This window comes from Paenarthrobacter sp. NPDC089307 (assembly GCF_040685055.1).
Classification (GTDB): Bacteria; Actinomycetota; Actinomycetes; order Actinomycetales; family Micrococcaceae; genus Arthrobacter.
In genome coordinates this window covers 460,199-515,310 of sequence record NZ_JBFBHE010000002.1, presented here as the reverse complement: position 1 = coordinate 515,310, position 55,112 = coordinate 460,199, and the positions used below count along the sequence as shown (strand labels likewise).

Sequence of the window (55,112 nt, the reverse complement as noted above, 5' to 3'; positions counted from 1 at the left end):
CTTGTCTACGGGGTCGGAGGTGCCTGCCAGATCTTCCATGGCATTTTCAGTTGCCTTGCGGATGCTGTCTTCTACGCCCATCTGATGACTCCTTTGCAGAATGGCCCGTGGCTGGGCCTGATTGCATAGTAAGCTTACTTACTTGTTGCAGCCTATGGAAGCGTTGACGGAGTTGACAAATCGTCGCGATGCTGTGGGTGTTCCCGCAGGTCAAGGCCTCTCCGATCGCACTTTGTACCGTTGATCGTTGGGGGATAAGGTAATGCCAGACCGTTTTGCAGAGGGCGGCCCTTTTCGCTCCTTTGCTGTCTGCTGGGGACGCTTTTCAGTCAGTAGGAACGTGCATGATCAACCCCCTCCCCGAGCAGGACGCTCTCCGGAACGGATACTTTTTGGATCTCGTTCTGGGCAGCGAGGACGTTGAGGCTTTTCTCAGCGATCTCGCAGTGTTCTCCGCCGAGAGCCTCTCCCACCCGGAGAGCCCGGTATTCAGCGGCATTACCGTGTTACGCCGCAAGAAGTCCGCAACCGCGGCCAGCAGCGACGAGCGCGCCCGCGTCATGGATCAACTTCAAAGTACCTTCGAGGGCCCCTGCCTCACGGCCATGGACAAGCTCACGCCGGTGCTGGTCCAGGATCTCCTGACTGAGCACCGCTGGCCCGACTACGTCCATGCTGCGTCGGATCAGGGCCTGCGCTCGATCCTCAGCGTTCCGCTGCTGGTTGAAGGTGACACCCGGGCGGCCCTGAACCTGTACTCGGAGCAGATCAATGCCTTCAGTGATGCGGATGTGGAGCGGGCGGAGGTCTTCGCCTTGCATGCATCCAAGTCGCTTCGACTTGCCCTGAAAATCGCCCAACTCAGCGACGCACGCAATGACATGGCGGCCGCAATGCAGTCGCGCACCGTCATTGACCTGGCCGTAGGGGCGATCATGGCTCAAAACCACTGCAGCCAGGACGAAGCGTTCACGATCCTCCGCACAGCTTCGAGCAACCGCAACATCAAGTTGCGGCACCTGGCAAAGTCCATCATTGCCGCCGTTTCCTCGGGGAAGATCACCACGCACTTCGAGGAATGAAGGTGATCCTCCTTGGCGGGGTTGAATTTGCTGTCCGCACTCGACCGAGTCCCCGTAGTTCCGGGGGTCCCGCGTTGCCCGCCCGAATGATCCAGCAGAATCGCGCCAGCGCCTGCTGAGTCCGCCCTGTGGCCCCGTTTCGTAACCCGAGGCAACCATGGAGCAGACTGGGTTGGGTGACCGCCAACAAACCCCGTCCCGGGCTCGCGATAGCAGCGCTGAGCCTTGGAACGGCACTGAATCCGCTGAATTCGTCCATGATTGCTGTCGCGTTGGTGGTCCTTCGGGAGCACTTCGCGCTCGACGTCGCCACTGTCACCTGGGTGATCACGTCGTTCTATCTGGCATCCGCAGCCGGCCAGCCACTCATGGGCAGGCTCGCTGATCGATTTGGTCCCCGCCGATTGTTTATGTTCGGCATGGCATTGGTGGCTGTGACGTGCGCAGTCGCTCCCTTCCTGCCCAATTTCGCGTTGGTTTGTGTTGCCCGGGCACTTATGGCTGTGGGAACCGCCACCGCATACCCGTCGGCCGTGGTTATGGTGACCGAGTTGAGCAAGCTCGCCAACCTGCCATCCACCCGTCCCCTTGGGCGGATCCAGATGGCGAATACGTCCGCTGCGGCTATTGGTCCGGTGGTCGGTGGACTGTTGGTGAGCCTGGTGGGATGGCAGGCGTTGTTCGCGATCAACGTTCCCATCGCGCTGCTTGCACTGTTTGTTGTCCGCAAAACCGCACCGGCTGATTCCGGCCGGGAAACCGGTTCGTTCGGAACACTCATCCGCGACTCCGACATCCCCGGCATCCTCGCCTTCGTTACTTCACTCATGCTGGCCATGATGGCGCTGCTCAACGTACTGCCCGGCTACCGTTGGTACCTTCTGGGTGCGGCTACCGTCGTCGGCGCCCTCTTTGCCTGGCGCGAGCTGAGGTTCCGGCCTCCGTTCCTGGACCTGCGTTTGCTGGGCCGGAACCGGCCGCTGTTGCTGGTCTATTTGCTCTTCATCGTGTTCAGCGGCGTGTATTACTTCGCGTTCTTCGGCCTCCCGCAGCTGCTGCAGGAAGCGGGGCATTACGACGCCGGTGTGGTAGGCCTGCTGATGCTGCCGCTTGCGGCGTTGTCGGTTGTGGTGACGCCCCTTACCGTGCGGTTCATTGAGCGGTTCGGCGTCCGTTCCGTGCTGATCACCGGGGTGCTGATCCTGACCCTCGCAGCGGGAGCGCTCGGGGTCCTGACCATGTCCCTGTGGGCGCCGGTGGTCTTCGTGCTGACCGCGGTGATGGGTGTTCCTTACGGTGTTGTCAGTACCGCCTCCAACCAGGGCCTCTATGTTTCGGCGCGGCCCGAGGAGAGGGGCGTGGCAGCCGGAATCTTCCAGACGTGCCGCTACCTGGGGGCTATTACAGCAACCGTGTTGATCGGTGTGCTCTATGGCTCGGGCGTGAACCAGGCCAACTGGGGGCTCATGGTCCTGGTCATGCTGGGGTTGAGTGCCGTGGTGTTGGTGCTGACCGTGATGTGGCGGAAGCCTGCAGAGTAGGCCCCACAACTTCTGGGTGCGGCGTTGTGAGGCCCGATGTGCAGGGTATTTCGGTGTTGAAAGGCGCAGAGTAGGCCCCGCAACTCACGGGTGGGCGTTGTGGGGCCCGATGTGCAGGGTATTTCGGTGTTGAAAGGCGCGGAGTAGGCCCCATAACTTCTGGGTGGGGCGTTGTGAGGCCCGATGGGCAGGGTATTTCGGTGTTGAAAGGCGCAGAGTAGGCCCCGCAACTCACGGGTGGGGCGTTGTGGGGCCCGCTGTGCAGGGTATTTCGGTGTTGACAGGCGCAGAGTAGTCCCCGCAACTCACGGGTGGGGCGTTGTGAGGCCAGAAGTGCCACCGCCCCGGCTGTGGAGAGCGTTGCGCGTGTGTGATTGGCCGGCACCCAGCGTCTCAAGAGCCGACTCCAGTCCTGACCGTGGGGGCCGATAAGCCTTAGGCGGTCGAAAGTCCAACGCGGCGATAGCCTTGCTTAAATAACTGAGCAGGCTCATAATTGAGTTAAGTCAGTAATTTCCACAAGGGAGAGTTTCAGTGAAAGCCTTCGTCCTCACGCAGTACAAGCAGCCGTTGCAGGAAGTTGATGTCCCGGAGCCTGTCGTAGGGGATCACGACGTGCTGGTACAGGTCCATTCGGCGGGCCTGAACCAGCTCGATGAGAAAATCCGGCTGGGGGAGTTCAAGCAGATCCTCCCGTACCGCCTTCCCCAGGTCCTTGGACATGACCTCGCCGGCGTCGTCCTGGAGGTAGGCGCAAAAGTCCGTTCGTTCGCCCCCGGCGACCAGGTGTTTGCCCGCGCAGCCGACCACCGGATTGGGTCGTTCGCGGAGCGCATTGCCGTCGCTGAACAGGACCTCGCCATCAAGCCGTCCACCATCAGCATGGACGAAGCCGGAGCCCTGCCGTTGGTGGCCCTGACGGCCTGGCAGGCCTTGGTGGAGCGTGGTGCCGTGGGCCCCGGGCAGAAAGTGCTGATTCATGCCGGCGCCGGGGGAGTGGGCTCCATTGCCATTCAGCTCGCCAAATACCTGGGGGCCACCGTCGCAACCACGGTAAGTACAGGTAACAAAGAATTCGTGCGGGAGCTGGGCGCGGACGTGGTGATCGACTACCGGAAGGACGACTTCACGGAGATCGTCCACGACTACGATCTGGTACTGGACAGCCTGGGCGGCGAGAATCTGGAACGTTCACTCAGGGTGTTGAAGCCCGGCGGAAAAGCCATCGGCATCGCCGGGCCGCCGGACGCCGGGTTTGCCCGTCAGCTTGGCGCGAACCCCATCTTGCGTGGCGTGATGTCGCTCCTCAGCTCGGGCATCCGCCGCCAAGCCCGCCGTCTCGGCGTCACCTACGAGTTCCTCTTTATGCACGCCGACGGCGGACAGTTGCGCGAAATCGCGGACCTCATCGACGCGGGCCACATCAAACCGGTGGTCGGTCGAGTGGTTCCCTTCGACCAAACCTCCGAAGTACTCGCCACCTTGGACAAAGGCGGCGTCCGCGGCAAGACCGTCATCAGCCACAGCTACAACCCAGACAGGACCACGTCATGACCAATCAGCAGCAAGGCACTTATCTGCAGGTACCCGCCGCCACTCTCACAGCAGATGGCGTCAGCTACGCCTACCGGGAATTCGGCCCCAGGGGTGGCGTCCCCGTGGTGTTCCTGATCCATCTGGCCGGGACCATGGACAACTGGGATCCGAGCATCATCGATCCCATTGCCCGGACGCACCACGTGATCACCTTCAGCAACCGCGGGGTGGGCGCCACAACGGGAGCCGTCCCGGATTCCATCGAGGCTATGGCAGACGACGCCGCCAGCTTCATCAAGGCCCTGGGCTATCCCGCAGTGGACCTGTTCGGTTTCTCCTTGGGCGGCATGATCGCGCAGTCGCTGGTGCTCAAACACCCGGAACTGGTCCGCAAGCTCATCCTTGCCGGCACGGGTCCTGCCAGCGGGCGGGGGATCGAGAAGATCATGGGCGTCACCTATTACGACGTGCTCCGTGGCACCCTCACCAGGCAGGATCCCAAGGAATTCCTGTTCTTCAACCGGAATGCAGCCGGTAAGCCCGCGGCAAGGGCTTTCATCAACCGGCTCAAAGAGCGGACCACCAACCGGGAAGTGCCCATCAAGCTAAGCGCATTCCAGGCCCAGCTGAAGGCTATCAGGCGGTGGGGATTGTCGCCGTCGGTGGACTTGGGTGTCATCACCCAACCGACCCTGATTGCGAACGGCGACAACGACCGCATGGTCCCCTCGGTCCTTTCGGAGGACATGCACCGCCGGATTCCCGGCAGCGAGCTCATCATCTACCCGGACTCAGGACACGGTGGAATCTTCCAGTACCACCAGCAGTTCTCCGCCGCAGTGCTGGAATTCCTGGGCCGCTGATACGGTAGCTGGATGAAGCCTGCGCCCCAGACCCTTGGCCGACGTGAGCGGAATAAGCAGGAGAAGCTTGACCGCATCACCGCGGCCGCACGAGAGCTTTTCACCCAGCACGGCGTGGACGAGGTCACCACCCAGCAAGTAGCTGAAAAGGCCGACGTCGGTTCGGGAACCTTGTTCTTGTACGCGAAGACCAAGGCGGAGCTGCTTCTGCTGGTACACAACGTGAAATACGCCGAGGCTCTTGAAACGGGCGTGGCTGCTGCGGCCCGGGAAGAGACCGTGATTGATGCCGTCATGGCCATCATCAATCCGATCATCACCTGCAACCGGGTCCAGATTGAGAACGGCAGAACATATTTGAAGGAGATCGTCTTTGGTGACCCGGCTGAGCCGCACCACGCCGAGGCGCTCGCCCTCACCCAACGGACGGAAGCCGCCGTCGTCGATGTCCTGAACCGTGACCCCAAACTGGCGGCGCGTGGATCTGCAAAGCTGGCCGGAATCATTTCCGCCGTGATGTTCATCAGCATGACGTCCGCCGCCAACCTGGGCTTGAGTGATGCCCAGGTCGGCGACGAAATCCGCGCCCAGGTCAGCGTGCTGCTGGGGGGTTAGCTTCTAGCGGTTCAGGAATTCCTCGTGCTGGCGGTGGGCTTCCTTCACCTGCTCGCGGATCTTCTCCACATCCTTGGCCTTGTTCCGGTATTTGAGGGGCATCTGCACGATCTGCGCTTCCTCGGCCGTCAGTGCGCGGTAGATCCGCTCGCGCTCGTTGGCGTCGGCGGTGTAGTCGAGGTCCAGGTAGTCCACCGCGTGCCGGCGGGCGTTGTTGATGGCCGTCTGTGCCTTGCCTGCGGGGCTGATGAGTGAAAGCACCACGGTGATGACAAGGACACCGATGATCACGCTCAGCGAGAGGCCGGTGGTGATTTCGACGACGGCCACGTGCTCGCCGTCGTTGATGAACGGCAGGTTGTTCTCGTGGAGGGCGTGCAGGACGAGCTTGACGCCGATGAACGCGAGGATCGCTGCCAGGCCGTAGGAGAGGTAGATCAGGCGGTCCAGCAGGCCGTCGATCAGGAAGTAGAGCTGGCGCAGGCCCATCAGCGAGAATGCGGTGGCCGTGAAGACGATGAACACGTTCTGGGTGAGGCCGAAGATTGCCGGGATGGAGTCCAGCGCGAACAGGATGTCCGTGCCGCCGATCGCCACCATCACCAGCAACATGGGAGTCAGGGCACGCTTGCCGTTGACCACGGTGAAGAGTTTGTCGCCGTCGTACTTGTCCGTGGTGTGGAAGAACTTCTTGGCCATGCGGATGATGAAATTGTTGGCTTGGTCATCGCCGTGGTCGCCGGGCTTGAGCAGGTTGCCAGCGGTGAGGAGCAAGATCAGGCCGAAGATGTAGAAGACCCAGGCGAACGAGTTGATCAGCGCAGCACCAAGGAAAATGAAGCCGGTACGGGCGATCAGCGAGAACACAATGCCGAACAGCAGGACCTTCTGCTGGTCTTCGCGCGGGACGCGGAAGCTCGCCATGATGATCAGGAACACGAACAGGTTGTCCACCGAGAGGGCCTTCTCCGTGATGTAGCCGGCGAAGTACTCCGAGCCCATCTGAGCGCCGCCGAAGACCAGCACCAGGATGCCGAAGACTACGGCCAGCCCTACGTAGATGGACGACCAGATCGCTGCTTCCTTAAGCGATGGAACGTGGGCTTTGCGTATGTGGAAGAAGTAGTCGAAGGCCAAGAGCGCCAGAATGGCGACGATGGTGATGCCCCAGATAAGGGGAGAGACGGTCATATGATCCTGCTTTCGTGAGGCGCGCGAATGGTGTTGCTCACCGAGGGTCAAACTCGTGGAATCAAATTTACCGGGTCTGGGATGGTGGCGGGTAACCGGTGTGTGTCACGGGATGCACGACGGCGGGTGGATGGTCAAGCGTTGAGGCAAACCGTCTTGTTCACAATTGTGGCGGCGTGGTGTGATGACAACGCCAAGCTTGATGGCACGCTTCAACCTATGACCACAGCCTTCCCGACTGAATCCCTTATCTCGCCGGAGTCCTTGACGATACTTCTGTCCGCCCACCAGAGCTATCACGCTGTTAGACCACCCTCATACGACGAGGTCCTGACGGAGATTGCAGAACGCGTGAGAGAGGCCGAAAGCATCGGCAAAGCCGATATCGGCGCCCTACTGTTTTGGAAAAGGTTGCGTGCCGACACCATTTGGGCTAGAGCACTATTGGAGCTGCCTGAAGCCAAAGTGCGCGAGCTCACTGCCCCTGCGGTGGAAGGGGTTAACGACTTGTCACTTTCCGTGCGTGAGGCCGCCGTAGCCGGTCGCAAAGCACTTTCTGCATTGCCTGGCTTCGGAAGTGGCGATGCTTTGGCCTCGGCACTGCTGGTTGCCGCGGCACCGCACCGTATGGCCATCTATGATCGTCGTGCTCAGAAGGGCCTAAAGGTCATAGGGGTTAAGTTGTCGCCAGCTCGAGGACGGTATGGCCGATACATGGAACAGGTAGAGGCCATTCGCGCGACAGCCAAAGCACAGAATCACGAATGGACGGCGCGAGACGTCGATTTAGCCCTCTACACTTTGGGCGCATAATTCATATTTTGGCTCGTCGCATCAGGCTGACATAATCGAAGCGCAGATGCCCGTCGCCTATGCTGGTCTGGCCAATGGCGAACTGGACGGAAATGTCACCTGTCGCGAATCTTCGCAACGCAGTTCGCTTTCGTCATTATTTTGGGGAGCCGAGTGTCGAACGACGCCAAATACGAGTATAAGTCTGTCCAAGCCGTCCGCGGCCTTGAGAGCCGGGCTTTAGCCAAAGCTCAGCAAGAGGGCGGCTGGGAACTCATAGATCAAACTCAGGGAACGCTGCGAACGACGCTTAAATTCCGCCGCCTAAAGCCTGAATCGACTTTGTCCACGTGGTTGGTCGCGTTCAGGGCTTTCAGCCCCAGAAAGCGGGCTGTGATAACCGGAGCCGGCGCAACTGTTGTGGCACTCGCTGCAGTAGGCATTGGCTTTTCCTCCAGCCACGAGATGCGTGATGGATCTGCGCAAGATGGACCAGACCAGACTAGTGCTCCGGCGCCATCCCTCCAAGAGGTCGCAACTCCTTCGCCCGCCGCTGCTCCGAGCGAGACAACGACCGACAACATCACCGTCGACAACACCCCTGAGTTCGCCGCCATCATGAAGGTTGGTGACTACTGTGATGCGTCTATAGCGCGATTTGCTAGTAAGTACAAAGGTCGTTCGATTGAGTTCGACGGGTCCATCGCCAACATGCAAAAGCACGGAAGCTACCAAACTCGTTACGACATCCTTTTGGGACCCGGCGACGGAGGTACCAAATCCGTGTTGGGGCCAGCACTCAAGTACGAAGACGTGAACATGTTTGATCTCAAATTAACCGGTGAAAAGATCCCGGATTATGTGGGTGAGAACGACAAATTTCGTTTCGTTGCGGAGGTCGGCGAATACGGCGCTAAGTCATGCTTGTTCTCCCTTAAACCAGTGTCAACGTCCCCCAGATAGGCCCTGACTAAGCAGTTCGTGGTCCGTCGGGTTGACGCTAGCTGACGCTGACCAACACCTCGTCGATGCGCGCGAGGAGGCCTGGCCAACCGTTGCCCATGCCCTCGATGGCCTGCCGTCCCATAGGCGAGTCCAGGTTGAAGCCGGCGTGTTCGAAGTGGAGTGTTGTCCCGGCGTCGACCGTTTCAAGCCTCCAGGTGATGGTGGTGTCCAAAGAGCCCTCGGCGAAGAGGAAAGTGATGGACTCGCCAGGTTCGACGGCGGTGACCTCGCACTGCTGCTGGCCCCAGCCGCCCATATCCATGGTGAAGCGGTGGCCAATGACGGGCGCGATGTCGCCGGGCGCCCACCAGCGGGCGAGGAGTTCCGGCGTGGTGAGGGCGGCCCACACTGAGTCTTTGGGGTGGGGGAAGGTGCGCTCGAGGCGGATCGCGTTTTCAGTCATGGGTATTCTCCTCATCCAGTAGGTTGGCCAGGGCATCGAGCCGCTGGTTCCAATATTGCTCGTAGTGCTTCAGCCAGCCACTGACTTCACGTAGTCCTTGCGGCTGGAGGTGGTAGATCCTGTGCCTGCCTTGCCGTTCCTCGCGGATTAGGCCCGCCTCTTTGAGGACTGTCAGATGTTCCGACGCCGATGAGCGGCTGAGATCCAGACGCCCAGTCAGCTCGCCTGCCGACAGAGGTCCCTCGAGAAGGGTGTCGAGGATGGTCCGCCGCGAAGGATTCGCGAGGACGCCGAAGACGTCTGAGGGCACAAGGCGATCATATGTCGGAAATTTCCGAAATAACAAGCTACTCTCTGTTTGGCGTAGCAGGCCATGTCGTCAAGGGCTCTAACTTCTAAGTGCTATTGCAGGATCGGCACGAGCGGCGACGATTGCTGGGTAGGCGGCTGAGATCGCTCCGGTAAGTCCTCCAATTACGACCCCGAGCAAAGGCATGCTGGACGTAATTACAGGTGTCCACTCGTTGGCGGCGGAAACTCCTATAACCGCACTGGTACCGAGGACGCTGCCAGCAATGCCTCCGGCTAAGCCAACGGTTATACCCTCGAGAAGAAACAAGCGTGCAACAGACCATTTGCTGGCGCCCAAGGCACGTCGAAGCGCGACTTCTCCGGCTCTCGCCTGTACTGACAAGTACATGGCAGTTGCGGCAGTTAGCGAGGCCAACACCAACAGAACGCCTGATACGAGGCCGACCATAAGCCCAAGCTGGTCGCCGACGCCAGTTTTCAGGTTGCGCAGGTCAGCTACAGTTTGGACGTTGATGGCGCCGGGGTTATCTGGACTCAAAGCCACCGGAATCGCATCGCTTAGCGGTGCTGGATAGCCCGGTTTTGTCCGGGCAATGTAGGAGGGCTGCAGGTTTTTGATGTTGGATGCAGCGGGCGGATTCAGGAATACCTTGTCCTCTGCCGATGCATCCCGCGTGCTGTTTTGGATGAGGGATATGACGGGAACTGGGTTTCCGTCGACCCAGATAACGACGCCTGGGGCAGCTCTCTCAATGCCAATCGTAGCCGCCGCCTTCGTCCCGATGACAGCGGCGGGAATGTCCGGGTAGGCTGCTAGGTTCCTCCCCGCCGTTTGAGGCAGCATTTCGCTGTCCAGGATGGATAGACGGTTGGCGTCAGCAACCTCGATGAGCCCATTGAAGTACGTCGTCGAGGCGGAGGACCGGCCTATGTGAGCGTCGGCTGGTGCGATGATGGACGTCAGGCCAACACGTTCGACGCCCTCAAGGGCATCAACAGCCTCATAGGTGGCTTCCAGCTGGGCATTAGTTGGCATGGTTCCGGAGGGAAGCCGGTTGTCTGTGAACCGAAGCTCGTCCAAGGCGGCTAGGTCTAGACGCTCCGCTACCTGTGCGGAGGTTGTTTGCGTAAGTCCGGTGGCGGTGACCAGCCCACCGGCACCAAGGACAAATGCCGTCAACAGCAGCGCAGTCCGCATTGGACGGCTGGAAAGTGAATTGACGCTATCCGCTACGGTTTCTAGTAGACGCAGGAAGCTCGATCCGCGTTTACTCCGCTCCGCTTCTTGCTCAAGTTGGAGCGGTCTGCAGGCAGCCGAAGAACTTTCGCTGAGCACGCCGTCCGTCAGTGAAAGGCGGCGGTCTGCTGCGGCGGCAACTCTTTCATCGTGTGTGATGACGACAATGGCAACGCCTCGGTTTGCCGCAGAGCGCAGGTCATCGATGACGAGGGATGTGTTCGCTGAATCCAAGTTGCCGGTTGGTTCATCGGCGAGCAGTATCCGGGGGCTGGTTGCCATAGCTCGGGCGATTGCAAGCCGCTGGCGCTCGCCTCCAGATAGCAGCCTCGCTTGAACAAGAGCTCGATGGGAGAGCCCGAACTGTTCCAGAATCTTCGAGACCATGGCGGATCGCTGTGACAGGGGAACGCCCTGAATTCGCAATCCAAGTGCGGCATTCAGAGCCGCAGGTTCATGCGGCAGCAGGTAGGAGTTCTGGAAGACGAAACCGATCGTCTCTGATCGCAATTCGTTTCGCTGGCGTTCGGTCAAGGACCCTGCGGAGCGTCCCGTAACCTCAAAACGGCCGCTGGTCGGCCTGTCCAGGAGTCCCAGCACATTGAGGAGGGTGCTCTTTCCAGATCCTGAGGGCCCCACGATAGCAACGAACTCCCCGGCCCGTACCGCGAAGCTTGCCTCTCTGAGGGCTACGGTCGGCACCTCGCCATCGAAGACGCGCCGCAGATCCTCGGCCCTCATGACGACCTTCGGATGAAGACTTGTCATGGTACTCGGACTTTCTGCCCGACCGCCAGCGGAACCTTTGAATCTACGGCAGCCCACCCAGAGGACTGAGACGATACGGTGACGTCCGCTCGTTGGAATTGTGACGCGTCCTGGCTCCCCGACGCCGTCGATTCGAGTTCGATGAAGGAACCGACTCCATCGTGCTGTATCGCGATCAGTGGGACGGCGAGCCTCGGTTGCGGTACTGATGTCCGTTGCACGTTGACGATCTTCTCTGGGACCAACCAAGATGACCCATCACGTGGCACGGAAATGGTGATGTCCTTCCCGGGACCCTCGCCGTTCGCGCCGACCTTCTCCGTAAATGCTCCCACGGACAGAATGCTGCTCTCTACGGACTGGTCGCCGACAGAAAGGCGAACGCTGTTACCGGCAGCGACAGCATCCGCATCAACAATCGATGCTCGGGCGACAAGCACGTCCGCTGTTGTCTGAATCATTACGAGCGGCGAAGTGTCATCGACCAGCGATGCGAGCCCGGCAGTGCTTGTGACCATGCCCTTGTTGCCGGGGATCTGGGCAAAGTCCTGCCAGCTAAACGGCGGCTTATCTGGAGCTTTGAGGCCATCGCCCATGTAGATCTGCTTGATGGCATCACGGGAGGCCGCATCGAACGTGCCCGATGCGGTGACAGTTCCGAAGCCCATTGCCTGTAGTGCTTTTTGAAGTTCGGTGACATCATCTCCGGAATCGCCCGTATCGAGGTCCCGGTATAAAGGAACATAATCAGGGAGGAGAAAGATTGGGTGGCCGCCGACTGAACCAAGGAAGGATCCGGGTGCAACTTCTGTGCCTACTGCAGGGCCCGGCTTGGTTACAACCTGGCGGGCGGCGCCGGACGAAACCGAAGGGTGCACGGCTGTGGCCTGACCCCGGACAACCGATCCTTTGAGTGTCAGCTGTTTGTCCACAACCTTCATTGATATAGGAAACGTGACAGGCACAGAGAGTTTGGCGTTGTTCAGTGCAACGTCGCTGGGGGCTTTGACCAGGGAGCCCGCCCAAAATGCGACTGCCAGCAGCATGAGAACTGTGAGAAGGAATACCCAGACCCTCATAGGATGCAGGAGGCGACGTGCTTGCGTCTCGATTTCAGCGGTTTCACCGTATCGAATATTTCTAGATCTCATCGACAAATGTCCTAACTTCCACTGAATGTACTGACGATTTGAGTAGCTTCTTTCAGTGTCTCGTCGATTTTTTGCCGCTGGGCCAGCAAGCCGGCTTCATTTTCCTTGATTAGGGTTGCTTGATAAGAGGATTCGATGTCAGCCATCTGTTGCACGAAGTTCATGTCTTCCTTGCATTGAATGTCGGCAACTGCCACGCGGATGCCGGTTTCCTTATCGCCCAATGATTCGACCGGACTCCACTGGTCGCTGCCGTCAAACGTTCCACCGTGGTCTCTAAGGCAGGATTTCCACCTTTCGACGAGTTCAATGGTCTGTGGATCCTTCTTAGCAGCCTCAGTCGCTTTTCCTGTTAGTTGTACGGATAAGGCATTTCGGTCGATGCCGTAGCTCGTTGAAGGTATTACTTCGCTCAGGCAAGAATCCCACTGGTGGTTGAACTCAGGCGTCTTGGTTTCAAGCCGCGGAGCACCAAGGTTTTCTTCCGGCCGCCCGTAACCATATTGTTCGGCTGTGGCCATCAACCAGATTCCATAAGGACGCTCCGATGCAGTTGTTCTGTCCTTAAAGGTGGACATTAAATCAATTGGTTGGTTGTTTTCTGACATGAACTTTTGAATTCTTATGTTTCCCGCACGTTCAATGAGATTTAACTCACTAATTGAGACGGAGTATTTGTCGAGTGGATATACTATTGACTCGATGTCTGAACGCAGCAGTGCACTGGCTTTAGTGGGTTGGAGGGCTGCGTCGGACTGCGGTTGGCCCATCGCGCAGCCGGTGAGAGTTGCTGTTGACAGGATTGCCGCGATGAGAACTTTACGAACTTGCATGTTTTCTTCCGGTCGTAGACGGTCCGAGACCCGGGCACCCGGAAGAATTCTGAATGCCCGAGCATCGATGGTTGCCGTGCCTTATTTACATTGACAGGCTCGAAATGATGTCCGAATAGGTGTACGGCCAGTGGCCCGGCACGCCGTAATTTGTGAGGTAACCTACATCCTCGCCCGGGGCGAGTTGCAACCATGTTCCGGACCAATTTAAGTCGGCGTACAGGGTTGATACCCTGGATGACCGACTGTCAACTGAACTTGCCTTGTCGTTAATAGCGTCCCCGACATAACCCTGGGAGAGGTAGTAGCTCTCCTTGAAACCGCCGTAGTTTGTGTCGTCCCACAGGCAGATTCTGTACTGGCAGTCGTACGCCGCCTGTGCGGGTGCGGTGCTGAGCGCAACACCGGAGGCGGCCAATAGGAGTGTGGCCGTCGTAGCTATGGCAGCGCGCGTACTGGATTTCTTGTTCATTTAGGTCTCCCTCGTAGACAGTCGGGGCTGCGTCCGTGCTCCCCGGACACCTTTCTTGTGAGGGCGCACCCCGAAACGTGACGCGCATCTCACCCCCTTATTGGTTGTCATTGCCGAGAGGGTACCGGTTTGGTTGCTTACGCCGTATGTTTACGGGGGTCGCGCGACTGTCCTTAATGTACGCTCAGTTCCGGGGGTCCCTGACTCCACTCGCCGAGGTTCCTGTTCTTAGGAAAGTCGTTAGCGGCATGACAGTTTTGGCAGGTGTGGTGCTGGCGTGGGGTCGGTATTTCAGGGCAGCTACCCGGGCTGATGTCGGCCGGAGGGTGACGACAAAGAGAGGAAGCGCGCAGACGACTTGGCGCCTATCTGAGGCTTGTCCCGCAAGAGCCGCGGGAGGACGATCAAATTATCTGCATCGCTGGAATGCGTATGTGGTGCTGCGTTGTGGCGGCCCTGAGCCGTATCCGGAAACCAGCGCTGAGCGGCTAGTCGAAGGCCGGGATCGGGACTGGCTTCGTGGTTGTACCTCCCGTCAAGGTTGGTGTGTGGTGAACAGCCGGGGCTGGCTGGTTCGATTGATCGCGGTTCTGGTCGCTGTGCTTCTGGCCGGGTGCACATCACCGGGCCCGTCGCCGTCGCCGTCGCCGTCGCCGTCGCCGTCGCCGTCGCCGTCAACCGCGAAGCCGTCGTCGTTTGGTGACGCAGAGGCGGTAGCCTCGCTGGAATACGCGATGCAGGCCTTCATGGACCAGGACGCTGTGGCAGTCCTCGCCCAGATGCGTTGGCCGGGCGGGGAATGGTCCAAGGCGTACGGTGTCCGTGACCTGGACACGAGGCAGTCGGCCCAGCCGCAGGACCGTGTCCCGGTGTCGAGTGTTACGAAGACCATGACGGCGGTTTCCGTGCTGAAACTCGTCGATGATGGATTGATCGGCCCTGATGACCCCGTCAACGGGCTTTTGGAGGGCTTCGGGGTTGGTCTCAAGCCTCCCGTTCCGATCACTGTGCGGCAGCTGCTTTCCCACACCTCGGGGATGCCGTCGTACGGAGACGTGCTGTTCAGGAGCCTGGATGACTTTGTTTCCGCTCCCAACCGGGGGCTGACTGCACTCCAGGCTCTTGGAATCGCCGGGACATTGCCCTGGGAAGCGCGAACTGTCGGGCTGTTCCGGTACTCGGACTCGAACAACCTGGCGCTGGCACTGATTTTGGAAAAGCTCCGTGGCAAGGCCTACCCGCAGATACTTCGTGATGACATCATCAAACCGCTGGGGCTGACCCACACCACCATCGGCGAGGAGGTGTCGGACGCGCCTGACGTGCTTAAGGGCTATGTCAGCGTTGGGGGCAGGCGTGTCACCGGCGGCCCCACCCTGGAGCAGCTCGGTTCCCCTCTGCCAGGCGTGGTCTCGACCATGTCCGACGTCAATGACTTCATGGCAACACTCTTAGGTGGCCGGCTCATTTCCACGAACGCGTTAGCCGAGATGAAGAAGGCTGTGATCGGCCCCTTTGCGCTGGGGCTGGTCAAGTGGTCCCCGGACTGCAGTGGTGCCCCGCGTTTTTTCGCCAGGGGCGGCTTCCTGGATTTCCGGACCATTGCGCTCAGTTCGGCCGACGGGCGGTACGAGGCGACCATGACCGTGTCCCCAGCCCCGGAACCGTCGTTCCGGGCCGGTGCGGACTTGGTGGACGAACGTGATCTGATGAGCAGCCAAATCCTGTCCGCGCTTATGGAGGCCCAGGACCGGTTGTGCCGGTAGGGGCTGGGCGGGGTCGGGTGAGTTCGGTTAGCTGCCGAGCCTCCGGGTCGTTCACTGGTGAGGCTAGGGGCTTAGGAGGGTTCGCCGTCGTTGTTTGCCAGGAGGAACTTCCGCAGAAGGTTTGCCAGCTGTGTCTGTTCGGTCCGGGATAGGCCTTCGAGCATTTTCTGCTGGTTCTCCACGTGATGCTCAACCACGTCGTCAACGAGGGCGCGCCCTTCAGGCGTGAGGCTGACCAGAAGCTGACGGCGGTTCTCCGGGTTGGTCTCGCGGTGAATCAGCCCGCGGTTCACCAGTCGGTCGACGCGGTTGGTCATGGCCGCGGAGCCGATCATGGTCAAACTGGCCAGGCGTCCAGGCGTAAGCGGAGCCTCGGGCGCCGAACGACGCAGGGTGGCCAGCACATCGAATTCCCACGGCTCCAGACCGAACTGGTTCATGAATTTCTGGACGTTGAGTGACGCCAGTCGACTAGCCCTGCTAAGCCGACCCAGGACACCCATGGAGCTGACGTCCAGATCGGGGCGCTCCCTCTTCCATTGGTTAAGAATCGTGTCCACTGCGTCGCGGTTCATTGTCCTCCCATGCTTGACCTCAAACAGTACAACACCTAGATTGTCATACATCAAATAATTCGACATCAAAATGTATGGAAGTGAACAATGGCTATGGCCTCTCCTCGCGACCTTTTCATCACCGCCCTCGCGCCGATGGTGTGGGGCTCCACGTACCTGGTGACCACGCAGTTCCTCCCTGCCGACCGGCCCCTCCTGGCCGCAACCGTTCGTGCTCTGCCAGCGGGTATTGTCCTGATGCTTCTCACACGAACATGGCCGCGGGGAACGTGGTGGTTCAAGGCGGCAGCGCTGGGTGCACTGAACATCGGGCTGTTCTTTTTCCTGCTCTTCTTTACCGCGTACCAGTTGCCGGGTGGGGTGGCGGCGTTGGTGGGTTCGATTCAGCCGCTGTTCGTGCTGCTCCTGGGAGTGCCGTTGCTGGGGGAGCGGATCCGTCTGACCCACGTGGTTGCCTGCGCTGTGGGTGCTGTTGGTGTCGGGTTGCTGGTCCTGCGTTCCGAAGCGACGCTGACTTTTGTGGGCGTGCTCGCCGGAATGGCAGCGGCGCTGAGCATGGCCGCCGGCATCGTCCTCACCAAGCGCTGGGGAATGCCCGACGGCGTAGGGCTGCTTGGGTTTACCGGCCTGCAGTTGGCGATGGGTGGAGTCGTGCTCCTGCCGGTGACGTTGGTGGTTGAGGGACTGCCGGGGTCGGTTAATGTTCCTAACATCGCGGGCTTTGCCTACTTGAGCGTGATCGGGGCCCTTGTGGCCTATGCAGTGTGGTTCCGGGGGATCCAGCGGCTGCCCACGATGGTGGTCTCGTTCTTGGGATTCCTCAGTCCACTTGTGGCTACCGGGCTGGGGTTCGTTTTCCTGGGGGAGGCGTTGTCGGGGTGGCAGTTGGTTGGGGCGGTGTTGGTGTTGGGGTCGGTGTTTTTGGTGCAGCGGCCCGGGGCTGATGCGGGTAGGCGGCAGTTGGTGAAGGCGGAAGCGCTGAGGTGACGTGGGCACTGTTCTGATCCTTGTCCCGCGGGGGCGGCGGGAGGACGATCGAATTAGCTGCATCGCTGAGCGCGCGTGCCTATAGAGCCACTCAAATTCCTCGAGCCTGCCGGTTACGTTCGGCAGGCTCGAGGGCCGACCGGGACGGTGGATCAGCGCAAACAGCAACATTCCAATGCACCTTTCGGCCGCCAACGCACCTCTAAATGCCGGCAGGACTAAACACCTTGGCCAATGTCTCGGCTTACTCTGGAGGCACGTACTGATTCGGCTGTCGAAAACTGCTCTTGATAAGCAAGGTGTTCGTAGTTCAGCCCGTGGTCGGCAGCCACTCTGAGCCTTCCGGCTGGCTTCCCCAGATTCATGACCGTGCCGTCGGGCCGAACTGTTAGTGCATGTCCATCAAAGAGGACATGGCAGTTCGGGCAGAGGCAGAGCATGTTTTCCAGAGTATCGGGCCCGTTGTGAGGGATACCGAGGGGGCGGATGTGTGCGCCCTCAGAATAAGGTCCCGCAGCGGAGACGAGCCGGGTTGCGCAAATCTGGCAGGTGTTGTCGTAGAGACGCTTCACGGACGCGGCGACGTCGTAGTTACGTACGATCCGGTTAACATTCACGCTGCGGCGAGCCGGCGCCACGTCCTCTCCTCGGGTCAATGCCGTGGCCACCTCGGAGGGGATGAGACTGTCTCCGGCGACTGCTCGTAGCTGGTAAATCAGGACTTTCCATCCGTCCCGCGTACCCCAGCCCCATCCTGTCACCGTGAAGAGTCCCAGGTAGATGTAATCATTGGAAGCCCGTCGGCCGGTTAGTACAGACTCCTTAACCAATACGCGCACTGGCCGGCCAAGCTTGTAGTTTTCGACAAGGCCAAGGTTGCCCTTTTCCAGCTTTTGATCTGCGACGTGCCGGCCGCTGTTGGCGCGGCCTCCGAAGCCGGTGTATGTGATCAGGTCACCTTGAACTTCGTCGTCCGAGTACCCATCTGAAAGGCAAATGGACTGCGTACCATCCGACTGACCAGCGATTCCTGCCTGCGTAGTCCGATGAACACCAGCCTCGTAGGCCTCCCGTCGATCCTTGAAAACAGTCCCTGGCGGGCAATCGGGGATCTCTCCGTACATCAGTGGCTGGCCCTTGCTGTTGTTCGAGACTAGCTCGATACCAAAGCGCTTCAGTGCCCGTCGAGTCTCATCTCCGCCGGCGAAATGTCGAACTGAAAGTGGGCCTTTGCCAGGATGCTGGCGGCCGTAGGCAACTGCCAGGAGCGGCTTGGAGTCGATGAGCATGCCGTCAACTTCGGCGAAGTACCGCAGGGAAGGTTGTTGTCCATATTTGGCTAAGAAAGCCTCGCGTCCCAAGTTCCTGAACTCATCGACAGTTCTTGCTATTGCTGCTGGATCCGTAAGCTCCGACAAAGCCCCCATGGATGTACCCCCCCGGTCTTGCCCCTTTGGTGCCGGCGACGTCCTGCGATTACGAACCGGCGGATCGTCTGAGTCTGGCATTGAAGCCAACGATCTTTGTTCAAAATATATGAAAACCGCGTCACGTTTGATGTTCAGGTGACACTAATTGTGGGGATCTTTGTTTTTCTGTCGATTCCACTGACGGTTGCGTGCGGTGACCACGGCCAGCGACCGTCAAATTCAGGCGCTCCCATGGCCGGATTTCGTCCCTGTAAGCGAGAATCCCCGTCGTGACCGTTTTTGACAGCCCCGAGCCGGCCGCGGCATTCCAGATCTAGTAGGCCGGGGCTCCCGGTTAGGGGTGCATCTACGGCATTGCGGCTTTTCCCGCCGCGTTGCCCCATTCGTTGCGTTCGTTGCGTCACACCTTGACTGTGACCCGCCTCACCGTCACAATAAATGAACGCTATTCATTTCATCTTCACGTGGCCTGCGGTCTCGATCGAGAACTCGCGAGTCACGCCCAGCACTTCAGGATCCCGGTCACCCCGGAGATCCGGTTGCCGCCACGAGGCCTGCAGCGTCGCAGCTTCCAAGCTCACACCAGCATCACGACTTAGGATCCCCATGACCCCCACGTTTGAAACAGAGACACCGGCAGGCGAGAAGCCTGTGGGGCCGTCATCCGCTCAGCCGAGCACCCAGGGTTGGCGCCGTGTCCTTGGCGTTCCGTCGTTGGTCCTGCTGGGCTTGGTCTACATGGTGCCGCTGACCATCTTCAGCACCTACGGCATCGTCGTCGAGCTGACCGGCGGGCGGCTTTCCGCTGCGTACGCGGTGACCTTGGTAGTTATGCTGTTCACCGCGCGTTCCTATGGCCGCATGTCGCAAGCATTCCCATTCGGAGGCTCCGCGTACACATACGCAACGCGTTCATTCGGAGCCGGCCTGGGGTTCATGGCCGGGTGGTCGCTACTGCTCGACTACCTGCTGCTGCCGATGATCAACTACCTGCTCATCGGCATCTACATGGAAGCTGCCTTCCCGGCTATCCCCGCCTGGGTATTCATGATCGTCTCCATCGCGGCCGTGACCGTGCTGAACGTTCTCGGCATCACAGCGATCGCCAAGGCAAACTTCGTTGTCGTCGGACTGCAGGGGCTGTTCATAGTGCTTTTTGTTGCTCTGGGACTCTCGTCAATCACGGCTGCGGGCAAAGTCGACTTGTTGGCACCCTTCACCGGAGTCGATGGCGCCGATGGCCTCTCGCCGATCTTCGCCGGCTCCGCGATCCTGTGCCTCTCGTACTTGGGGTTCGACGCCGTGTCCACATTCGCCGAAGAGACCAAGGACCCTAAGCGGAACCTGCCCCGCGCCATCATGATCACCACGGTCCTGGCGGGCATCATCTTCCTGGGGCTCGCTTACATCAGCCACTTGGTTTTGCCGGTCAGCACGTTCAACGACGTCGACGCTGCCGCGATTGAAGTAATTGGCGCAGCCGGTGGCAACCTGCTGGTCGCCTTCTTCACGGCTGCTTACATCGCCGGCAGCCTGGGATCGGCCCTCACGTCTCAGGCATCGGTATCGCGCATCATTCATTCAATGGGTCGTAGCGGCGTCTTCCCGGCTGCTTTGGGTCGCCTGCACCCACGATTCCGTACGCCCGTGCTACCGATCCTTCTCACCTCGGCCGTTTCCTTGCTGGCCTTCGTTTTGGACCTTCTGACGATCTCCTCGTTGATCAGCTTCGGAGCGCTCGTAGCGTTCTCGGTGGTGAACCTGGCGGTGATCAAGCACTACTTCATTGACGAGAAGGCCCGTGGAGCCAAGGGAGTCATTCATAACTTGTTGCTGCCCGGCATTGGTTTTGCGCTCACCGTTTGGTTGTGGACGAGCCTTAGCGGATTGTCGATCGGCTTCGGTCTGGCGTGGGCCGCCGTTGGCTTGGTCTGGCTGGCCTACCTAACTCGTGGGTTCCGCCGACCGGCACCTCAGCTGGACTTGAAGGAAGCCTAGAAGGCCGTTGCTTCCCGCGGGTGGCGTTAGGCTTCTTGGACGACATCGTAGGGGGAACGATCTTGAAAATGACTACTGCACGTAAGCTTCGCGTTCTGAATATTGCAGCCTCAGTCCTGCTGCTAGCCATTTTGACCCTGCAATTCACCAAAGTAATCGACGGTTTCTGGAGCATGACACTTCTGGTGCTTATCGGAGCTCCGACGACGGTGGCTTGGGTGATTCTTGAGCGGCGCCAGGGCGCGGAGAAGCTGAGGGACGGGTCCTCTTCCCAGTGACCCATTGCCCGGAGACCCAACCTGTGGAACCCTCGATTTGATCCTGTCGCCGGGGTGACGATGGGCAACTGGGAGGGAACCCGCGCATGGGACTAATTCACATTGACCTGTTCACCACTCTCGACGGCGTCGCGCAGGCGCCCGGCGGACCCGAGGAGGACCCGGCTGACGACTTCGCGTTCGGTGGCTGGCAGGCACCTCTGATTGACGAGGTTGTCGGCGATCAGATCGACTCCGGGATGGTGGGGATGGACGCGCTGCTGCTGGGGCGGCGGACCTACGACATCTTCGCCGCGTATTGGCCGCACCAGGGTGGTGAAATCGCAGAACTGTTCAACCGACTTCCGAAGTACGTGGCGTCGCGTCAGTCGCGAGAACTTGAGTGGGCGGGATCCTCGCTGCTGGGCTCTGACACCGTCGCATCCTTGCGGGAACTCCGTGAGAAGCACCAGAACATCCACGTCATCGGCAGCCTGGACTTCGTCCAAACCCTCTTCGCTGAGCGCATGTTCGATCAGCTCAACCTGTGGGTCTATCCAATCCTCCTCGGCAGCGGAAAGAAGGTCTTCGCCGATGGGGTGGTGCCCACGAACCTCCGGCTTATTGAGCCCGTGGTTGCTTCCCCTAAGGGCGCCGTGATGCAGCGTTACGCTTTGGTGGAAGGGACGCCGGCGGTTGGCAACATGGCGGAGATCGATCAGGCGTAAAGGGTGCCAAAGCGGACAAACCGACGTGGTGCGTGAGCTATGTCGATCCAAACCTTCGTCGTTCGCCCACAGGAACCGCATCACCACTTCCGACGTACGAAGCGCGACGTCGCTCAAGGCGCGCGTGTAGTCCCGGGCTCGGAATGCGGGCGCCCTTACGTCTATTGCAGTCACCACATGCGGCAACGAAATTTCGGAGCGAAGTCGCTCCACCTCTGGACCAGGGGTAGAAGTGATCTCCGTGTTCCGCAGCTCGTGTGCAGCGCCTCCCGTAACCCGACTCCAGCTCACATTGCCCGCCAGCTCGCACCATTCCTTCACGACGCTGGTATCGCGTAAACCTACGTTGCGGATCACGACGACGGATATCGCTTGTCCGCAGGACGACAGCTGCAACCAGCAACATCGCAACGAATGCCGCGGGCAGCCATATGGCAGTCCAAAGACCGCCAAATACCTCTTGTACGAGAGTTCCCATGGAACCGAAGTCGCGAATGTCCCTCGGCGTCGCAAAGAACAGGTAGACAGCTACAAACAGCCACACCGCAAGGACGAGGACAAGCAAGCGAAGGGACTGGCGCGTCCAATAGATACGCCGCAATTCAGATCGAAAAGACTGGCTCTCTGCCATGACGCGACGTTAGCAGCAACGCCCTCCGTTCATAAGCAGGACCAGGGCAATCATCACCCCCCAGCAACCCGCCCCGCTACGTACTCCGCGTCCAGCCCCACGCCCCCAACAATCGACGAATAGTGCCGGGTCAGCCACGGCAGCCCCACCACGAACAGGCCGGGAAATTCCGTCACACCCCGCGAATGCTTCGGGTAGCCCCACTCGTCCACCAGCGGCAGGTCCACAAAGCCAAAGTCCAGCCGATAACCCGAAGCCCACAACACCGCCGTAATGCCCTCATCGGCCAGATTCACCCGCGCCGGCTCATCCGGTACCCAGGAATCCGCCTCCGCAGCCGCCTGCTCCGGTGCATCGATCCCCGCAGCAGCAATGTACGCATCAATCGCTTTGCCTGTCCGCTGCCCGAACACGGACTCAATGGCTGCGAGGCGTTCGGGGAGGTCGTCGCTGAACGTGATGTCGCCGTCGTCGACCGCTTCAAGATGACCGTGCAGGTGCACACCGCGGCGGCCGAGTTCACGGAGGTGGATGCTGTGGCCGCCGTCGGTTCCGGAGAGCAGCGGGTTGGGCGCGAAGCGCAACGCGGGGGAGGGCAAAGCCTCGCGGGTGAGGGCATTGATGCCGTAGTCGGGGCCGTGCTTGCCGGTCTCGAGCATCCAGTAGATGAGGTCCTGGCCGCGGTAGCGACGGGGCGCTTCGGGGACCACGGAAATCGCCAAGTGGACCTCGCGGCCGGCGGCCAGGAGTTCCTCGGCGATCTGCCCACCGGACTGCCCGGTCCCCACGATCAACACGGCACCATCGGGCAGCTGCTCCGGATTGCGGTAGTCGTGGGTGTGCAGCTGGGTCACTCCGCCCGGGAGCTTGGCCGCCAAAGTGGGGATCTTCGGCACCTGATACGCGCCCGTCGACAGGACAACCTGGCGGGCCCGCATGGTCCCAAGCGACGTCTCAACAAGAAACCCGCCCTCCGGCGATGCGGACAAGCGGGTGACATCAACGCCTGTGTCGACCGGAGCCGCGATCAGCTCCGCATACCGCCTGAAAAGGTCCACCGCGGCATCGCGAGGGATGAACGCGTCCCGGTCGCCGCCGTCGTACGGCATCCCCGGGAGGTCCAGCGAAAGGTTGGGCGTATTCATGTAGAAGCCGTCCCAGCGGTCCTGGAAGGCCCCGCCCAAGGTGTCGCGCCGCTCCAGGAGCTGATGCTCGACGCCGTGCTGCGTCAGCCAGTAACTCGTGGCCAGGCCGGCTTGGCCCGCGCCGATTATGACAGTGTCTGGGATGGGTCCCATGAGGTGGACTCTACGCCGAGGCACCACGCGGGAACAGGGCGTTGGGTAGAACTTCGCGGAGCACCGCCTCCCCACCTTGCGTGATGGACGGCGCCTTGCCGCTCAGGTCGAAGTTCCTCAGCAAGTGGCTGGTCCACATGCTCCTCAGAGGCGTCCGGCCGGACGCCGAACCGGCATCCGGAAATTCCGTGGTGCTCAATGTGACTGGCCCCCTGGGCGCTTGTGCTGTTTCTGTTGAAGGAGTGCCGGGCGGGGCCGACTTATGACGCAACTGTCGTCATAAGTACCCGCCACGGATCACTCATCAGAGGTGCCCTGCGACAGAAAGTGGGGGACCCATGAACGGATCACGGAAAGGTTGGGCATGGATTTTTGGGTAGATATTGCAGAAATCATTGGGGCATTGGCCACGTCTGTGGCGTTGTTCTTCGTGGCGAAGGCAACGCGTCACTCCAGGCAAGCGGTTGAAGAAGCGCAGCGCATGCGCCGCTTGGAAGCCGAACGCGACGACCGGGCAATTACGACGGCGGCACGTCGCCAAGCAGGGCGCGTCGCCTTCTGGCCGGTGCGACGCCCAGCGGTGGCCCTGCTTCCTTGACGCCAATCAGACGCTGGAGCCGATCCCCGGAAACATCGACTACATGGCAACTGTGCGTTTCATGGACAGCGATGGTTTGGAGTGGGTGCGGGGCGTCGACGGGAAGCTCGAAAGCTGTGCAGCAGCCCAGTCGCGTGTTTGATCTGACACCGGGCTGGGCTCTGTTTTTCGGCGACTCTGACACATCCGATGGACAAATTATTTCCCAGCACTAGCCATCTGCTCAGAACTCTGTAGACTAGACGGTGTTGTTGTGTTTGGCATTTGGTAGTTCAGGCAGTCCCCATGATCCTTCTGGATCGTGACCTTCTGAAGTAACGGTGGAGAACACCCCACACCGGAGACCCGAAAGTCGGGAGCATCTCCACCTTCAGTAAGGACTGAAAAAATGGCTACAGGTACCGTGAAATGGTTCAACTCCGAAAAGGGCTTCGGCTTCATCTCTCCTGAAGATGGCAGCCAGGACGTTTTCGCTCACTACTCTGCGATCAACTCCTCGGGCTACCGCTCCCTCGAAGAGAACCAGAAGGTTTCCTTCGACGTCGAGCAGGGCCCCAAGGGTCCCCAGGCAGTAAACATCCAGGCTATCTAGTCTTCGGATAACGCAAAGAGCAGGGCCGGTCACTGACCGGCCCTGTTTTTTTGCGCTCCGGAATCGAATACCAGTTCTATTGATCAGAAGAAGACTCGAATACATATCCACATAGCGAATTACACCCATGTAACTCTGCTCCAGCCCTCCGTAGCGTGAGAGGTAATCCACCCACGGAGTTGAGGGAGCTACTCATGAATCACCCGATGTCCGCACCGGCCCACCACCTAGACGCGGCCCGCGAGCACCTATTTTTGCCCAAATCACCACCTAGATGGACCCAAATCGGCCTGTGCAAGGCCGTTTTGCCACCTAGTCCCAATTTCCAGATCTAACCTGCGAGGTGAGCCGCATGTCGGGCGTCCACAGAAACAGAAGGTCAGGTCGAGTGTTCGATTCAGAGGTTCAGCGAATACTGGACTTTATTGCACGCGGTATCGGTGCGCGGATTGTTGGGGCTCCGGGCAGTGGAAAGACCACCGTTGTGCGCAGCGTCGTCGCCAACGTGGAGAAGACCGGCGTCGTCGTGCATTTCATCAGCGGCCTCCGCACGCACCGCACCATCCCCTTCGCGGCCATCAAGGGGCTCGGGCTGGAAATGAGGCCTGGCCGCAGCGGCGTCCTGGATCTGGCTGATGTGCTCGCAGGTCAACTGGGCACGGCTGGAAAGCATCTCCTGGTAGTGGACGACCTCCATCTGGTGGACCACGAGTCACTGGCTGTCCTGGAGGCTGTCCGGCGGCGATCGGATTGTCCCATGGTGGCTACAGCGCCGGAGACCTGGGCATTCTCCAAGGGACAACTGGCAGTCCTCAACAGTCGCCCTGAGGCGCACCTCCAACTGGACCCGCTGCACTACGAACAGGTGCACACGCTCATTGCACAAGTGCTGGGGTCCCCGGCGGATGCCGAAACGACGGCGCGGGTGCTCACCAAATCGGCTGGAAACCCCCGGCTGGTGGTGAGGATCGTGGAGACGGCACTCCTGAGCAACCTCCTGGTCCTGGAGGACAAGCAGTGGCGCATGGCTTCGAACGGCCTGTGGAATGACCACCTGCGCGGAACCCTGGAAGCCCTCCTGGCTGAACTCACGCCGGGAGAATTCACTGCCCTGCACATCATGGCGATCCTTGGCACGGCCCGCATCGACGTCCTGCACAAGGTCATTCAGCCCGACGTCCTGGAAGACCTGGAACGGAAGGGATTCCTCACGGTCTTGGACGACCACCAGAACGGCTCGAACGCCGCAATCAGCCCTCCTGTGGTGGCCGACTACTTCCGAGGCCAAAAGATGTTGAGGGACAGGCATCTGCTCCGCAGCAAGATAGCGGGCGTGCTGGAGGCCCCGCCGCAAACGGCACCCGAAGGCGCCACCCCCGCCGATTGCCTCTCCCGGGCGTTGGCGACACTGCGGCTGGAGAAGGGCGACGACGACGCCGTCACCGCCCGCCATTTCCACGAACACAACTCATCCCGTGAACAAAGCCGTTTTGAGCGGTGGGAAGCCAACAAGTCCGTGGCCAACGCCGTGTCCCTCCTGCGGATCTATTGGGGCGCGCCGGTCAACACTGCCCGGGCCCTGCGGGTGTGCGCAGAAACCCCTGAGCAGCTTGGGGACCCCGGGGATCTGCTTTTCCTTGCAATCACCAAGGCCATGCTCGCGCTGCAAACAGGGCAGGGCTTGGCCAATTCCCTTGACGTCCTCCGGGACTTCGCCCAGAGCCACCCCGAGTGCAATGACGACGCCGAAGCTGCCATCCTCTTCATCGCGGCCTCCAACGGCCCGGTCAAAGAACACATGGGACGCCTTCCCGCGGACCCGAAAGAGCAGGGATCCGGCATGGGAAGCCTGGTGCAGGGGCTCTTGCACCTTTACCGCCTCCAGCCGGCGGCCGCCATCGAAGCCGTGAAAGGGCCGGGCGACGACGACGCTTTCCCACAGCTGCGGCCCTTCATACACGGCTTTGCGCTGTTCGCCGCCGGACGTGTGGACGAGTCCCTGGTGTTTGCCCTGGACTGGCGAACCGAAGCGCGGAAAAACCTGGACCAGTTCGGTGTGATCACCAGTAGCTACGTAGCCGCGCACGGGTTGCTCTACAGCGGCCTTTTCGAAGAAGCCGAGTACCTCATGAGCAGTGTCTTTGCCATGGGGCGGCCGGGATTCGTGGTGGACACCCTCTACGAGGCCATGTTGCGCCTCGCTGGACTACGCCACAGCACCACGGCCACACCACCGGCCCTCTCCATCGCGGCCCAAGCCAGAACGGACGTTCCCGAGATCGGTCCTTTGCCGGGCATCGGGAAGGGACCCTATGAGCTGGTGGCCAACAACGGTGCCCAACCGTCAACGTTCGATCGCAAGGCAACAAAAATTGTCCAACGGCAGTTGAAGTGCGGCTACCTGTTCGAAGCTGCGATGACTGCCCTTCTCTGCACGTGCCTGAACCCCGGAAGGCCGGTCCTTGACCTTCTGCAGAAGACTCTGCGGGAATGTGGCATCACAGTCCATGACCAGCTCATTGCCATTGCTACAGCTGTGGTTGAGGGTGACCACAATCTGCTGGGACTGCTCCTGAAGCACTATGAGCCGGACGTCGACACCTACCAAGTAGGGATGCTGCTCCGCGGGGCGCTCAAGAGGCACGTGATCGAAGGTGATGTGGCAGCAGCGGATGCCCTCGCGCAGGCATCGTCCATGTTCGCCGTCAGGTTTCCCACTGCCAGCGAGCAAATCTCGTTCAACTCCTTCAGGACCACCCCACTCACGGAGCGGGAAATCGAAGTCGCTGTGCTCGCCGGGCACCGAAGCAACGTGGAGATCGCCGAACATCTGGGCATCAGTGCCCGGACAGTGGAGAACCACATCTCAAACGCGCTCCGGAAAACCAGGGCAACTTCCCGCAATGGACTCTTCATGCTCGTAGGAAATTTACTTCCGCCACAGTAAGGCGGGATAGGCTGAAACCACTTCCTAACAGCAGTTTCCGGCCGCCAGCCCGCGCCCGGGTTCTTGAAGGGTTTCAGTGAGCAACCACCCGGCTTTGGCCCGCAGACTCGGCACCTTTGACGCCTCACTTATTGGCTTGGGATCCATGATCGGAGCCGGTGTCTTCGCGGCATTCACACCAGCAGCCGCAGCAGCCGGATCAGGCCTGCTGATCGGTCTGGTGGTGGCCGCATTCGTCGCCTTCTGCAACGCCACCTCATCCGCTCAACTGGCCGCGGCGTATCCCACCTCCGGAGGTACCTACGTCTACGGCAGGGAACGGCTCGGTCCATGGCCCGGGTTCCTCGCCGGCTGGGGATTCATCATCGGCAAAACGGCCAGTGCGGCGGCAATGGCCATGACCTTCGCTGCCTATGCCGCTCCGCAAGGCTGGGAACGTCCGGTGGCGATCGCCGCCGTCGTGCTGTTGACAGCGGTGAACTATCACGGCGTGACGCGAACCGCGGGAGTCGCCCGGGTGCTGGTGATTGCCGTCCTGGCTGCGCTCGCGATTGCTGTCACCGCAGTGTGGGGCGGCTCGGGTCCCGACTTTGGGAACATCGTAGGGGAGGGGCTGCTGGCACACGGGTGGTACGGCGTCCTGCAATCGGCTGGCCTGCTGTTCTTCGCATTCGCCGGCTACGCCAGGATCGCGACCATGGGTGAGGAAGTGCGCGACCCCAGGCGGACCATCCCCAAAGCCATCAGCATCGCCTTGGGAATCACGATCGTCATCTACGCGGTCATCGCGGTCACCGTGCTGGGATTCCTTGGTCCGCAAGGAGTAGCCGGGACTCCGACACCGTTGGCTGATGCCGTGGCCGCAGGCTCGATGGCATGGGCGGCTCCGGTGGTTCGCATCGGTGCGGCTGTTGCGTCGTTGGGCGCGTTGCTGGCTTTGATTGCCGGACTGGGGCGCACCAGCCTGGCGATGGCCCGGGAACATGACCTTCCACCTTGGCTGGCTGCCGTCCACCCCAAGTACAAGGTGCCGCACCGGGCGGAGTTGGCGCTCGCTGCGGTCATTTGCCTGGTGATCGCTGTGGCTGACCTCAGGGGTGCCATTGGGTTCTCATCGTTCGGCGTTCTGCTCTATTACCTGGTGGCCAACATTGCCGCCTACACCCAGCCGCAGGAAGACCGAAGGTACCCCAAGTTCCTGCAGGTGGCCGGCACAGTGGCATGCGTGGGATTGGTGGTGACCTTGCCACCACTTTCCGTGGGGCTGGGCGTGGTGATGTTCGCCGTCGGCATCCTTTACCGGCTGCTGCGATTGCGCCGGAACAGATTCAACGGGTGATGCAGGCAGGCTGGGCACGGCTCCACCGGGGGTAGAGGGGTGAAGCCGTGCCGTAGTGCCGCCTACACCTGGAACGGGTGGGGTTTCCCGCCGGACACCGGGATCCCGCTCCGGAGGCACAAGAGAACCATATGGCCAGGTTTTCGGGACTAGGTGGTCAAATCCTGAAACTAGGTGGTCCCGGAGGCGGTTTTGTGGGCGGAACCGCAGAAAAATGAGTGGTGAGCCGGGCCCGTCTAGGTGGTGGCCCGGCCTGGAGTTAATCCGGGGCGGCTAATCCGTCGCGTGTGCCAATCGTTTCAACAGCGGCACAAGATCGTTGCCGGAGGCCTCGCCAAAGAACCGGGCGTCGGCCTGTTCAACTGCGGCAACGGCGAGTGGGGCCAGCTCGGCCCCTGCATTCGTGACGCGCAGCCGTTTGGACCGGGTGTCGGCGGGGTCGACCTCGCGTTGGATGAGTCCCTTCAACTCCAAGGTGCGTAGGACCTGCGACGCCATCTTCACGTCAGTGCCCGCTTGGCGTGCGACTGCCAACTGATTGGGATGCTCTCCCTCCCTGTTGAGCCACCACGTGCACGCCAGCAGGACGAACTGCACATGGGTGATGCCATGCGGAGCAAGTGCCGCCGCGACCTCACGCTGCCAGCGAAGGGTAGCGTGCCAGAGGAGGAATCCGGGGCTCTCGTCGGGCCTGAGCGGCATTAGCGCCGGGCCCGCTCGACGAGCGCGGCCATGGTCTCGGGCCAATCGGCCGTAATGCCCGGGCCGATCGCCGGCCCAACCTGGTCCGCGCCGTCCCCGGTGATCTCCATCCGGTAAACAATCCGGACGCGGCCGCCGTCGAGCTTTTCCATGCGGTGGACGGTGCGCAGCAGCAAGTCGTCGAACCGTGCCTCATCAACGAAAAGCTCTCCGGCCTCCACCTCAGCGACCCGCAGCGGGATCGGGTCTTCGCCCGGTGGCGTCATGAGGATGTTCGTGCCTGGAGCGAAAGGTCCATCGATCTCGATCCGCTCGACTCCAGGGTTCCAGTCGCCCCAATTCTCAACATCGGCCCATAGGCGCCAGATGTCCTCGGGTGCCGCGCTGGTCTGGATGCTGTGCTCGTAATCCCACATAACTGCCTCCTTGGAAAGATAATCTATGCACAGACTATCTCCGCATAGATCATCTTGTCCAGAGGAGTGATCAGCCCTTTTCGCACCCGATACCGTCGTGGTCGTTGTCCAGGCCGTAAATGTCCGAACCGATCACCGTTACTGGCCCTCGGACGTACGAGGGTCCGTTGCCCTTGCCGCTGGAGCAGTCGACATCGGAGTCAATCGGCACGCAGGCGCCGGCATAATTCGGGTCGCACCGGCCTTGGGCGGGTGCTGCGGGCGCTGCCGGTGCAACCGGGGCGGCTTTGGCTGCCGCCTGAGCTGCCGCAGCCTGATCGGCTGCGGCCTTCGCTGCCTGATCCGCCGCGGCTTGGTCTGCAGCAGCCTTGTCTGCTGCTGCCTTGGCTGCCGCGGCTTGGTCCGCTGCTGCCTTGTCGGCGGCCGCTTTGTCAGCCGCGGCCTTGGCCGAGGCTGCCCGCTCATCATTGAGCACCTTCGCAGTGGCGGAGTCCAACCACGTCAATTTTCCGGCCCGGTCCACAGCGCACACGTACGTCTCACCAGCGAGGACCTGTGTGTTTTTTTCCGCAGTGCATGGCGTTCCGGCAATCTTGCTCGGCGTTGGTTTCGGAGTCGCCGTGGGCGATGAGGACGTGGACGATGACCCCTCGCTGCTGCTCATTGAGCTTGCCTTGTTGACCGATCCCGGTGCGCATGCCGTCAGCACGATGAGCAGCGACCCGACGGCTGCGATGCCAAGTGTCCTGGACCGACGAGCGCTGCTTGGAGTGGTACCGGATGCCGATCGTTTTTCGGCGCGCGAAAATTGTTTGTTCAATGTAATGCCCCCTTGTAAATGCGCCGATGCGATGGCGCGTGGTGTGACCCTAACACCCGCCAGGAAATCCTGCTAGAAAAAGACAGGTATGACTTTTGCGGCGAAACAGCCACCCAGCTGTGCCACCATGGGGGGATGTTTGGGGAAGACACGGCCATGACGAGGAGCGAGCTCTTTGATGTGCTCGCAGCGGACCTGGAAGTGATGGGACCGGGCCGGAAACTGGTTGGTATTGACGGCGTTGACGGCAGCGGGAAATCGACCTTTGCCAGCGGATTCTCCCAAGCGCTCACGGCCATGGAAGGCCGCCCCATCGTGACAATCCACGTGGATGACTTCCTCAACCTGCAGGAAGTCCGCCATAGCAGGGGCCGGACGTCCCCCGAGGGGTTCTGGTTGGACACCTACGACTACGCGGCCTTGGAAAAGTTCGTACTCGCCCCGCTCGGAAACGGCGGAGACGGCCTCTACCGGCCAGCGGTCACCGATGCCCGCAGGAACCTCACTCTCCATGCTGAACCCTTGGAAGCTCCGGATGATGCGATAGTCCTCGTTGAGGGAATGTTCCTCCACCGCGACGGCATGGCCGGCCGCTGGGACTACTCCATCTTCCTCGACGTCCCCTTCACCGAAACCGCCCGACGCATGTCCATCAGGGACGGTGGCAGCACTGACCCGGAGCACCCCTCGATGCGCCGGTATGTCGGCGGGCAGCGGCTCTATTTTGAGCAGGCCCAGCCATGGACCCGTGCCTCGCGGGTCATCGACAACACATGCCCGGACAAGCCCCGGCTGCTGTCACTCGCCGAGGCCGCCCAGCGCCACCGCTAGCCCAAAGGCAAGCTACGCCCGCGCGTGCCGCTTTCGGTCGGTGCGGTCAATTTTGTCAGCGCGGCTCGAACGATCGGTCCGATCAGCCGCAGCATCCTCACCAACAACCGAACCTCCCGTACCCAACCCGCGGACCGTCCACCCTGCACTCCGCCAAGCCTCAGCGTCCAGGACGTTCCGAGCATCCAGCACCATCCGGCGTCGTACCAATGACCCGGCGACCGTCGGCGACAGCGAGACGTACTCGGCCCATTCGGTGAGCAGCAGCACCAGTTCGGCGCCTTCCAGGGCGCGTTTAGTGGATGCCTCGAAGCGGATTTGCGGGTAGCGGATCCAGGCGTTGTTGATGGCCTTGGGATCGGTGACGGTCACGTGGGCACCGGCGTCGGCAAGCTGCTGGGCGACATCCAGGGCGGGGGAGTCGCGGATGTCGTCGGTGTCCGGCTTGAAGGCCGCGCCCAGGATGGTCACCGTGCGCCCGGACAGGAATCCGCGGCACATTTCGCGGGCCACCTCAACGGCGCGGGAACGCTGATCCAGGTTCACCGAATCGACCAAAGCCATCCACTCATCCACGGACGGCACGTCCAGTTCCCGTGCTTGCGCGCGGAAGGATCGGATGTCCTTGGGCAGGCAGCCGCCGCCGAAACCCAACCCCGCGTGCAGGTAGCGGTTGCCGATGCGCGGGTCCAGGCCCATCGCCTCGCTGAGTTCGCTCACGTCGGCGCCCGATGCATCGCACAACTCGGCCATAGCGTTGATGAAGCTGACCTTCGTAGCCAGGAACGCGTTCGACGCCGACTTGATCAGCTCCGCAGTCGCGAAGTTGCAGATAAGCCGCGGGATCCCGGCCGCGATCAGGGGCTCATACACGGCATCCAGCGCGGCGGTGATGGGCCCACCCGCAGCGGCTCCCTTGCCACCCGGAACCCCGTACACCAGCCGGTCCGGAACCAGCGAGTCCTTCACCGCGGTGCCCTGCCGCAAAAACTCCGGGTTCCAGCCGAGGAGCACGTCCGGGCGTCTCGCCAGCACCGCGCGGAGGGTCTCCACCGTGCCTACCGGCACCGTTGATTTACCCACGACGGCGGCACCCTTCGCCAAGTGCGGCAGGAGGCTCTTCGTGGCGCCCATCAAGTAGGAGAGGTCCGCGGTGTCCGAGGTCTTGGACTGCGGGGTGCCCACGCAGAGGAAGTGCACCTGCGCGTCCTTCGCCGCAGCGAAATCAGTGGTGAAACTCAGCCTGCCCGTGGTGCGGCCATCCTTGAGGAGCTCATCCAGGCCCGGTTCGTGGAAGGGTGCCAAAGCCTTGTTCAGCTGCTCAACCTTGGAGGCATCGACGTCGATCCCCACCACGGTGTGGCCCATGGACGCCAACGTTGCGGCGTGGACTGCGCCCAGGTAGCCGCAGCCGATCACTGAGATCTTCATGAGGAGGGTCCTTTGCTTGAGGTGAATTCGCTGGGCTCTTTTTCGGTGGGAGTGCCGGCGATGACTTCGTTGTAATGGCGGACCAGCTCTGCGCTGAGCACAGGCCACGTCCGGCCCTGGACCGAAGCGGTGGCCGCCGCTGCGAACGCGCGGCGCTTGGCGTCGTCGCCCATCAGGTCCTGGACGTAGGCGCGCAGTTGGTTCAGGTTTCCCGGTTCGTAGAGCCAGCCGGTGCGGGAGTTTTCCACCAGGTCCAAGGGGCCGCCACGGCCAGTCGCGACCACCGGCACGCCCGAAGCCATGGATTCCTGGATGGTTTGGCAGAAGGTCTCAAACTCGCCGGGATGGACGAAGAGATCAAATCCCGCAACTGCTTCGGCCAGGGCATCGCCGCCCAGGAAGCCGGCGAAATGCGCCTTGGGAAGTGCGGCCTGGAGGCTTTCGCGCTGAGGGCCGTCGCCAACGATGACGAGTTTGGTGTTGGGCACGTCTGCCAGCACGGCGAGATCCTCAACCTGCTTCTCGACGGCGAGCCGGCCGACGTAGCCGATGATCCTTTGGCCGTCGGGCGCAACCTTGCTGCGCCACGCCGTCGAACGTTTTGCGGGACTGAAGCGCGCGGTATCCACACCGCGACGCCACATGTCCACGCGCAGGATGCCGCGTCCGCGCAACTGGTTCAGCGCGAAAGTGGACGGCACCAGGGTCCGGGTGGCCAGAAGGTGGATGTTGTCCACGCGGTTCCAAGCCCAGTTCTCCAGGAAGGGCACGCCATAACGGCCCGCGTAGCTGGGAACCTCGGTTTGGTAGATCGCGACCGTGGGAATGCCGAGTTGGTGGGCGGCCTGCACGGCGCGCCAGCCGAGCACGAACGGGGAGGCGAGGTGAACGACGTCGGGCGAGAAATCGGCAAGGATTCGCTTGACCCGATTCACACCACCCAACGCAACCCGCACATTCGTGTAGCCCGCCAGCGGGACCGAGGGGAGCCGATGCACATAGGCGCCCTTCTCGACGCTCGAAACATCAGTGTCCGAGGTCGACGGCGCGATCACCATCACCTCATCCCCGCGCTCCTGGAGATGCTCCAGCACCCGAAGAATCGAGTGGGTTACCCCATTCATCAGTGGCAGGAATGATTCGGCGACGATTGCGATCCTCACGCCTTCAACGGTGGTCGCGGCGGTTGGCTTATTGGGTGCTCGGGGGTGGCCTGTGGGGGAAGAGTTGGTTAACAGGTGGGGCTCTGTTTGTCCGGGGACGGCTGCAGGTCTCCTCTCCAACGGACGCGCTCAGACGGTCAGGATCTGGGGGTGTTGCCCGGCTTGCTGCCGGGGAAAATTGTCCTAGTGCTGGACGGTGACAAGTCGGACATGCTCTAGTCCTTGGACGCTGGCATAAACGCAGTAAGCAACAAGGTTTAGGTCAGTGAAAGCGCCGGCGAGGTGGCAGTGGCTGACAGCGTAACCCGGGGCCGCGACTGTGCATTCGGTGACGAACAAAATCTATGTAGGGTTCAGTGACTTCCGGGCCCGCATGGAGAAGGCCCTAAGTTCCTGCTTCTATCAGAGACCAGGAGTTGAAGTGAAGCGGGGCTGAGAAATTCTCCAGAATGAAGCAGGGGGTCTTGGCACCTTGGCCGCACAGTTGCCATCGGACGGGCATGAATGCATGTCATAGGCCCTGAAATAAACCAGCAATCCGTATGCTGAGTTTGCTCCTTCCTTAGGGGCTCATCACTCAAAAAAGGGATCCATTGAAAAGAAAAAATCTATTGCTAGCGATTGGCACTTTGGTCGTGCTCTCCGGGTGCGGCGCACCAGCGGTTGCCCCAGTCTCTGAAGAGTCGGCGTCAAATTCTGCCTCCTCGGTTGCTAGCGAGAAGGTGTCGCCCAAGCCGACACCAACTCCGACACCTACCCCAACGAAGAAGACGGCTCAGATTGGGGATGCCGCCGTTCACGGAGGGATTCAAATTACGGTGACCTCAGCTGTTTCGTCTCCGACCGTTCCCATGAACACCTCCGGCTATCGGGCCGGAAGTGGATATGAAACGTATGAAGATGTGCCTGCCCAGGGTGGTGGACGCTACATCGTCGTAAACGCAGTTGTAACGAACAATGCCAAGGCCCCGATCGATTTGACCTGCGGCTACCCGATCGACGTCAAGGTCTTCAACAGTTCCGCCCAGGTGTACAGCCCGATCCAAGACTCCTACAAAATCAAGGGAAATCCGGAGTGCAATTCTCAACTGCAGCCGGGCTTCGAGTCGCCCATGACTTGGGCTTACCTTGTGCCGGCGAAGTCATCGATCATCGGACTGGCTTTTGCGGAAGTCGATTTTTCATCGTCGTCTCGAAATGATCCAACGATAATCGGGTTCGGGTCCGGTCTATAGCACGGAAGTAGCCGTCCTATAGCTTGGAGGCCGGTCTGCTTTCGGGACCGGCCTCCAAGCTATTCGCTTAGGGTTGTCGTTTCAAGCGCCCTAATGTTTGCCGTTCGAAGACCCTGCAGGAACATCTGTTGGGAAAAGGATCGGCTCGTAATGCTATCGCTTCCCGAGCTCAGTCCCACCCCGCGCCCGCTTCAAATCCTTCCGCAGCCCCCGGTTGTCCGCCCTGAGCTCCTCGTTGTGCTCGCTCAGGCCGCGGTTGTCTTCCGTCAGCCCCCGGTTCTCCGCTTCCAGCTCGAGCACCCGCTTCACCCCGGCCAGGTTCAGTCCTTCATCAAGCAATACCCCGATGCGCCGCAGCGTTGCCAGGTCGTTTTCGCTGTAACGGCGCGTGCCGCCGTCGGTCCTGTCAGGGGTGAGCAGGCCTTTGCGCTCGTATTGCCGGATGTTCTGCTGCCCGGTGCCCACAAGTTCCGCTGCAACCGAGATCGCGTAGACACCCTGGGCGTCCCGGTCGCCGGCGAAAGCAGCGGCGCCGTCGGCAGCCGAGGCGACCAGTCCGCCGTCGTGCTCTTCAGCAGCAGTCCCGCGCTCTGCACCCGCCATCAAAACCTCCGAAAATCTTCCCAAAACCTACTTGCACCACTCTCTCACCAGTGCTATAAAAAATCTATACCAACCACCACAGATCTGGAGGTTGGTACCGACAACAGAATCAGCATCGAAATCAGAGGAGTGAGAACCAAATGCTGATGCGCACTGACCCGTTCCGCGAATTCGACAGGCTCGCCCAACAGGTTTTTGGCACAACAGCACGCCCGGCCGGAATGCCGATGGATGCATGGCAGGAGGACGGACAATTCGTTGTTGCCTTCGATCTGCCTGGCGTAAGCCCTGATTCGGTGGACCTGGACGTCGAACGCAACGTCCTGACGGTAAAGGCAGAACGCAAGTCGCCCGCGGGCGAGAACACCGAGATGATCGCCGCCGAGCGCCCACAGGGTGTCTTCAGCCGCCAACTCATCCTCGGTGACACGTTGGACACCGACGGCATCCAAGCCAACTACGACGCCGGGGTACTCACACTCCGCATCCCCGTCGCCGAGAAGGCCAAGCCGCGGCGCATCGAGATCACATCCAGTGGACAGAGGCAGGAGATCAACGCCTAAACCCGCCGTCCTGCCGGCAGACCCACCCGGGGTGGCCAGCCGGCAGGACAGAGACCGGGAACAACGGAGGCGGCCGCATCGGAATAGTTGGGCGCAGGCTTCGCGCCACGTCACAGCGCTTTTTAGTGCACATGAAAGCGACCCCCGCCCGTCGTCTCCCGATTGATGGCCCCCGGCCCAGGCCGGGGGCCATCTCCTGATCCGCAGCATGAACCGGAACCAGCAGTGAGCACGCAACCCGACCACTACGCCACCCTCCACGTCCCGCCCAACGCGACGGCCCGCGAGATCGCCCGCGCCTACCGCACGCTGCTCCGGACCCACCACCCGGATACGCGCCAAAAGGTCGACGACGGCGACACCACCTCAGCGGCCGACCTCCAGGAACTGCACGCCATCATGCAGGCGTACGTCGTTTTGTCGGACCCAGGCAAGCGGGCGGCATACGACCAGGCGCGGCGGGCGCCAGCTGGTGTGGGCGGTACACCGGTGAAGGTGCGGGTGCATAGGCAAGAACCCCGGCCCGGGTCCGACGGCGGCCAGTCACCGCTCTCCTTCGGGCCGCCCCGTTGGGAACCCTCATCCAGAAACCTGAGAACACCAAGGAGCAATCCATGAGTGCTTGGCGGCCGTACGACGACCACATCATCCCCGCGTTCTACGAGCGGTTCGAACAACGCTGGGGGAGAGGGACAGCGCCATTCCTGGATCCTGAAGTCCACGAACAACCACTGCCCCGGGCACAGTGGATCAATCCGGACACCGGGGCCGCGATCGCCGTCGTTCCAATCTGGACCGACGACCCCGAGCACCGGTCCTTCGGGGTGTTCTACCTGCCGCCCGCAGGCGATATCTGGATGCTCCGGCCCGGTCCCACCACCTTCCTGGAACCACGAGGGGGAGCGAACCAGGAGCAGGTGACGCTGCGCAACGACGCTTTCAAGAAGGCCGTCAACCATGCCAAGGAGTTTATCTACGGCCCGCAGTTGTGAGTGTTCGTTTCTCTTGAGGCGCTCTTTCCACCCCTCGGCGTCCTACTCCCGCAGGACGTCGGGGAGCTCATCAACAAACACGGTCTGCGGCGGCTCGTAATAGATCACAAGGACCTTCTCACCCACGGGAAAAGTACTTGTCTTGTCGAACGGGTGCGCAAAGAACGCACTGGTACCGCCGTGGAAGGGCAGCATGACTTCCCCGATGGTGCCCGGGGCGATGGTTCCAGTGACCCTGCCGATCTTGCCAGTGAGGCTCCGGTTGACCTCTTTATGCATCGGGCGCCTTGGACGGGGCAGGCGGCTGCTTCACGGGAGCTTGCGCCGGTGTTTCCTTGCCCCGCAACGCCGAAGCCAGTGACGGCAGGAAGCTCCCCACCTGGGACAAGATCCCGCCCACCATGCTGTTCAGACCCTCGCCGCCATTGAGCACGGTCAGCTGCCCGATTCGTGAGAACGGCTCCGCCGCTGCGGAAACAATGGCTGGCATGTTCTCCGCGATCTGTTGCGAGATGACTGCATCCTGATTGGTCTCCAACGCTTCACCACGGGCCTTAATGCCTTCAGCTTCAGCCAACGCCTTGGCCTTCACGGCCGAAGCGGCAGCGTTGCCCCGCGCCGTCGTCGCGGCGGCCTCAGCCTCACCGGTCACCCGCGTGGCTCCCGCCATGGCAGCGGCGGCACCGGCAGCCGCCTGGGCTTCCAGTTCCACCCGCCGCGCGTTCGCCTGAGCCTCGAGTTCGGTGCGCTTGGCCAGTGCTTCGGCGGCGCTGATGTCTGCCGCTTTCTTCGCCTCCGCGTCAGTGCGCTGGGCGTAGGCCCTGGCATCGGCCGGTTTGCGGATGGTGGTCTGCAGTTTCTGCTCTTCCCGGTCAGCCTCAAGCTTCGCAACTTCTGTCTCCTGGACCACCACCTGTTGGCGGGCCGTGGCGTCGGCCAGTGGTCCGGCTTGGGCAGCCTGGGCGCGGGCCTGCTCGGCATTGGCCTGTGCTGCTGACTGCTTGATCGCGGACAGGCTCTGAGCGTCTGCGATCAAGGCGGCGGCTTCCGCTTCCTTCTCCGCGGCCTCACGGTTGCGGGTAGCCTCAGCAATGCGGGCCTCCATCTTGACCTGCGCGATGTGCGGCTTGGCCAGATTTTGGATGTAACCGGTGGGATCCTGCAGGTCCTTGATCTGGAGCGAATCCACCACCAGCCCAAGCTTCTCCATCTCCACGCCACTGGCACTGCGGACCAGCGAGGCGAGCTTGTCCCGCTCGCGGATGATCTCCTCCACAGTCATGCTTCCAATGATCGAGCGCAGGTGCCCCTCGAACACGTTATAGACCTGGCTCTCCATCTTTGGCTGCTGACCCAGGAACCTGCGGGCCGCGTTGGCGATAAACGGGGGAGCATCACCAATCTTGTAAATCACTACGCCATCAACGATTACCTGGATGCCCTGGGAGGTGACGCAGGAGACTTTGAGCTCGGTCTCGTTCAACGTCAAAGCCAAGGGGCGGACCGTCTGAAGCCCGGGGATCACCAAGGCGCCCTTGCCCGTGACGATCTTGAAGTCCATCCCGTCAGTATTTTCCAGTGTTCCGCGCGTCAGCCCTGAAATGATGAGCGCCTCATTCGGCTCCGCCACTTTCCACATGGCCTTCGTGGCCAGCCAAATGAACCCGATGACCAGAACGACGCCAAGAATCACTGCGATAAGAGGAAAGAAAGCTGAGAGGTCGTCCATTGACCCTGTCCCTTCAGACGGTGTGAGCGCCGCACTTTGGTTGACCCCCAATAGGCCAAATGGTTGCTCGTGTACACAGTCTCGTTCTGCCGGAGCAGGGAAGTCCAGCACATTTGTGCGTCAGTTGTGCGGCCGTCCGTGGACCACGCGGGGAAGGAAGGAAGAGCGTCAAAAAGAAGGCTGGTGCAGCCTGGGAAAGAATCCTAAGGTGGCTGCACCAGCTGCTAGTACGACTTTCTGTTAAAAGTTGTGACACCTATCCATTGGCCGCTCCTAGTTCCCGGCTTCGATTGTTTCCGGGCCTTAAACATGGATCGGGGACGGTGGTCTGCCCCCGCAGAACACCTCCCATCTTACGGCGGCCCACAGGAAAAAGCGCTGAAAATCGCGGTATTTCAGGGGCGCCTGACGGGGGAGGGCGGTCCGTCGTGGCACGATTGATCACGATGAAACTGCGCGCTGATCAGACCGGAAACCGTGGCCTCCCCATGCCCCTTTGGCTGCAGGGCGGTTTGGAAGCGGCCCAGGCAGCGTTCATTTCAGCCATCGTGGTGGTGCTTCCGCTGGTGGGAGTGTGGGCGACGGACGGTTTCCAGGACCGCAACGTGGACTCGCTGGCACGGCTCGGTGGCCAGGCGTGGTTGCTGATCCACGGTGTTCCGCTGGAGCTCGCGCATGTCAACATTGGCACCGCCGCGCAGCCGGGATCCGGGCTGCTGTCCTTGATTCCCTTGGGCCTGACGCTCATCCCGTTTCTGCTGGCATGGCGGGCGGGCCGCCGTCTGGCCCGCGCCTCCTATACTGACCAGCTGTGGCAGGCGTTCTTCGGCGCATTCCTTGTATATGCGGCCTTCGGCGCAGCTACGGGTTTTGTGTGCCGCACGACCGAAGTTGTCATCAATCTGTGGCTGGCCATGGCCATTCCCTTGATCTCGTTCGGCCTGGGTTTGGTTGTGGGCGCCCGACGCGAGGCCGGTTCCTGGAGCCGCCTGATCGGCGTGGACGCCGTGGCCTGGCTCGCCAAGACCAGCCAGCATTCACGGTGGGCGGGCTCATACGTGGGCTCTGCATTGAAAGCTGGTTTCGTGGCAGCGATGGCCGCCGTCTGCATGGCTGCTGTCCTGTTGGCTGTGACCATCGTGTGGCACTGGACCGACATCATCGCCGTTTACGAAGGCCTTCAAGCCGGGGCCCTGGGCGGCGCCGTGCTCACCATCGCCCAGCTCGGGTTCCTGCCGAACCTGGTGATCTTCGCGTTGGCGTGGTCCTCGGGAGCAGGCTTCTCGCTGGGAATCGGCTCGACGGCGGGTCCGTTGGGAACCGCGGTGGGTCCTCTTCCCGCCGTTCCCATCCTGGGCAGCCTGCCCGCGGGACAGCTCGACGCCGGCGCCATGGCACTTGCGCTGCCTGTACTTGCCGGGATCCTGGCCGGCTGGTGGTTCCTCCGCGAGGGCGAAAACCACTTTGACGAGTGGCTCTCCATCAAGATCAAAGCCCGCTGGTTCACGGCCACCGTTTCCACACTGTTCCTTGGGGCCTTTATTGGCGCCGTTGCAGGCCTGCTCGCTGGCGCCCTGGCATGGATCGCGCGCGGTTCCGCCGGGATTGGCCGGCTCACCGAAATCGGACCCCACCCGTTGTGGACGGCAGTCTGGCTGGCTGCGGAAGTCGGTATCGGCGTCGTGATTGGCTACGCTGTGGGGCCGTGGCTGGAACGCCGCCAGAAGCTGCGCGAGGCCAATCTGGACGAGGAAGCGTACGACGACGAACACGCCTAGGCGCGTTGGTCCAGTGTCGCTGGGCTACCTGAGCGAGCCCGGCATCGATTTCTCGAGCTGCGTGAGGCACTGGGTCTTGGCGGACTCGGTCAACGCCCCGCGGGCGCAATCCTGGTAGGTGCTGACCTGCTTGAAGAACAGTGCCGATGTCAGGATGAGCAGGCACATGACGGCCGTGACTACCAGGCCGGAGATCGTCCCGAAGAGGATGAGCCGCGGGTGCTTGTACTTGATGGTCCGCACCAGAACGGCGATGCCCAATACCAAAGCTGCCAGCGTCAAAATGGCGCTCAACCATACGTAGTTCACGTTGAGGGAGAACACGAAGAACGAGCCCAGGGCCGACAAAAGGAAGGCACGGAACAGGATCTGGGTCACGCCGAGGGCTGACTTTTCGGCCTCGGAGCGAGGTTGCTGGCTCGGCCTGGGACCGACGTCGGGATTCATGTTTTCCAGCCTACGCGAGCCGCCCATAAGCTAGTGCAATGCGCATTGTTGTCCTCGTCTCCGGTACTGGTTCCAATCTTCAGGCTGTCATCGACGCCGTGAAGTCGGGTGAACTGGATGTCGAGATCGCCGCCGTGGGCGCTGACCGCCCCGATACCTACGGCGTGGAGCGCTCTGACGAAGCCGGCATCGAGACGTTCGTGGTCAACTTCAACTCGTTCCAGACCCGGGCTGAGTGGGATGCGGCCCTGCGCGACAAGGTGCTCTCCTACAGCCCCGACGTGGTGGTTTCCTCCGGGTTCATGCGGATTGTCAGCGCCGACTTCATCGATGCCTTTGGCGGCAAGTACGTCAATACGCACCCCGCGCTGCTCCCGTCCTTCCCGGGCGCCCACGGTGTCCGCGACGCCATGGCCTACGGCGTGAAGGTGACCGGCTGCACTGTCCACTGGGCCGACGCCGGCGTGGACACAGGCCCCATCATCGCCCAGGAAGCTGTCTCCGTGCTTCCCGAAGACACCGAGGAAACCCTGCACGAGCGCATCAAGGTGGTGGAGCGCCGGCTCCTGGTCCAGACGCTCGCAGACCTCGCCGCCGCTTCCCGCGTACCCAACTAGGGGACAGCAAACGTCGCACTGCGGGCTCAGAGGGACGTTTACTGTCCCTTAGTTTCGGTCCAGACCCAGGAGCCTGTGGATATCGTCACGCAAGGGTTGCCGTTTTGCCAGCATGGACAGATGAAGATTCCTGAGCCTCTTCCCGCCCATTTGTCGTCGAAGCCCTTTACCAGGCAGGAAGCGCTCGACGCCGGTGTGACTGTCGGGCGCTTACGCTACAGGGATCTGGACTCGCCAAGCCGACAAATCTTTGTCCCTCGATCCGCGGACGAGGGCCCAGTGCAAGATCGTGCGCGCCCCTTGACCCTTGTCACGCCTTTCTCGGCAGCTTCTCACGCAACAGCATTCTTGATCTGGGAGTTTCCCGGGTTCCTGCCCGGAAGCAATATGCCGGGCATCCACATTTCGAGGCCGGACACGAGGGGCAGAGCCAGAAGGCGGGGCGTCATTGCGCACAAAGGCCAGTTCTTCGAGGACGAGATCACCACGCAAAACGGCCTGTACATCACCAGCCGTGCCCGGACGTGGCTGGATTGCGCACGGAAGATGGACATTGATGAGATCACCGTTGTGGCGGACCATCTGGTACGCATCCCACGGCCGGAGTTTGAGGGACGCTCCGAAGCGTACTGCACTGTGGACGACCTCGAAGAGATGCTGGACCGGCATTGGGGAACTCCGGGCATTCGAAAGGCCCGGTTGGCTTTGGAACAGGCCTGCGTGGGCGCCGACTCCGCGCCCGAAACGCGACTGAGGCTGGCACTTGGGCGGGCTGGACTGCCCAAACCGGAAGTCAACGTGCGCACTCAGCTAAGTCCCGGCGTCGTACGTCAACCTGATCTTGGTTATCGCCAGTGGCGGGTCGCGGTGGAGTACGAAGGCGAGGGGCATTCGGACCCGGACCAGATTGTGAGGGACATTGCCCGCGAGGAGGATTTCAGCCGCGCTGGATGGATACTTGTCCGCATCTCGAAGCGTCATATGTCCACCGGCGCGGTCACCGCGGTCGCCAAGGTCAGGCGGGCGCTCGAGCAACGCGGTTGGTCACCCAACTAGGGGACAGCAAACGTTCCTCTGAGCAGTCAGTGGAACATCTGCTGTCCCCTAGTTGGGTAAGCACTTACGAGAGCTCGCGCTGCTTGGTTTCCGGGGCGAAGAAGGCCATCCACAGCACGGACAACACCACCAGTCCACCGGCCAAGGCGAACGAGGTCGCCAGCCCGAACTCCGGCCAGAAGTACGAAGCAAACACCAGCGGGCCAAACCCTGCGCCGACCCGTGAGAACGTGGAGGCCCAGCCAAAGCCCGAGCCGCGCAGTTCAGTGGGGTAGAGCTCGGACACGTAGGCGTACAGGACCGGGATAGCCACCTGCACCACGAAGCCGAACACCAGCAGCCAGAACACGGCGGCTGAGGGCACGTCCACCACGAAAGCCACGATCACCAGCGTCAGCGCGGACAACGGACCAGTGATCGCAAGGATCCACTTGCGGCCCACGCGTTCGACCAGGAGCGCGGCAACCACCACGCCCACAAGCCCGACGGCGGCCATGCCCGCCGTCGTCACGAAGGCCTTGTACTCCTCGAATCCCGCGCCGATGAGGATGCGTGGCATCCACGTGAGGGACAGGTAATAGACCAACAGCACGGAGAAAAAGAGGGCCCACGCGGCTGTGGTGATCTTCCAGTTGAACGTCCAGACATTGCGGAGCTGGGCCCATGCGCTGCCGGGGGAGAGGCGCGGGGCGGCCTGGGCATCGGGCAGGCTGTACGCCCTCGGGGAAGCCCCGGTGGCTTCAACCAGGCCATCGATGACCGCGGCAGCCTCCGCACGCCGGCCTTTGCGGATGAGGAACAACGGAGATTCAGGCACGGAGCGGCGGATCCAGAAAACCAGCAACGCGGGCAGGACCATGATGAGCATGGTGAGCCGCCAGTCGCCGAAAGCCGCGACGAGTCCGGCCGAGATGAACCCACAAAGCGCAGCACCGACAGGCCACCAACCATCCATGGCCGTCAGCACCCTGCCGCGCTGCTTCCGTGGCGTGAACTCACCCACCAGCGCGTAGTCCACCGGAATACAACCGCCCAAACCGAAGCCGGCCATGAAACGGAAAATGCAGAACCACACGATGTCGGGGGCGAACGCGCCCAGAACCGTGAAGATGCTGAAGATGAGCAGGGTGGCGGTGAAGGCCTTCTTGCGCCCGATCGTGTCAGCGATGGTGCCCCACGCGAACGCACCCACGGCCATGCCGATCAGGTTGGCCGTGCCGATCCAGGCGGCGTCAGCCGGTTGCAGCGACCAGTGCTTGGACAAAAGCGGAATCAGGATGCCGTTGAGCGTGACGTCCCAGGCATCGAACATGAACCCCAGCCCGCCGATCAGGAAAATCCTGCCTTGAACCTTCCACCGCCACGGCAGTTCCTGCACTACTTGTTCGCCGCTGGGCACGGCTGTGTATGTATTCATTGGGCCTCCTGCATGCAACTTTATGCGCTGCGCACGGCGCGGAAGTCCGCGTTACTTTTGGTTCTCGATCGCCCTTCGCAGGAAACCCCCCGCTTCGTCCAGCGCACCCTTGGCCTGACCAGCGTCGATGCCCGTGAGGAGCACCAAAATCGCGGCCTTCACCGAGCCGCCAACTGAGTCCAGCGCAGCAGCAGCCTCCTGTGCGGACACGCCGGTGGCATGCTGAACGGTCCGTTGGGAGCGGGCAACCAGCTTCTCGTTCGTGGCGCGCAGGTCCACCATGAGGTTCCCGTAGGTCTTGCCAAGCTTGACCATCACCAGCGTGCTGATCATGTTGAGGACAAGTTTCTGCGCCGTGCCCGAGTTCAGCCTGGTGGATCCTGCGATGAACTCCGGACCCACCACAACCTCGATTGCCGCATCCGCCAGATGACTTACGGCCGAGCCCCTATTGCACGCCAACGACGCCGTAAACGCACCCTTCTTGCGCGCCTCCTCCAGCGCGCCGATCACGTACGGCGTCCTCCCGGAGGCCGTAATACCCACGACGGCGTCGGCTTCGGTCACGTTGACATCGTGCAGGTCGCGCGCGCCCGCGGTTGCGTTGTCCTCGGCGTACTCAACGGGCTTCTGGATCGCCTGAACCCCACCCGCGATAAGTCCGACGACGAGTCCCGGCGGGGTGCCGAACGTCGGCGGGCACTCGCTCGCGTCCAGCACACCCAAACGCCCGGCGGTACCAGCCCCCACGTAGAGAAGGCGACCCCCGCGCTGGAGCCGCTCCGCAACGGCGTCGACCGTTTGCACGATTGCCGCGCTGGCAGCAGCCACGGCGTCGTGTACTCCTGCACTGTGGGCAAGCATGGCGGCCACGAGTTCCTCGGTGCCCAGGATGTCCAGGTTTTCCAGGCCCTCGGCAGTGGCTTCGGTCTGCAACCCGGCCAGTTCCGTGCGGAGGCCGGCGAGTTTGTCCGCGTCAGCCGGGCCAGTGTGTTCCGTCACGGTGGATGTACCTTTCCTGGATGAGCCCGCGGCGTGTCGCAGCGAGGGCAGCACCGTCCAAGCCATCGCCCAGTGGGGCCACCACCTCAATCCCAGCCGAAGTGAGGGACTTGCGCAAGAGCGCGGCAAAGAACTCCGAACCGACCACTCCGCCCAGCAACGCCACCCGTTTGGAACCGCTGTCATCGCCGGATGCGAGCTCAACCGTGCGGGTCAGGATGCGGCAGGCCTCGCCGATGATGTCATGCGCGACGGCGTCACCCGCCTCCGCTGCCTGCAGAACCAGCGGCGCGAATCGGGCCATCGCCCGGTAGGGGTTCTCTTGTTCGGCCAGCCAACCGGGGAGGAGTTCCGGCGAGCCGACCAAGGCTGTGGCCGCAGCGGACAGGGAGGTGGCCCGGCCGCCGTCTTGCGCTTCCAGAACCGCTTGGAGACCCTGCTGGCCGATCCAACGGCCGCTGCCGCGATCGCCCAAATAGGGCCCCCAACCGTCGGCCCGGTGCAGGACGCCGGCTTCATCAAAACGAAAGGCGACAGCCCCGGTGCCGACGATCAGTGCAGTGCCCGGAGCGCCCTGGAGAGCGCCGAGCTGTGCGGCTGTTGCGTCCGAAAGAACGGCGGCGTGAACCCCGAACCTTTGCGAAAGCATCGTGGCGAGCTCGCGTGATTTTGGCGCGGAAGCCTCAACGCCAGCCACGGCTGCCCCGATCCCAGTCAGGGTGCTGACCGGAAGCCCTGGCGGGAGCATGCTGACGGTTTCGACGAGGAGCTCGAACGCCAGGGCAGGGCCATTCTCAACGTGGACCCCGGGGAACCCGTGTTGGTCGGCGGCGCCCAGCAGCTCAGTTCCACTGCGCAGCTCCACGCGGCAGCGGCTCTTCCCTACATCGGCGACAAGAATGACCTCGGTGGATTCCATGGAGTAACCCTATGTTGTGGGGCCCGCTGCGCAGGGTGTTTGGGTGGGAACCCGTGCTGAGTGGGCCCCGCAACGCGCGCCCCCTTCGTTGTGGGGCCCGCTGCGCAGGCTGTTTGGGTGGAAACCCCTGCTGAGTGGGCCCCGCAACGCGGGTGTGGAGGAACAGTCCAAAAGGTCGATACGTCGATTTCTGTGGATAACCGAACACCAGCAAGCGATTTTGGCGAGCATAGTCAGATGTCGAAGCCCAACCCTTTGCCGCCCCACATTGACCCCCGAGGCTTTCTCGTGACGGACGCCTTTGCGGCAGGTGTGCCTCGAGGCAGGCTCCAATCGAATGGGCTGGTGACTCCCAGCCGAGGTATTCGGCTTGCCCGGAACGAAAAGCCAGGTTTGGAACTGCTCGGGCGGCTTCACACTGCCATAACTCCGAGGTGCGCGGTCAGCCACGTCACGGCAGCGTTGCTGTGGTCCATGCCGCTGCCCATCTATTTGGAAGAGGAAGGCAACAACGGGCTGATCCACGTGACACGTAGGCAGGAGATCGGGAGAGTGAAACGTCGCGGCGTGGTGGGTCACCGTGCTCCACTCTTGGCGAGGGATGTTCGCGTGTTGAATGGCATCCAAATCACCTCGCCAGAATGGACATGGGTAGATCTCGCCCGGCATTTGGGGCGTGGTTCTTTGGTAGCCGCGGGCGATGCGCTCCTGGCACGGGAGAACCCGCTGAGCTCGATTCAGGCCATTCAAGAGGTCGTAGACCGGCGCCCAAAGGTCAAAGGAATCCGCATGGCGAGGGAGATCCTGCCGCTGTTGCGTGTGGGTGTCGACTCACCCCAAGAGTCGCGGTTGCGGGTGAAAATCGTCGACGCCGGACTGCCGGAGCCAGCGGTGACGCAACCCATCTACGACGAGCTTGGGCGCTACGTGTCCACACCCGATCTCCAATACAAGGAGTACAAGATTGCACTGGAATACGAGGGCGACCACCACCGCTCCGACCCCGTGCAGTGGGGGAAGGACATCGAGCGCGATGACCGCCTGCGAGCCACGGGATGGATTGTGCTGAGGTTCTCCCAGGTTCAGATGAAAGGCGGGTGGGCCAACGCCGAACGGAAGCTGCGCGAGGCGTTGGTGTCGCGCGGGTGGCGAGGGCCGGCGTCGTAATTCCCTGTGAACCACTAACCGTGCGGAGTGGGCCCCGCAACGCAAGACCTCAACTTGTGGGGCCGGGTGTGCAGGGTGTTTCGGTGGGGACCCGTGCGGTGTGGGCCCCGCAACGCAAGACCTCATCTTGTGGGGCCGGGTGTGCAGGGTGTTTCGGTGGGGACCCGTGCGGAGTGGGCCCCGCAACGCAAGAGCAACCACGACGCAAAACCAGCCACGCACCGAAACACGATAAACTCTCCGTATCCCCACCACCCGCGACATCTACGCGAACTAAGACGGAGACTTTTGTGAGCTTGACGCAGCTTGACCGTGTTCCCATCCGCCGTGCACTGATCTCGGTTTACGACAAGACGGGACTGGAGGAGCTCGCGAAGGGCCTGCACGCAGCCGGCGTCGCCATCGTTTCCACCGGCTCCACCGCCAAGAAGATCGCCGCCGCTGGCATCCCGGTCAAGGAAGTCGAAGAAGTCACCGGCTCCCCGGAAATGCTGGACGGCCGCGTCAAGACCCTGCACCCGCGCGTGCACGGCGGCATCCTGGCCGACCGCCGCGTCCCGGCACACATGGACACGCTCGCCGGTATGGAGATCGAGACTTTCGACCTCGTGGTGGTCAACCTGTACCCGTTCGTCGAGACCGTGAAGTCCGGCGCAGCGCAGGATGACGTCGTTGAGCAGATCGACATCGGAGGCCCCGCCATGGTGCGCTCGGCCGCGAAGAACCACGCCGCCGTCGCCATTGTCACTGACCCCAATTTCTACGGTGCAGTTGTCGACGCCGCCGCCCACGGCGGTTTCGACCTGAACACCCGGCGCCGCCTGGCTGCCAAGGCCTTCGCTCACACTGCAAGCTACGACAACGCTGTTGCTTCCTGGACCGCCAGCCAGTTCCTGGACGAGGACGGCGACGGCGTCATCGACTGGCCCGCCTACGCGGGCTTGGCGCTGGAGCGTTCCGAGGTCCTCCGCTACGGCGAAAACCCGCACCAGCAGGCCGCGCTCTACGTGGACAAGGCTGCTCCGGCAGGCATCGCCCAGGCTGACCAGCTGCACGGCAAGGCCATGAGCTACAACAACTTCGTCGACGCCGATGCCGCCCTCCGCGCCGCCTTCGACTTCGCCGAGCCCGCTGTTGCAGTGGTCAAGCACGCCAATCCGTGCGGTGTCGCCGTCGGTTCCGCCGATGCCGCAGATCCGATCGCGGACGCCCACGCCAAGGCCCACGCCTGCGACCCCGTCTCCGCTTTCGGTGGCGTCATCGCAGCAAACCGCACCGTCACCGCCGGCATGGCCCGCACGGTTGCCGACATCTTCACCGAGGTTGTCATCGCTCCGGACTTCGAGCCCGAAGCTGTGGAAATCCTCTCCAAGAAGAAGAACATCCGTCTCCTGGCTCTTCCCGAGGGCTACGGCCGCTACCCGTCCGAGATGCGCCAGGTCTCCGGTGGTGTCCTGGTCCAGATGACCGACAAGGTGGACGCCGACGGCGACAACCCCGCCAACTGGACCCTCGCCGCCGGAGAAGCCGCTGACGAGAAGACCCTGGCGGACCTCGCCTTCGCCTGGACCGCTTGCCGTGCGGCAAAGTCCAACGCCATCCTGATCGCCAATGATGGTGCCGCCGTAGGCATCGGCATGGGCCAGGTCAACCGCCTGGATTCGTGCCGCCTTGCCGTCGAGCGCGCCAACACGCTGGGCGTTTCGGTGGAGTCCGACGTCGAAGGTGCTGGCGGCGCCTCCAACGCCGACGGTGCCGACGCACCTGAGCGCGCCCGCGGTGCCGTTGCAGCCTCGGATGCGTTCTTCCCGTTCGCCGACGGCCTGCAGATCCTGATCGACGCCGGCGTCCGGGCTGTTGTCCAGCCCGGCGGATCGGTCCGTGACGAGGAAGTCATCGCTGCAGCCAACGCTGCAGGCATCACGATGTACTTCACGGGCGCACGCCACTTCTTCCACTAGAAGACTCCGGCCGCAAAGGGCCAAAGCAGCACAACGCAACGGCGGCCGCCCCCGGAAGGGGGCGGCCGCCGTCGTACTTAACAGGGACTTGCTAATTCGCTTACGAGGCCGCTGCGGTGTTGTATGTGGACTGGATCACGGTGCCCCAGTAGGGGCCGTACATGGTGGTTGAGTTGCTGCCATAGCCGTAGGAGTTGACCGAGTTCTGGTAGCCGGTGGAGCTGTTGCCGATGAACCACGGACCACCCGAGGACCCCCGGTCATGTTGCAAGGGATGCCCTGGGTGGCGAACTGCGGGTTGTAGGGATCGTTGGTGGCGGCCCGGAGCAGCTCTTGAGGGATTCGCCGTTGAAGGGAGAAGCTGCCGGGTAGCCGAAGGACTTGTAGCTCAGGCCGCGCGCGGCGTTGAACTGGACGCCGGAGGAGCCAACGACGTCCGCGAGCTTCTGGCCGTTGAGCGTGTTCATGACGGCGAACGCGGTGTCGTACTGCATGTTGCCGTTGGAAGCCCACTGGGTGGGGGAGTACAGCGCCTTTGCCGTCCACTTCCCGTAGGGTGCTGCGCCGTTGAGGTAGGCGGGCACGAAGACGAAGTTGGTTGCGTAGGCTCCCGGGCCTTCATTGACGCAGTGGCCGGCGGTGGACACTGTGCTCTTGTTGGCCGCTGTAACGGAGTTGCCGGAGCAGACGTAGTTGGAGCCGCCCAGCGTGAAGAAGATCTTGCCGATGTGCTTGACCGGCGTCTCGCTCTGGTTGACCTTGCGGTCGATCGTGGTGGAGTCGGTGGCCGCAGGCTGGCCCGCGATGCTGCTGATGGCGCCCGGGGCTTCGGTGGCCGGCGCTTTGCCGGGGTTGAGCAGCCGTCCGCGTTCCAGCGCCTTGGCGCCGAGGATGTCACCGGACTTGGCGTTCTTCATGCGTTCCGGCGTCCAGTAATCCGCAGCGCCGGCGTCGGACACTGCGTGGCTGCTGACCGCTGCGCCGCTGGTGTCCGCGTCCTTTGACGGTGCTGCGTTGGCGCTGGTGGTTCCAACCAGCGCCAGGATTGCGGCAGCGGACAGACTCAGCAGGCTTGTGGCCAGGGTCTTGGTTTTTGTCACGTTGTTCCTACCTATCGAGGGAGTGAGGCGGCCAGTGATGGCGACCGTGATAATTTGCTGTCACTTTCTTGTCGTGCTCCGGGAGGGAGCGAACGACGGCGGCACGTCGGGGCGGCGGGCCGGTCGCCGTCGCGCGTTAATCGCCGGAACCCGGTAACGAACACGTGATCCCGGACACGAAGAGCCGCCAAAACCGTCTACTCGGGTAAGTTAGGAGTGTTGAAATCTGCAGACTTTCAGGGAGAACCCCGCCAATGGCCAAGATTATCTATACCCACACAGACGAAGCGCCGATGCTGGCTACCTACTCATTCCTGCCGATTGTGGAAGCGTACGCTTCGACCGCAGGGGTAGAGGTGGAGACCCGCGATATTTCGTTGGCGGGCCGCATCATTGCCGTCTTCGGTGACTTCCTGACTGAAGAGCAGCGCACGGGCAACGCCCTTGCCGAGCTTGGCGAACTGGCAAAGCAGCCGGAAGCCAACATCATCAAGCTGCCCAACATCAGCGCCTCCGTGCCGCAGCTCAAGGCTGCCATCGCCGAGCTCCAGGCCCAGGGCTACGCCCTCCCGGATTACCCGGACAACCCCTCCTCGGACACCGAGACGGACATCCGCTCCCGCTACGACAAGATCAAGGGATCCGCTGTGAACCCGGTCCTGCGCGAAGGCAACTCGGACCGCCGCGCCCCGCTGTCGGTGAAGAACTACGCCCGCCAGAACCCGCACTCCATGGGTGCCTGGTCCGCGGACTCCAAGACCAACGTTGCCACCATGGGTGAGAACGACTTCCGCTCCAATGAGAAGTCCGTTGTCATCAAGGCTGATGACGCCCTGAGCATCCAGCTGGTCCGCGAAGACGGCACCACCAAGGTCCTCAAGAAGGACTTCCCGGTCCTGGCCGGCGAAGTCGTTGACGCTACCGTCCTGCGCGCCGATGCCCTGGACGAATTCCTCAAGGCACAGGTTGCCCGCGCCAAGGAAGAGGGCGTCCTCTTCTCCGCGCACCTGAAAGCCACCATGATGAAGGTCTCCGACCCCATCATCTTCGGCCACGTGGTCAAGGCCTACTTCTCCGAGCTGTTCGACACCTATGGCAAGCAGCTCGCCGCTGCGGGCATCAGCCCGAACAACGGCCTCGCAGCCATCCTCAGCGGCCTGGAAGACCTGCCCGAGGACGTCCGCGAGGGTGTTAAGGCAGCCATCACCAAGGGCCTCGAAGACGGTCCTGCGCTGGCAATGGTTGACTCCGACAAGGGCATCACCAGCCTCCACGTTCCGTCGGACATCATCGTGGACGCCTCCATGCCGGCCATGATCCGTTCCTCCGGCCACATGTGGGGCCCGGACGGCAAGGAAGCCGACACCCTGGCGGTTATTCCGGACAGCTCCTACGCCGGCGTGTACCAGGTTGTCCTGGACGACTGCCGTGCCAACGGTGCGTTCGATCCCACCACCATGGGCACCGTTCCCAACGTGGGCCTCATGGCCCAGGCAGCCGAGGAATACGGCAGCCACGACAAGACCTTCGAGATCCAGGCTGCCGGCACCGTCCAGCTCGTGGACAGCAAGGGAACCGTCCTTACCGAACACCAGGTCTTCCCGGGTGACATCTGGCGCGCCTGCCAGACCAAGGACATCCCGGTCCGCGACTGGGTCAAGCTGGCCGTTACCCGTGCCCGCGCCTCCCAGACCCCGGCCGTGTTCTGGCTGGACGAGGGCCGCGCGCACGACGCCAACCTCATCGCCAAGGTCAACGAGTACCTCAAGGACCACGACACCGAGGGCCTGGAAATCAAGATCCTTTCCCCGGTCGAGGCCACGGCCTTCACCCTGGAGCGCATCCGCAAGGGTGAGGACACCATCTCCGTTACGGGCAACGTCCTCCGTGACTACCTGACGGACCTGTTCCCGATCCTCGAGCTCGGCACCAGCGCCAAGATGCTCTCCATCGTTCCGCTGATCAACGGTGGCGGACTGTTCGAGACCGGCGCCGGCGGCTCCGCTCCCAAGCACGTCCAGCAGCTGGTCAAGGAGAACCACCTCCGCTGGGACAGCCTGGGCGAGTTCCTGGCCCTGGCCGTGAGCTTCGAGCACCTGGCAACCACCACGGGCAACGCGCGTGCACAGGTCCTGGCTGACACGCTGGACCGCGCCACGGGTACGTTCCTGCTGGAAAACAAGTCTCCGCGCCGCAGCGTCGGTGAGTTGGACAACCGCGGAAGCCACTTCTACCTGGCCATGTACTGGGCCCAGGAACTGGCCAAGCAGACCGAAGATGCCGAGCTGGCCAAGGACTTCGCCGCGATCGCGGATGCCCTGACCTCCAGCGAAGAGGCAATCGTCGGCGAGCTTGCCGCAGTCCAGGGTCCCGCCGTCGACCTTGGCGGCTACTACCGCCCGGACGCCGGTAAGGCCGCTGAGATCATGCGCCCGTCCGCTACGTTCAACAAGGTCCTCGCGACCCTGAAGTAGCCACCGTAAAAAAGTCCCCGCAGGCGCCATGCCTGCGGGGACTTTTTTCGTCCCGCCGTGGAGTTTTCGTCCAGATAACGCCCTTAAAAGCCCTTCTAAAGGGCGTTAGCTGTACAAAAACTCCCTAGCGGGTGGCGCGGAACCGCTCAGGTGCCACCCCGCCGTCGACGATGTCCTTCAGCACCCGGCCGATGGCCGGAGTGAACTTGAACCCGTGCCCCGAGAAGCCAGCTCCCACCACCAGCGGGCCAAAACTGTCCAGCACGAAGTCCTCGTTGGGCGTGGTGGTGTAGGTGCAGCTGATGGGAACCGCAGTGGAAGGGTCGACGCCGGGAAGCCACTCTTCTGCGTACCTCACCAAGGCTTCGAGCTGCTGGGGGATGGGCTCGAACGTGCGCTCGTCCGGGTCCATGACCGGCCCAACGCCGTGCCAGCCGGCCTTGACTCCTTCACCGGGAGTAAGCATTCCGTAGACGGGGCTGAACCAGTATTCGTAGAGCTCGTTGTTGGGATCGGGGTCCGGGTTGTGGTTGAAGCTTGGCCACACCAACGTGTTGTCCGTCGGTGTGAAGTGGGCGGGCTGCTCCTGCGTCACCACCAGGGCAGGCAGCTTGGCGAGGTCCTTCAGGACTTTCGGGGTCCATGCGCCCGCGGTCACCACCACGCGGCTTGCCGTGTACTCGGTCTCTTCCGTCACCACCACCACTGATTCGGCGCCGTCGAGGCGGATGTCCCGGACCGGCGTCGAGTAGTTGAAAACCGCGCCGTGGGCTTCCGCAGATTTACGGAGCGCAACCAACGCATCAGCCGAACGGATCCGGCCCGATCCCGGCACGAAGAGGACATCCGTGGCGAAGTTCATGCCCTGCCACCGGCTGGCGGCCTCGTCAGCGGAGATGAAATAGCTTTCGATGCCGCGTTCCTGGTGCGCTTCCCGGACCCGCTCCAGCTTGGGGATGTTGCCGTGGTTTGCCAGCCCAACAAGGTCCAGCAGGGGTGCTCCGTGCTCGGCCGCGAGCTCGTCCCACAGGACTTTGGACTCAGCGAGGAGGTCCAGGTAGTCGGCCTCAGCGTAGGCGGTGTTGAAGTTGCGGGTGGCACCGTGGGAGGCGCCGATGTGGTGGCCGGCCTCGAACTGTTCCAGCAGGACCACCGACCTGCCCGCGCGGGAGAGTTGCCACGCGGCAGCCGATCCCATTGCTCCTCCGCCAACAACTACAACGTCAACCTGCATGCCTGCTCCATCCACAAAGTCCGCAGCTCCAACCAGAGCCACCTCCCATTCTGCCCCCACTGACGGGGTTGGCGTCTGGCGGGTGGGCATGGAAGATTGGAACCCGTGAAATTCCTTCACCCCTCACCCCAGTCCTCCGCCCGTGGTGTCACCATCCTGCGCGTAGTGTTCGGCGCCCTCGTCATGGTCCACGGGATCCAGAAGTTCATGGCCGGACATGCTGCCTTCGCCGCGTCCGTAGCAGCCATGGGCGTGCAGAAGCCCGAGATTGTGGCCTGGCTGGTGATTGCCGGGGAAGTTGGCCTGGGGTTGCTCTTGGTCCTCGGAGCGCTGACCCGCGTGGCTGGTTTCCTGGCCGCCATCATGTTCGCCGGGATCTGGTTCGTGACCGAAGCCGGCAAGCCGCTGCTCACGGACAAGGCAGGCGTGACCGCGGAGCTGCTCATTATCTACTTCGCCGTGTCCGTGGCGTTTGTCTTCCTGGGCTCAGGTGCGTTCTCGCTTGACC

At 62.0% G+C, this 55,112-nt stretch carries 56 protein-coding genes and 1 pseudogene (2 of these 57 running past the window's edge); 29 read left to right on the top strand and 28 right to left on the bottom strand.

Annotation, left to right across the window (positions count from 1 at the left end; translation table 11 throughout):
- On the bottom strand, window positions 1-81 hold the beginning of the coding sequence (locus tag AB0N72_RS06245) for a hypothetical protein (protein ID WP_363930096.1). Its footprint begins 336 nt before the window's first position; the window shows 81 of its 417 coding nt (coding positions 1-81); it begins with the start codon at window positions 79-81; its stop codon lies off the left edge, out of view.
- Between the two features lie 263 nt (window positions 82-344).
- Between AB0N72_RS06245 and AB0N72_RS06240 the strand changes: the two genes are divergently transcribed.
- From AB0N72_RS06240 to AB0N72_RS06220, 5 genes are all read left to right on the top strand, one after another.
- On the top strand, window positions 345-1,082 hold the full coding sequence (locus tag AB0N72_RS06240; protein WP_363930095.1) for a GAF and ANTAR domain-containing protein: 738 nt from the start codon (window positions 345-347) through the stop codon (window positions 1,080-1,082).
- A gap of 176 nt (window positions 1,083-1,258) precedes the next feature.
- Window positions 1,259-2,623 (top strand): MFS transporter, encoded by a 1,365-nt coding sequence (locus AB0N72_RS06235; protein WP_363930094.1) that lies wholly within the window; start codon window positions 1,259-1,261, stop codon window positions 2,621-2,623.
- A gap of 534 nt (window positions 2,624-3,157) precedes the next feature.
- Complete coding sequence (locus AB0N72_RS06230) at window positions 3,158-4,177, top strand: NADP-dependent oxidoreductase (protein ID WP_363930093.1); 1,020 nt, start codon at window positions 3,158-3,160, stop codon at window positions 4,175-4,177.
- The gene (locus AB0N72_RS06225; protein WP_363930092.1) at window positions 4,174-5,022 is read left to right on the top strand and encodes an alpha/beta hydrolase; all 849 of its coding nucleotides are present in this window, start codon (window positions 4,174-4,176) and stop codon (window positions 5,020-5,022) included. The genes AB0N72_RS06230 and AB0N72_RS06225 overlap by 4 nt, the downstream gene beginning before the upstream one ends.
- A 12-nt stretch (window positions 5,023-5,034) precedes the next feature.
- Window positions 5,035-5,637, top strand: coding sequence for a helix-turn-helix domain-containing protein (locus AB0N72_RS06220; RefSeq protein WP_363930091.1), 603 nt, complete (start codon window positions 5,035-5,037; stop codon window positions 5,635-5,637).
- Window positions 5,638-5,640: 3 nt separating this feature from the next.
- Here AB0N72_RS06220 and AB0N72_RS06215 read toward each other — a convergent pair whose 3' ends face one another.
- Window positions 5,641-6,828, bottom strand: a complete 1,188-nt coding sequence (locus AB0N72_RS06215; RefSeq protein ID WP_363930090.1) for a TerC family protein — start codon at window positions 6,826-6,828, stop codon at window positions 5,641-5,643.
- Between the two features lie 156 nt (window positions 6,829-6,984).
- On the opposite strand from AB0N72_RS06215, the gene AB0N72_RS06210 reads away from it, so the two are divergent.
- A complete protein-coding gene (locus tag AB0N72_RS06210; RefSeq protein WP_363930089.1) occupies window positions 6,985-7,641 on the top strand; it encodes a hypothetical protein in 657 nt (218 codons plus the stop codon).
- Window positions 7,642-7,794: 153 nt separating this feature from the next.
- Entirely contained in the window at window positions 7,795-8,583 is a 789-nt protein-coding gene (locus tag AB0N72_RS06205) for a DUF4839 domain-containing protein (RefSeq protein ID WP_363930088.1), read from the top strand.
- A gap of 37 nt (window positions 8,584-8,620) precedes the next feature.
- Here the strand turns inward: AB0N72_RS06205 and AB0N72_RS06200 are convergent, their stop codons facing one another.
- From AB0N72_RS06200 to AB0N72_RS06175, 6 genes are all read right to left on the bottom strand, one after another.
- Window positions 8,621-9,028: an SRPBCC domain-containing protein gene (locus AB0N72_RS06200; protein WP_363930087.1), complete on the bottom strand. Its 408-nt coding sequence runs from the start codon at window positions 9,026-9,028 to the stop codon at window positions 8,621-8,623.
- On the bottom strand, window positions 9,021-9,338 hold the full coding sequence (locus AB0N72_RS06195; protein WP_363930085.1) for a metalloregulator ArsR/SmtB family transcription factor: 318 nt from the start codon (window positions 9,336-9,338) through the stop codon (window positions 9,021-9,023). Before AB0N72_RS06195 ends, AB0N72_RS06200 begins: the two co-directional genes overlap by 8 nt.
- Window positions 9,339-9,416: 78 nt before the next feature.
- Window positions 9,417-11,345 carry an ATP-binding cassette domain-containing protein gene (locus AB0N72_RS06190; RefSeq protein WP_363930084.1) on the bottom strand — a complete coding sequence of 643 codons (1,929 nt, stop codon included), beginning with the start codon at window positions 11,343-11,345 and terminating at the stop codon, window positions 9,417-9,419.
- Window positions 11,342-12,391, bottom strand: a complete 1,050-nt coding sequence (locus tag AB0N72_RS06185) for a peptidoglycan-binding domain-containing protein (protein ID WP_363930083.1) — start codon at window positions 12,389-12,391, stop codon at window positions 11,342-11,344. The genes AB0N72_RS06190 and AB0N72_RS06185 overlap by 4 nt, the downstream gene beginning before the upstream one ends.
- Before the next feature lie 116 nt (window positions 12,392-12,507).
- The gene (locus tag AB0N72_RS06180; RefSeq protein WP_364081209.1) at window positions 12,508-13,104 is read right to left on the bottom strand and encodes a hypothetical protein; all 597 of its coding nucleotides are present in this window, start codon (window positions 13,102-13,104) and stop codon (window positions 12,508-12,510) included.
- 310 nt (window positions 13,105-13,414) lie between these two features.
- A complete protein-coding gene (locus AB0N72_RS06175; RefSeq protein ID WP_363930081.1) occupies window positions 13,415-13,801 on the bottom strand; it encodes a peptidase inhibitor family I36 protein in 387 nt (128 codons plus the stop codon).
- Window positions 13,802-14,349: 548 nt separating this feature from the next.
- On the opposite strand from AB0N72_RS06175, the gene AB0N72_RS06170 reads away from it, so the two are divergent.
- Window positions 14,350-15,567 (top strand): serine hydrolase domain-containing protein, encoded by a 1,218-nt coding sequence (locus tag AB0N72_RS06170; RefSeq protein ID WP_363930080.1) that lies wholly within the window; start codon window positions 14,350-14,352, stop codon window positions 15,565-15,567.
- 71 nt (window positions 15,568-15,638) lie between these two features.
- On the opposite strand, the gene AB0N72_RS06165 is transcribed toward AB0N72_RS06170, so the two are convergent.
- Entirely contained in the window at window positions 15,639-16,142 is a 504-nt protein-coding gene (locus AB0N72_RS06165) for a MarR family transcriptional regulator (protein WP_363930079.1), read from the bottom strand.
- Between the two features lie 87 nt (window positions 16,143-16,229).
- On the opposite strand from AB0N72_RS06165, the gene AB0N72_RS06160 reads away from it, so the two are divergent.
- Window positions 16,230-17,129 (top strand): EamA family transporter, encoded by a 900-nt coding sequence (locus AB0N72_RS06160; RefSeq protein ID WP_363930078.1) that lies wholly within the window; start codon window positions 16,230-16,232, stop codon window positions 17,127-17,129.
- A 218-nt stretch (window positions 17,130-17,347) separates the two neighbouring features.
- On the opposite strand, the gene AB0N72_RS06155 is transcribed toward AB0N72_RS06160, so the two are convergent.
- Together AB0N72_RS06155 and AB0N72_RS06150 are read right to left on the bottom strand one after the other, a co-directional pair.
- A complete protein-coding gene (locus tag AB0N72_RS06155) occupies window positions 17,348-18,490 on the bottom strand; it encodes a YDG/SRA domain-containing protein (RefSeq protein WP_364081206.1) in 1,143 nt (380 codons plus the stop codon).
- A gap of 518 nt (window positions 18,491-19,008) precedes the next feature.
- The gene (locus AB0N72_RS06150) at window positions 19,009-19,167 is read right to left on the bottom strand and encodes a hypothetical protein (protein ID WP_363930076.1); all 159 of its coding nucleotides are present in this window, start codon (window positions 19,165-19,167) and stop codon (window positions 19,009-19,011) included.
- On the opposite strand from AB0N72_RS06150, the gene AB0N72_RS06145 reads away from it, so the two are divergent.
- From AB0N72_RS06145 to AB0N72_RS06135, 3 genes are all read left to right on the top strand, one after another.
- A complete protein-coding gene (locus AB0N72_RS06145) occupies window positions 19,166-20,557 on the top strand; it encodes an amino acid permease (protein WP_363930075.1) in 1,392 nt (463 codons plus the stop codon). The two genes, AB0N72_RS06150 and AB0N72_RS06145, sit on opposite strands and share 2 nt — an antisense overlap.
- Window positions 20,558-20,625: 68 nt before the next feature.
- Entirely contained in the window at window positions 20,626-20,835 is a 210-nt protein-coding gene (locus AB0N72_RS06140) for a hypothetical protein (RefSeq protein WP_363930074.1), read from the top strand.
- 86 nt (window positions 20,836-20,921) lie between these two features.
- Window positions 20,922-21,542, top strand: coding sequence for a dihydrofolate reductase family protein (locus AB0N72_RS06135; RefSeq protein WP_363930072.1), 621 nt, complete (start codon window positions 20,922-20,924; stop codon window positions 21,540-21,542).
- A 37-nt stretch (window positions 21,543-21,579) separates the two neighbouring features.
- Here AB0N72_RS06135 and AB0N72_RS06130 read toward each other — a convergent pair whose 3' ends face one another.
- The 3 genes from AB0N72_RS06130 to AB0N72_RS06120 form a co-directional block, all read right to left on the bottom strand.
- Window positions 21,580-21,855, bottom strand: coding sequence for an HNH endonuclease signature motif containing protein (locus AB0N72_RS06130; protein ID WP_363930341.1), 276 nt, complete (start codon window positions 21,853-21,855; stop codon window positions 21,580-21,582).
- A 371-nt stretch (window positions 21,856-22,226) separates the two neighbouring features.
- Entirely contained in the window at window positions 22,227-23,471 is a 1,245-nt protein-coding gene (locus AB0N72_RS06125; protein ID WP_363930071.1) for an NAD(P)/FAD-dependent oxidoreductase, read from the bottom strand.
- Window positions 23,472-23,481: 10 nt separating this feature from the next.
- Window positions 23,482-23,670 carry a hypothetical protein gene (locus AB0N72_RS06120; protein ID WP_363930070.1) on the bottom strand — a complete coding sequence of 63 codons (189 nt, stop codon included), beginning with the start codon at window positions 23,668-23,670 and terminating at the stop codon, window positions 23,482-23,484.
- Window positions 23,671-23,835: 165 nt separating this feature from the next.
- Between AB0N72_RS06120 and AB0N72_RS06115 the strand changes: the two genes are divergently transcribed.
- The 4 genes from AB0N72_RS06115 (at window position 23,836) to AB0N72_RS06100 (ending at window position 28,947) form a co-directional block, all read left to right on the top strand.
- Window positions 23,836-24,069, top strand: a complete 234-nt coding sequence (locus AB0N72_RS06115) for a hypothetical protein (protein ID WP_363930069.1) — start codon at window positions 23,836-23,838, stop codon at window positions 24,067-24,069.
- 388 nt (window positions 24,070-24,457) lie between these two features.
- On the top strand, window positions 24,458-24,661 hold the full coding sequence (locus AB0N72_RS06110) for a cold-shock protein (protein ID WP_011773907.1): 204 nt from the start codon (window positions 24,458-24,460) through the stop codon (window positions 24,659-24,661).
- 388 nt (window positions 24,662-25,049) lie between these two features.
- Window positions 25,050-27,608 carry a LuxR C-terminal-related transcriptional regulator gene (locus tag AB0N72_RS06105; RefSeq protein ID WP_363930068.1) on the top strand — a complete coding sequence of 853 codons (2,559 nt, stop codon included), beginning with the start codon at window positions 25,050-25,052 and terminating at the stop codon, window positions 27,606-27,608.
- Between the two features lie 76 nt (window positions 27,609-27,684).
- On the top strand, window positions 27,685-28,947 hold the full coding sequence (locus AB0N72_RS06100) for an APC family permease (RefSeq protein WP_363930067.1): 1,263 nt from the start codon (window positions 27,685-27,687) through the stop codon (window positions 28,945-28,947).
- 273 nt (window positions 28,948-29,220) lie between these two features.
- On the opposite strand, the gene AB0N72_RS06095 is transcribed toward AB0N72_RS06100, so the two are convergent.
- The 3 genes from AB0N72_RS06095 to AB0N72_RS06085 form a co-directional block, all read right to left on the bottom strand.
- On the bottom strand, window positions 29,221-29,649 hold the full coding sequence (locus AB0N72_RS06095) for a MarR family transcriptional regulator (RefSeq protein WP_363930066.1): 429 nt from the start codon (window positions 29,647-29,649) through the stop codon (window positions 29,221-29,223).
- Window positions 29,649-30,065, bottom strand: coding sequence for an SRPBCC family protein (locus AB0N72_RS06090; protein ID WP_363930065.1), 417 nt, complete (start codon window positions 30,063-30,065; stop codon window positions 29,649-29,651). The genes AB0N72_RS06095 and AB0N72_RS06090 overlap by 1 nt, the downstream gene beginning before the upstream one ends.
- Window positions 30,066-30,135: 70 nt before the next feature.
- Complete coding sequence (locus AB0N72_RS06085; protein WP_363930064.1) at window positions 30,136-30,561, bottom strand: hypothetical protein; 426 nt, start codon at window positions 30,559-30,561, stop codon at window positions 30,136-30,138.
- 61 nt (window positions 30,562-30,622) lie between these two features.
- On the opposite strand from AB0N72_RS06085, the gene AB0N72_RS06080 reads away from it, so the two are divergent.
- Together AB0N72_RS06080 and AB0N72_RS06075 are read left to right on the top strand one after the other, a co-directional pair.
- Window positions 30,623-30,961 carry a hypothetical protein gene (locus AB0N72_RS06080; protein ID WP_363930063.1) on the top strand — a complete coding sequence of 113 codons (339 nt, stop codon included), beginning with the start codon at window positions 30,623-30,625 and terminating at the stop codon, window positions 30,959-30,961.
- Between the two features lie 80 nt (window positions 30,962-31,041).
- The gene (locus AB0N72_RS06075) at window positions 31,042-31,716 is read left to right on the top strand and encodes a uridine kinase (protein ID WP_363930062.1); all 675 of its coding nucleotides are present in this window, start codon (window positions 31,042-31,044) and stop codon (window positions 31,714-31,716) included.
- A 12-nt stretch (window positions 31,717-31,728) separates the two neighbouring features.
- On the opposite strand, the gene AB0N72_RS06070 is transcribed toward AB0N72_RS06075, so the two are convergent.
- Both AB0N72_RS06070 and AB0N72_RS06065 read right to left on the bottom strand, forming a co-directional pair.
- Window positions 31,729-33,147: a UDP-glucose/GDP-mannose dehydrogenase family protein gene (locus tag AB0N72_RS06070; RefSeq protein ID WP_363930061.1), complete on the bottom strand. Its 1,419-nt coding sequence runs from the start codon at window positions 33,145-33,147 to the stop codon at window positions 31,729-31,731.
- The gene (locus AB0N72_RS06065) at window positions 33,144-34,310 is read right to left on the bottom strand and encodes a glycosyltransferase family 1 protein (protein WP_363930060.1); all 1,167 of its coding nucleotides are present in this window, start codon (window positions 34,308-34,310) and stop codon (window positions 33,144-33,146) included. The genes AB0N72_RS06070 and AB0N72_RS06065 overlap by 4 nt, the downstream gene beginning before the upstream one ends.
- Before the next feature lie 851 nt (window positions 34,311-35,161).
- Between AB0N72_RS06065 and AB0N72_RS06060 the strand changes: the two genes are divergently transcribed.
- A complete protein-coding gene (locus AB0N72_RS06060; RefSeq protein ID WP_363930059.1) occupies window positions 35,162-35,545 on the top strand; it encodes a hypothetical protein in 384 nt (127 codons plus the stop codon).
- A gap of 153 nt (window positions 35,546-35,698) precedes the next feature.
- Here the strand turns inward: AB0N72_RS06060 and AB0N72_RS06055 are convergent, their stop codons facing one another.
- Window positions 35,699-36,148, bottom strand: coding sequence for a MerR family transcriptional regulator (locus AB0N72_RS06055; RefSeq protein WP_363930058.1), 450 nt, complete (start codon window positions 36,146-36,148; stop codon window positions 35,699-35,701).
- Window positions 36,149-36,288: 140 nt separating this feature from the next.
- Between AB0N72_RS06055 and AB0N72_RS06050 the strand changes: the two genes are divergently transcribed.
- The 3 genes from AB0N72_RS06050 (at window position 36,289) to AB0N72_RS06040 (ending at window position 37,703) form a co-directional block, all read left to right on the top strand.
- Entirely contained in the window at window positions 36,289-36,711 is a 423-nt protein-coding gene (locus tag AB0N72_RS06050; RefSeq protein ID WP_363930057.1) for an Hsp20/alpha crystallin family protein, read from the top strand.
- A 225-nt stretch (window positions 36,712-36,936) separates the two neighbouring features.
- The gene (locus AB0N72_RS06045) at window positions 36,937-37,329 is read left to right on the top strand and encodes a J domain-containing protein (RefSeq protein WP_363930055.1); all 393 of its coding nucleotides are present in this window, start codon (window positions 36,937-36,939) and stop codon (window positions 37,327-37,329) included.
- Entirely contained in the window at window positions 37,326-37,703 is a 378-nt protein-coding gene (locus AB0N72_RS06040) for a hypothetical protein (protein ID WP_363930054.1), read from the top strand. The genes AB0N72_RS06045 and AB0N72_RS06040 overlap by 4 nt, the downstream gene beginning before the upstream one ends.
- Window positions 37,704-37,745: 42 nt before the next feature.
- Here the strand turns inward: AB0N72_RS06040 and AB0N72_RS06035 are convergent, their stop codons facing one another.
- Both AB0N72_RS06035 and AB0N72_RS06030 read right to left on the bottom strand, forming a co-directional pair.
- The gene (locus AB0N72_RS06035) at window positions 37,746-37,982 is read right to left on the bottom strand and encodes a hypothetical protein (RefSeq protein WP_363930053.1); all 237 of its coding nucleotides are present in this window, start codon (window positions 37,980-37,982) and stop codon (window positions 37,746-37,748) included.
- A complete protein-coding gene (locus AB0N72_RS06030; protein WP_363930052.1) occupies window positions 37,975-39,432 on the bottom strand; it encodes an SPFH domain-containing protein in 1,458 nt (485 codons plus the stop codon). Before AB0N72_RS06030 ends, AB0N72_RS06035 begins: the two co-directional genes overlap by 8 nt.
- Window positions 39,433-39,878: 446 nt before the next feature.
- Here AB0N72_RS06030 and AB0N72_RS06025 point away from each other — a divergent pair, with 446 nt between their 5' ends.
- Window positions 39,879-41,210 (top strand): DUF6350 family protein, encoded by a 1,332-nt coding sequence (locus tag AB0N72_RS06025; RefSeq protein WP_363930340.1) that lies wholly within the window; start codon window positions 39,879-39,881, stop codon window positions 41,208-41,210.
- A gap of 24 nt (window positions 41,211-41,234) precedes the next feature.
- On the opposite strand, the gene AB0N72_RS06020 is transcribed toward AB0N72_RS06025, so the two are convergent.
- Entirely contained in the window at window positions 41,235-41,684 is a 450-nt protein-coding gene (locus AB0N72_RS06020; RefSeq protein ID WP_363930051.1) for a hypothetical protein, read from the bottom strand.
- An 11-nt stretch (window positions 41,685-41,695) separates the two neighbouring features.
- On the opposite strand from AB0N72_RS06020, the gene purN reads away from it, so the two are divergent.
- Both purN and AB0N72_RS06010 read left to right on the top strand, forming a co-directional pair.
- Window positions 41,696-42,274, top strand: coding sequence for a phosphoribosylglycinamide formyltransferase (gene purN / locus AB0N72_RS06015; RefSeq protein ID WP_363930050.1), 579 nt, complete (start codon window positions 41,696-41,698; stop codon window positions 42,272-42,274).
- Between the two features lie 387 nt (window positions 42,275-42,661).
- The gene (locus tag AB0N72_RS06010; RefSeq protein WP_363930049.1) at window positions 42,662-43,330 is read left to right on the top strand and encodes a hypothetical protein; all 669 of its coding nucleotides are present in this window, start codon (window positions 42,662-42,664) and stop codon (window positions 43,328-43,330) included.
- 64 nt (window positions 43,331-43,394) lie between these two features.
- Here the strand turns inward: AB0N72_RS06010 and AB0N72_RS06005 are convergent, their stop codons facing one another.
- From AB0N72_RS06005 to AB0N72_RS05995, 3 genes are read right to left on the bottom strand one after another with little or no spacing between them, the layout of a single operon-like run.
- Window positions 43,395-44,747 carry an MFS transporter gene (locus tag AB0N72_RS06005; protein WP_363930048.1) on the bottom strand — a complete coding sequence of 451 codons (1,353 nt, stop codon included), beginning with the start codon at window positions 44,745-44,747 and terminating at the stop codon, window positions 43,395-43,397.
- 51 nt (window positions 44,748-44,798) lie between these two features.
- Complete coding sequence (gene murQ / locus AB0N72_RS06000) at window positions 44,799-45,749, bottom strand: N-acetylmuramic acid 6-phosphate etherase (protein WP_363930047.1); 951 nt, start codon at window positions 45,747-45,749, stop codon at window positions 44,799-44,801.
- Complete coding sequence (locus AB0N72_RS05995) at window positions 45,724-46,668, bottom strand: BadF/BadG/BcrA/BcrD ATPase family protein (RefSeq protein WP_363930046.1); 945 nt, start codon at window positions 46,666-46,668, stop codon at window positions 45,724-45,726. Before AB0N72_RS05995 ends, murQ begins: the two co-directional genes overlap by 26 nt.
- A 345-nt stretch (window positions 46,669-47,013) precedes the next feature.
- On the opposite strand from AB0N72_RS05995, the gene AB0N72_RS05990 reads away from it, so the two are divergent.
- Together AB0N72_RS05990 and purH are read left to right on the top strand one after the other, a co-directional pair.
- Window positions 47,014-47,835: a hypothetical protein gene (locus tag AB0N72_RS05990; protein ID WP_363930045.1), complete on the top strand. Its 822-nt coding sequence runs from the start codon at window positions 47,014-47,016 to the stop codon at window positions 47,833-47,835.
- Between the two features lie 290 nt (window positions 47,836-48,125).
- Window positions 48,126-49,796, top strand: a complete 1,671-nt coding sequence (purH, locus tag AB0N72_RS05985) for a bifunctional phosphoribosylaminoimidazolecarboxamide formyltransferase/IMP cyclohydrolase (RefSeq protein ID WP_363930044.1) — start codon at window positions 48,126-48,128, stop codon at window positions 49,794-49,796.
- A gap of 100 nt (window positions 49,797-49,896) precedes the next feature.
- On the opposite strand, the pseudogene AB0N72_RS05980 reads toward purH, so the two are convergent.
- Window positions 49,897-50,896 (bottom strand): annotated as a pseudogene (locus AB0N72_RS05980) (hypothetical protein).
- Window positions 50,897-51,150: 254 nt separating this feature from the next.
- On the opposite strand from AB0N72_RS05980, the gene AB0N72_RS05975 reads away from it, so the two are divergent.
- On the top strand, window positions 51,151-53,370 hold the full coding sequence (locus tag AB0N72_RS05975) for an NADP-dependent isocitrate dehydrogenase (RefSeq protein WP_363930043.1): 2,220 nt from the start codon (window positions 51,151-51,153) through the stop codon (window positions 53,368-53,370).
- A gap of 124 nt (window positions 53,371-53,494) precedes the next feature.
- Here AB0N72_RS05975 and AB0N72_RS05970 read toward each other — a convergent pair whose 3' ends face one another.
- Complete coding sequence (locus tag AB0N72_RS05970; RefSeq protein WP_363930042.1) at window positions 53,495-54,604, bottom strand: FAD-dependent oxidoreductase; 1,110 nt, start codon at window positions 54,602-54,604, stop codon at window positions 53,495-53,497.
- A 105-nt stretch (window positions 54,605-54,709) separates the two neighbouring features.
- Here AB0N72_RS05970 and AB0N72_RS05965 point away from each other — a divergent pair, with 105 nt between their 5' ends.
- Window positions 54,710-55,112: the 5' portion of a DoxX family protein gene (locus tag AB0N72_RS05965; protein WP_363930041.1), read on the top strand. The gene runs 38 nt beyond the window's last position; only the first 403 of its 441 coding nucleotides appear in the window; its start codon is at window positions 54,710-54,712; its stop codon lies beyond the right edge, outside the window.

Coding starts and splice junctions, on each gene's coding strand:
- AB0N72_RS06240 (WP_363930095.1), top strand. CDS start 345: ATGATCAACCCCCTCCCCGAGCAGGACGCTCTCCGGAACGGATACTTT.
- AB0N72_RS06225 (WP_363930092.1), top strand. CDS start 4,174: ATGACCAATCAGCAGCAAGGCACTTATCTGCAGGTACCCGCCGCCACT.
- AB0N72_RS06220 (WP_363930091.1), top strand. CDS start 5,035: ATGAAGCCTGCGCCCCAGACCCTTGGCCGACGTGAGCGGAATAAGCAG.
- AB0N72_RS06215 (WP_363930090.1), bottom strand. CDS start 6,828: ATGACCGTCTCTCCCCTTATCTGGGGCATCACCATCGTCGCCATTCTG.
- AB0N72_RS06200 (WP_363930087.1), bottom strand. CDS start 9,028: ATGACTGAAAACGCGATCCGCCTCGAGCGCACCTTCCCCCACCCCAAA.
- AB0N72_RS06190 (WP_363930084.1), bottom strand. CDS start 11,345: ATGACAAGTCTTCATCCGAAGGTCGTCATGAGGGCCGAGGATCTGCGG.
- AB0N72_RS06185 (WP_363930083.1), bottom strand. CDS start 12,391: ATGCTGCTGGCAGTCGCATTTTGGGCGGGCTCCCTGGTCAAAGCCCCC.
- AB0N72_RS06180 (WP_364081209.1), bottom strand. CDS start 13,104: ATGTCAGAAAACAACCAACCAATTGATTTAATGTCCACCTTTAAGGAC.
- AB0N72_RS06175 (WP_363930081.1), bottom strand. CDS start 13,801: ATGAACAAGAAATCCAGTACGCGCGCTGCCATAGCTACGACGGCCACA.
- AB0N72_RS06165 (WP_363930079.1), bottom strand. CDS start 16,142: ATGAACCGCGACGCAGTGGACACGATTCTTAACCAATGGAAGAGGGAG.
- AB0N72_RS06160 (WP_363930078.1), top strand. CDS start 16,230: ATGGCTATGGCCTCTCCTCGCGACCTTTTCATCACCGCCCTCGCGCCG.
- AB0N72_RS06145 (WP_363930075.1), top strand. CDS start 19,166: ATGACCCCCACGTTTGAAACAGAGACACCGGCAGGCGAGAAGCCTGTG.
- AB0N72_RS06150 (WP_363930076.1), bottom strand. CDS start 19,167: ATGGGGATCCTAAGTCGTGATGCTGGTGTGAGCTTGGAAGCTGCGACG.
- AB0N72_RS06140 (WP_363930074.1), top strand. CDS start 20,626: ATGACTACTGCACGTAAGCTTCGCGTTCTGAATATTGCAGCCTCAGTC.
- AB0N72_RS06135 (WP_363930072.1), top strand. CDS start 20,922: ATGGGACTAATTCACATTGACCTGTTCACCACTCTCGACGGCGTCGCG.
- AB0N72_RS06130 (WP_363930341.1), bottom strand. CDS start 21,855: ATGGTGCGAGCTGGCGGGCAATGTGAGCTGGAGTCGGGTTACGGGAGG.
- AB0N72_RS06125 (WP_363930071.1), bottom strand. CDS start 23,471: ATGGGACCCATCCCAGACACTGTCATAATCGGCGCGGGCCAAGCCGGC.
- AB0N72_RS06115 (WP_363930069.1), top strand. CDS start 23,836: ATGGATTTTTGGGTAGATATTGCAGAAATCATTGGGGCATTGGCCACG.
- AB0N72_RS06110 (WP_011773907.1), top strand. CDS start 24,458: ATGGCTACAGGTACCGTGAAATGGTTCAACTCCGAAAAGGGCTTCGGC.
- AB0N72_RS06095 (WP_363930066.1), bottom strand. CDS start 29,649: ATGCCGCTCAGGCCCGACGAGAGCCCCGGATTCCTCCTCTGGCACGCT.
- AB0N72_RS06090 (WP_363930065.1), bottom strand. CDS start 30,065: ATGTGGGATTACGAGCACAGCATCCAGACCAGCGCGGCACCCGAGGAC.
- AB0N72_RS06075 (WP_363930062.1), top strand. CDS start 31,042: ATGACGAGGAGCGAGCTCTTTGATGTGCTCGCAGCGGACCTGGAAGTG.
- AB0N72_RS06070 (WP_363930061.1), bottom strand. CDS start 33,147: ATGAAGATCTCAGTGATCGGCTGCGGCTACCTGGGCGCAGTCCACGCC.
- AB0N72_RS06060 (WP_363930059.1), top strand. CDS start 35,162: ATGAACACCTCCGGCTATCGGGCCGGAAGTGGATATGAAACGTATGAA.
- AB0N72_RS06055 (WP_363930058.1), bottom strand. CDS start 36,148: ATGGCGGGTGCAGAGCGCGGGACTGCTGCTGAAGAGCACGACGGCGGA.
- AB0N72_RS06050 (WP_363930057.1), top strand. CDS start 36,289: ATGCTGATGCGCACTGACCCGTTCCGCGAATTCGACAGGCTCGCCCAA.
- AB0N72_RS06040 (WP_363930054.1), top strand. CDS start 37,326: ATGAGTGCTTGGCGGCCGTACGACGACCACATCATCCCCGCGTTCTAC.
- AB0N72_RS06035 (WP_363930053.1), bottom strand. CDS start 37,982: ATGCATAAAGAGGTCAACCGGAGCCTCACTGGCAAGATCGGCAGGGTC.
- AB0N72_RS06030 (WP_363930052.1), bottom strand. CDS start 39,432: ATGGACGACCTCTCAGCTTTCTTTCCTCTTATCGCAGTGATTCTTGGC.
- AB0N72_RS06025 (WP_363930340.1), top strand. CDS start 39,879: ATGAAACTGCGCGCTGATCAGACCGGAAACCGTGGCCTCCCCATGCCC.
- AB0N72_RS06020 (WP_363930051.1), bottom strand. CDS start 41,684: ATGGGCGGCTCGCGTAGGCTGGAAAACATGAATCCCGACGTCGGTCCC.
- purN (WP_363930050.1), top strand. CDS start 41,696: ATGCGCATTGTTGTCCTCGTCTCCGGTACTGGTTCCAATCTTCAGGCT.
- AB0N72_RS06010 (WP_363930049.1), top strand. CDS start 42,662: ATGCCGGGCATCCACATTTCGAGGCCGGACACGAGGGGCAGAGCCAGA.
- AB0N72_RS06005 (WP_363930048.1), bottom strand. CDS start 44,747: ATGAATACATACACAGCCGTGCCCAGCGGCGAACAAGTAGTGCAGGAA.
- AB0N72_RS05995 (WP_363930046.1), bottom strand. CDS start 46,668: ATGGAATCCACCGAGGTCATTCTTGTCGCCGATGTAGGGAAGAGCCGC.
- AB0N72_RS05975 (WP_363930043.1), top strand. CDS start 51,151: ATGGCCAAGATTATCTATACCCACACAGACGAAGCGCCGATGCTGGCT.
- AB0N72_RS05970 (WP_363930042.1), bottom strand. CDS start 54,604: ATGCAGGTTGACGTTGTAGTTGTTGGCGGAGGAGCAATGGGATCGGCT.